The 52,204-nt window shown below is 47.9% G+C and carries 43 protein-coding genes, 1 tRNA gene and 1 other RNA gene; 26 read left to right on the plus strand and 19 right to left on the minus strand.

Annotation, left to right across the window (positions count from 1 at the left end; all coding sequences use genetic code 11):
- Positions 1-262 precede the first annotated feature (262 nt).
- The 7 genes from C4B57_03235 to C4B57_03265 all read left to right on the plus strand — a co-directional run bounded on the left by C4B57_03235 (position 263) and on the right by C4B57_03265 (position 6,608).
- The gene (locus C4B57_03235; protein ID PXF55275.1) at positions 263-1,222 is read left to right on the plus strand and encodes a pilus assembly protein PilM; all 960 of its coding nucleotides are present in this window, start codon (positions 263-265) and stop codon (positions 1,220-1,222) included.
- A 90-nt stretch (positions 1,223-1,312) separates the two neighbouring features.
- Positions 1,313-1,420 (plus strand): hypothetical protein, encoded by a 108-nt coding sequence (locus C4B57_03240; GenBank protein ID PXF55276.1) that lies wholly within the window; start codon positions 1,313-1,315, stop codon positions 1,418-1,420.
- Positions 1,417-2,016 carry a hypothetical protein gene (locus C4B57_03245; protein PXF55277.1) on the plus strand — a complete coding sequence of 200 codons (600 nt, stop codon included), beginning with the start codon at positions 1,417-1,419 and terminating at the stop codon, positions 2,014-2,016. Before C4B57_03240 ends, C4B57_03245 begins: the two co-directional genes overlap by 4 nt.
- A 57-nt stretch (positions 2,017-2,073) precedes the next feature.
- Positions 2,074-2,352 carry a hypothetical protein gene (locus tag C4B57_03250; protein ID PXF55278.1) on the plus strand — a complete coding sequence of 93 codons (279 nt, stop codon included), beginning with the start codon at positions 2,074-2,076 and terminating at the stop codon, positions 2,350-2,352.
- Positions 2,258-2,764, plus strand: coding sequence for a hypothetical protein (locus tag C4B57_03255; protein PXF55279.1), 507 nt, complete (start codon positions 2,258-2,260; stop codon positions 2,762-2,764). The genes C4B57_03250 and C4B57_03255 overlap by 95 nt, the downstream gene beginning before the upstream one ends.
- Positions 2,765-2,769: 5 nt before the next feature.
- Entirely contained in the window at positions 2,770-4,629 is a 1,860-nt protein-coding gene (locus C4B57_03260; protein PXF55280.1) for a hypothetical protein, read from the plus strand.
- A 128-nt stretch (positions 4,630-4,757) separates the two neighbouring features.
- Positions 4,758-6,608, plus strand: coding sequence for a hypothetical protein (locus C4B57_03265; GenBank protein ID PXF55281.1), 1,851 nt, complete (start codon positions 4,758-4,760; stop codon positions 6,606-6,608).
- Positions 6,609-6,723: 115 nt separating this feature from the next.
- Here the strand turns inward: C4B57_03265 and C4B57_03270 are convergent, their stop codons facing one another.
- Positions 6,724-7,230 (minus strand): hypothetical protein, encoded by a 507-nt coding sequence (locus C4B57_03270; protein ID PXF55282.1) that lies wholly within the window; start codon positions 7,228-7,230, stop codon positions 6,724-6,726.
- 216 nt (positions 7,231-7,446) lie between these two features.
- On the opposite strand from C4B57_03270, the gene C4B57_03275 reads away from it, so the two are divergent.
- The 5 genes from C4B57_03275 (at position 7,447) to panB (ending at position 10,558) form a co-directional block, all read left to right on the plus strand.
- Positions 7,447-7,520 (plus strand) — tRNA-Met (locus C4B57_03275).
- Positions 7,521-7,682: 162 nt separating this feature from the next.
- Entirely contained in the window at positions 7,683-8,549 is an 867-nt protein-coding gene (locus tag C4B57_03280) for a Nif3-like dinuclear metal center hexameric protein (GenBank protein PXF55283.1), read from the plus strand.
- Between the two features lie 29 nt (positions 8,550-8,578).
- Positions 8,579-9,289, plus strand: a complete 711-nt coding sequence (locus C4B57_03285) for a hypothetical protein (GenBank protein PXF55284.1) — start codon at positions 8,579-8,581, stop codon at positions 9,287-9,289.
- Between the two features lie 15 nt (positions 9,290-9,304).
- An RNA gene (rnpB, locus tag C4B57_03290) (RNase P RNA component class A) lies at positions 9,305-9,670 on the plus strand.
- Positions 9,671-9,694: 24 nt separating this feature from the next.
- Positions 9,695-10,558, plus strand: coding sequence for a 3-methyl-2-oxobutanoate hydroxymethyltransferase (panB, locus tag C4B57_03295; protein PXF55285.1), 864 nt, complete (start codon positions 9,695-9,697; stop codon positions 10,556-10,558).
- A 43-nt stretch (positions 10,559-10,601) separates the two neighbouring features.
- On the opposite strand, the gene C4B57_03300 is transcribed toward panB, so the two are convergent.
- Positions 10,602-11,771, minus strand: coding sequence for a phosphohydrolase (locus tag C4B57_03300; protein ID PXF55286.1), 1,170 nt, complete (start codon positions 11,769-11,771; stop codon positions 10,602-10,604).
- Between the two features lie 410 nt (positions 11,772-12,181).
- Between C4B57_03300 and clpB the strand changes: the two genes are divergently transcribed.
- Positions 12,182-14,767, plus strand: coding sequence for an ATP-dependent chaperone ClpB (gene clpB / locus C4B57_03305; protein PXF55287.1), 2,586 nt, complete (start codon positions 12,182-12,184; stop codon positions 14,765-14,767).
- Between the two features lie 46 nt (positions 14,768-14,813).
- Here clpB and C4B57_03310 read toward each other — a convergent pair whose 3' ends face one another.
- On the minus strand, positions 14,814-16,637 hold the full coding sequence (locus C4B57_03310) for a hypothetical protein (GenBank protein PXF55288.1): 1,824 nt from the start codon (positions 16,635-16,637) through the stop codon (positions 14,814-14,816).
- A 115-nt stretch (positions 16,638-16,752) separates the two neighbouring features.
- Between C4B57_03310 and C4B57_03315 the strand changes: the two genes are divergently transcribed.
- Positions 16,753-17,496: a DUF72 domain-containing protein gene (locus C4B57_03315; GenBank protein PXF55289.1), complete on the plus strand. Its 744-nt coding sequence runs from the start codon at positions 16,753-16,755 to the stop codon at positions 17,494-17,496.
- Between the two features lie 48 nt (positions 17,497-17,544).
- On the opposite strand, the gene C4B57_03320 is transcribed toward C4B57_03315, so the two are convergent.
- The 5 genes from C4B57_03320 to C4B57_03340 form a co-directional block, all read right to left on the minus strand.
- A complete protein-coding gene (locus C4B57_03320) occupies positions 17,545-18,219 on the minus strand; it encodes a (d)CMP kinase (protein ID PXF55290.1) in 675 nt (224 codons plus the stop codon).
- A 78-nt stretch (positions 18,220-18,297) separates the two neighbouring features.
- Positions 18,298-19,782 carry a hypothetical protein gene (locus C4B57_03325; protein PXF55291.1) on the minus strand — a complete coding sequence of 495 codons (1,485 nt, stop codon included), beginning with the start codon at positions 19,780-19,782 and terminating at the stop codon, positions 18,298-18,300.
- 217 nt (positions 19,783-19,999) lie between these two features.
- Complete coding sequence (locus tag C4B57_03330; protein PXF55292.1) at positions 20,000-20,401, minus strand: hypothetical protein; 402 nt, start codon at positions 20,399-20,401, stop codon at positions 20,000-20,002.
- Complete coding sequence (locus C4B57_03335; protein PXF55293.1) at positions 20,382-22,208, minus strand: hypothetical protein; 1,827 nt, start codon at positions 22,206-22,208, stop codon at positions 20,382-20,384. The genes C4B57_03330 and C4B57_03335 overlap by 20 nt, the downstream gene beginning before the upstream one ends.
- 90 nt (positions 22,209-22,298) lie before the next feature.
- Positions 22,299-23,138: a hypothetical protein gene (locus C4B57_03340; GenBank protein ID PXF55294.1), complete on the minus strand. Its 840-nt coding sequence runs from the start codon at positions 23,136-23,138 to the stop codon at positions 22,299-22,301.
- A gap of 286 nt (positions 23,139-23,424) precedes the next feature.
- Between C4B57_03340 and asnB the strand changes: the two genes are divergently transcribed.
- From asnB to C4B57_03360, 4 genes are read left to right on the plus strand one after another with little or no spacing between them, the layout of a single operon-like run.
- On the plus strand, positions 23,425-25,323 hold the full coding sequence (asnB, locus tag C4B57_03345) for an asparagine synthase (glutamine-hydrolyzing) (protein ID PXF55295.1): 1,899 nt from the start codon (positions 23,425-23,427) through the stop codon (positions 25,321-25,323).
- The gene (locus C4B57_03350) at positions 25,320-26,480 is read left to right on the plus strand and encodes a hypothetical protein (GenBank protein PXF55296.1); all 1,161 of its coding nucleotides are present in this window, start codon (positions 25,320-25,322) and stop codon (positions 26,478-26,480) included. Before asnB ends, C4B57_03350 begins: the two co-directional genes overlap by 4 nt.
- A gap of 14 nt (positions 26,481-26,494) precedes the next feature.
- Complete coding sequence (locus C4B57_03355) at positions 26,495-27,568, plus strand: hypothetical protein (GenBank protein ID PXF55297.1); 1,074 nt, start codon at positions 26,495-26,497, stop codon at positions 27,566-27,568.
- Entirely contained in the window at positions 27,493-29,139 is a 1,647-nt protein-coding gene (locus C4B57_03360) for a hypothetical protein (GenBank protein PXF55298.1), read from the plus strand. The genes C4B57_03355 and C4B57_03360 overlap by 76 nt, the downstream gene beginning before the upstream one ends.
- 40 nt (positions 29,140-29,179) lie before the next feature.
- Here the strand turns inward: C4B57_03360 and C4B57_03365 are convergent, their stop codons facing one another.
- Together C4B57_03365 and C4B57_03370 are read right to left on the minus strand one after the other, a co-directional pair.
- A complete protein-coding gene (locus C4B57_03365) occupies positions 29,180-30,364 on the minus strand; it encodes an NAD-dependent dehydratase (GenBank protein ID PXF55299.1) in 1,185 nt (394 codons plus the stop codon).
- A gap of 11 nt (positions 30,365-30,375) precedes the next feature.
- Positions 30,376-31,461, minus strand: coding sequence for a capsule biosynthesis protein CapD (locus C4B57_03370; GenBank protein ID PXF55300.1), 1,086 nt, complete (start codon positions 31,459-31,461; stop codon positions 30,376-30,378).
- A gap of 366 nt (positions 31,462-31,827) precedes the next feature.
- Between C4B57_03370 and C4B57_03375 the strand changes: the two genes are divergently transcribed.
- A complete protein-coding gene (locus C4B57_03375; protein PXF55301.1) occupies positions 31,828-33,129 on the plus strand; it encodes a hypothetical protein in 1,302 nt (433 codons plus the stop codon).
- Entirely contained in the window at positions 33,104-34,279 is a 1,176-nt protein-coding gene (locus C4B57_03380; protein PXF55302.1) for a hypothetical protein, read from the plus strand. The genes C4B57_03375 and C4B57_03380 overlap by 26 nt, the downstream gene beginning before the upstream one ends.
- Positions 34,280-34,323: 44 nt before the next feature.
- On the opposite strand, the gene C4B57_03385 is transcribed toward C4B57_03380, so the two are convergent.
- The 3 genes from C4B57_03385 to C4B57_03395 all read right to left on the minus strand — a co-directional run bounded on the left by C4B57_03385 (position 34,324) and on the right by C4B57_03395 (position 38,688).
- Entirely contained in the window at positions 34,324-35,418 is a 1,095-nt protein-coding gene (locus C4B57_03385; GenBank protein PXF55303.1) for a hypothetical protein, read from the minus strand.
- A gap of 248 nt (positions 35,419-35,666) precedes the next feature.
- Positions 35,667-36,611: a hypothetical protein gene (locus C4B57_03390; GenBank protein PXF55304.1), complete on the minus strand. Its 945-nt coding sequence runs from the start codon at positions 36,609-36,611 to the stop codon at positions 35,667-35,669.
- A gap of 178 nt (positions 36,612-36,789) precedes the next feature.
- A complete protein-coding gene (locus C4B57_03395; protein PXF55305.1) occupies positions 36,790-38,688 on the minus strand; it encodes an ABC transporter permease in 1,899 nt (632 codons plus the stop codon).
- A 125-nt stretch (positions 38,689-38,813) separates the two neighbouring features.
- Here C4B57_03395 and C4B57_03400 point away from each other — a divergent pair, with 125 nt between their 5' ends.
- On the plus strand, positions 38,814-39,473 hold the full coding sequence (locus tag C4B57_03400) for a hypothetical protein (protein ID PXF55306.1): 660 nt from the start codon (positions 38,814-38,816) through the stop codon (positions 39,471-39,473).
- Here C4B57_03400 and C4B57_03405 read toward each other — a convergent pair.
- Both C4B57_03405 and C4B57_03410 read right to left on the minus strand, forming a co-directional pair.
- On the minus strand, positions 39,452-42,136 hold the full coding sequence (locus C4B57_03405) for a hopanoid biosynthesis-associated RND transporter HpnN (GenBank protein PXF55307.1): 2,685 nt from the start codon (positions 42,134-42,136) through the stop codon (positions 39,452-39,454). The two genes, C4B57_03400 and C4B57_03405, sit on opposite strands and share 22 nt — an antisense overlap.
- Positions 42,137-42,249: 113 nt before the next feature.
- A complete protein-coding gene (locus tag C4B57_03410; protein ID PXF55308.1) occupies positions 42,250-42,591 on the minus strand; it encodes a hypothetical protein in 342 nt (113 codons plus the stop codon).
- Between the two features lie 136 nt (positions 42,592-42,727).
- On the opposite strand from C4B57_03410, the gene C4B57_03415 reads away from it, so the two are divergent.
- Positions 42,728-43,855, plus strand: a complete 1,128-nt coding sequence (locus C4B57_03415; protein ID PXF55309.1) for a sulfotransferase — start codon at positions 42,728-42,730, stop codon at positions 43,853-43,855.
- Between the two features lie 108 nt (positions 43,856-43,963).
- Here the strand turns inward: C4B57_03415 and C4B57_03420 are convergent, their stop codons facing one another.
- Positions 43,964-44,857: a hypothetical protein gene (locus tag C4B57_03420; GenBank protein PXF55310.1), complete on the minus strand. Its 894-nt coding sequence runs from the start codon at positions 44,855-44,857 to the stop codon at positions 43,964-43,966.
- A 108-nt stretch (positions 44,858-44,965) separates the two neighbouring features.
- Between C4B57_03420 and C4B57_03425 the strand changes: the two genes are divergently transcribed.
- From C4B57_03425 to hpnH, 3 genes are all read left to right on the plus strand, one after another.
- Positions 44,966-45,892 carry a 4-hydroxy-3-methylbut-2-enyl diphosphate reductase gene (locus tag C4B57_03425; protein ID PXF55311.1) on the plus strand — a complete coding sequence of 309 codons (927 nt, stop codon included), beginning with the start codon at positions 44,966-44,968 and terminating at the stop codon, positions 45,890-45,892.
- Positions 45,893-45,960: 68 nt separating this feature from the next.
- A complete protein-coding gene (locus C4B57_03430) occupies positions 45,961-46,920 on the plus strand; it encodes a hypothetical protein (protein ID PXF55391.1) in 960 nt (319 codons plus the stop codon).
- 46 nt (positions 46,921-46,966) lie between these two features.
- The gene (gene hpnH, locus C4B57_03435) at positions 46,967-47,974 is read left to right on the plus strand and encodes a hopanoid biosynthesis associated radical SAM protein HpnH (GenBank protein PXF55312.1); all 1,008 of its coding nucleotides are present in this window, start codon (positions 46,967-46,969) and stop codon (positions 47,972-47,974) included.
- On the opposite strand, the gene C4B57_03440 is transcribed toward hpnH, so the two are convergent.
- A complete protein-coding gene (locus tag C4B57_03440) occupies positions 47,922-48,797 on the minus strand; it encodes a hypothetical protein (protein ID PXF55313.1) in 876 nt (291 codons plus the stop codon). The genes hpnH and C4B57_03440 overlap by 53 nt on opposite strands.
- 62 nt (positions 48,798-48,859) lie before the next feature.
- Here C4B57_03440 and shc point away from each other — a divergent pair, with 62 nt between their 5' ends.
- The gene (gene shc / locus C4B57_03445) at positions 48,860-50,848 is read left to right on the plus strand and encodes a squalene--hopene cyclase (GenBank protein ID PXF55314.1); all 1,989 of its coding nucleotides are present in this window, start codon (positions 48,860-48,862) and stop codon (positions 50,846-50,848) included.
- A 58-nt stretch (positions 50,849-50,906) separates the two neighbouring features.
- Here shc and C4B57_03450 read toward each other — a convergent pair whose 3' ends face one another.
- Together C4B57_03450 and C4B57_03455 are read right to left on the minus strand one after the other, a co-directional pair.
- Positions 50,907-51,935 (minus strand): alcohol dehydrogenase, encoded by a 1,029-nt coding sequence (locus C4B57_03450; GenBank protein PXF55315.1) that lies wholly within the window; start codon positions 51,933-51,935, stop codon positions 50,907-50,909.
- Between the two features lie 16 nt (positions 51,936-51,951).
- The gene (locus C4B57_03455) at positions 51,952-52,152 is read right to left on the minus strand and encodes a hypothetical protein (GenBank protein PXF55316.1); all 201 of its coding nucleotides are present in this window, start codon (positions 52,150-52,152) and stop codon (positions 51,952-51,954) included.
- Positions 52,153-52,204 lie beyond the last annotated feature (52 nt).

Genomic DNA, 52,204 nt, shown 5'->3' on the forward strand with positions numbered 1-52,204 from the left:
GGCTCTTTACCACAGCAGCTTGAGGCGGTTTGAAGCCTGCTCCTGCAAGCCGGCTTCGAGGGGCCAAACCCTCATCTTCTGTGCAGTTGCGCACATCTCAACTATATCGAGTGTGCTCGTGGCGCACAATCATCGGCAAAATCACCCTCCCGGAACAATCAATCACCCGGATAGTTTATCTTATATCAACATTTTTAAAAATTTTTTTGTGGAAAGTTAAGAAAAAAAAGAGATTTACCGAAGAAATAAACATGTGGCATGAATTGGATCCCGGGTTTGCCTGGGTGCCTGCGACGGAATCAAGTTTCATGGTGTTAATTCATACAATTTGGTAACAGCTAAAGTGAAATTCCCTTCTCTGCCAAAGAAATGGGGACGGCATCAACGTCCTGCATTGGGGCTGGATATAGGTTCACACAGCATAAAGATTGTTGAGCTTGCCAACAGCAATACAACTCGTACCATCAGATGCATTGGACGTGCCCTGGTTCCACCCCGGGCCATAGTAGACGGTTCAATAAAAGAACCGGATAAAATTGCAGGGGTGCTAAGGGCACTTTTGGCCAACCTCCGGCCCAAAATCAGACAGGCAGCCATATCTATCGCCGGCTATTCAGTGATTGTCAAAAAAATAATCGTCCCGTATCAGGACGAAGAAGAGATAGAACGCAATCTGATTTTCGAGGCAGAAAAATACGTACCCTTTGAGATAGAGGATGTCTATGTAGACTTCTGTATGCTGAACAGAGAGCACGAAAAAGACAGCAGTACAGAGATTTACCTTGTTGCTGCAAAAAGAGAGATTGTTGACGAATATGCCACCCTCATTCAGGAAGCCGGCTTGTCCCCGGCAGTAGTGGACGTAGATGCATTCGCCCTCGGGAACGCCTTTGAAGGCGCTTTTGGTCTTGTTGCAGAACCTGTGGTCTTAGTGGACATAGGTGCCCAGAAGACAAACCTCAACATAATTTTACAAGGCACATCTCTCTTTGCAAGAGACATGGCATTTGGCGGAGAGCAGCTTACAGAGGCTGTGCAGGAGGCCACAGGGCTGGAATATGCGGATGCAGAAAGGATCAAGATCGCCGGATCTGAAGACGCTGAAATCATGAAGGAGGCGACACGGGTTTACAGGGAATTATGCAGTATCTGGGCAGCAGAAATAAAAAAGGCGATAGATTTCCATAAGGCAGGCTCAAGTGCAGAAGAATATCCCACATAACTCTATGTCAGCGGGGGGTCCGCCTTTTTAAAGGGGCTTGCCGGGCTCTTTGAGAACACAATAGGCCTGCCGGTTAAAACATTAAATCCCTTGCATGGTTTTACCGCCGGTCACGGCATAGAGCCCGAATACATCTCTGCCGTCGCTCCGCAGATGGCAATAGCCACCGGGCTCGCTTTGAGGACCTGGACAAAATGATTCAAATAAACCTTCTTCCGGTTCGAGAGTGGCGCAGAAAAGAGGCAATCCGCCAACAGATTTCGATCTTTGTCCTGTCCCTGATCCTCCTGATAGTTGCTTTGTTGGCCGTTGGATTGACGATTCAGGGAAAGGTGAGGGCTCAAAGGCAGGAACTGGCATTATTAGAAAAGGATGTAGCAAAATACGCCTATGTAAACAAAAAAATACAGACAGTGAATGAGAAACGAAAAAAAATCGAAGATAAATTTAAGGCCATAGAAACACTGCAAGAAGGTCGTGCTACAACCGTTAGAATTCTGGATGAGATTGTAAGCTCAATACCTATTGACCGTTTATGGCTTACTGATTTAAGCCTTAAGGAAAATAATTTGAAACTTAATGGAGTTGCCCTGGACAATCACACGGTAGCTCTTTTTATGCGTCGCCTGGAGACATCATCAATGTGCGGATCAGTAAATCTGATAAATACCACGCAGAAATCGATCCAAGGGCATGCTCTTATGCAGTTTGGGCTTCAAATAAATATCCGGACTCAACAAAAGAAAGACAAGGACAAGAAGTTTACAAAGAGAGCCAAGGACCGTGAAATTTAACAAGCCAAGCTTGAAGATACCTCCAGGGCTTTTTCAGGCCATCTATTCCGTTCCCGCATGGCAGAAGGCCGGCATATGGCTGCTCAGTATAGTTATTCCTATCGCCCTTTTCTGGTTTTTTTCCTGTCCGCCCGTTTGGGAGAAATAAAGACCATGTCGGAAAAGATCCCGAAACTGAGGCAGGAGGTGACCAGACTGGAAGCAAAGTCCATGCAGATTCCTCAATTGGAAGAGGAATTGAATATCATGGGGGGGGATCCTGCAAAAGGCCTTAAGGCTCCTGCCGGAAAAAGAAGACATACCGACTTTTTTGCCCGAGATTTCTTCACTTGGTAACGAGGCGGGGCTTGATTTCTTATCTTTTGATCCGCAGAAGGAGGAGCCAAAGGCCTTTTATGCCGCCATTCCCATTAAAATGGAATTTAATGGCCCATTTCACAGCACAGTCAATTTTTTTAATAATATCAGTCGTATGGCCCGCATCGTGCATATAAAAGAGGTCTCAATGGGAAAGGCCAAGCAGGCCGCGAAGGTCTGGAGCCAGAAGGGGTCGGCAACCGGTAACCAAAAAACCGGAGGCGAAGCGGCACCGATAAAGGAAGCCGGAGGAGATGGCTCTGCCGGAGACAAAGAGGTCAAGCAGGGCAGTACCTGGATAGTAAGTACCAGTTGCAAGGCAGTAACCTACCGTTTTCTCAGCCCGGGAGAACAGCAGGCCAGAAAAAAAACGAAAAAGAAAAAGAGATAGACGACATGTCTGTGCCGGCCAAAAAAAGAGTTGTCTGCAGAGAGCTGATTTCCAAGGCGAGCCTGCTTATCGCTGTCTCCTTATGCGCTCTTTGCTGCCTGTCCGGATGTAAAGATAAGACAACCGTAACCCCTGCGGCAACTTCCGTCACGAAAAAACCGACTGCGATCAGGTCGGAAAAGATAAGGGACTTTCAGGTCAGACTGGAACATCTTATGGAGCCAGTCATTTATAATTACGATTCGGCTGGAAAACCCGATCCGTTTCAGCCGTTTCTGAGAGCAGCACCGAAAATTTCCAGGCGGACGGCCCGGAAGCAAAGTCCGAAAAAAAAGTTCAGGAAGCCTGAAATTTGCGCCACTCCATTGGAGTGTATGGAGGTCGGCCAGCTCACTCTGGTAGCCGTTGTCGGCAATGATAAAGGTAAAAGGATTGCCATGGCCCAGGACGCTGCCGGGATAGGGTACTTTTTGTGGCCTGGTCTGCGGGTCGGCTATCGGAACGGCAGGGTTAAAGAGATCCTCCCGGACAGAGTAATCATAGAAGAGGAATTCGAAGACATTCGCGGCGAGCCCGACTCCGCAGAAAAGGATACTGCTACTGCATCCGGAGGGAAAATAATGGGTTGCCAACGGAAGATCTCATGCCTTTTGATCGTTTTTTGGGTCGTAGCATTTTGGTGGATGCCAGGCAACAGGCCTGCAACGGGTAATGAGCCATATCAGAGCACACCGGAGCAGAACGATATATCCCGCTGGCTGGCCGAGCTTGAATCCCGCCTTCCCGACTCAGGAAATAATACAGAACCAGACGAAACAAAAGATGCCGCCGCATCAGAAATTGGTAAGACTTATGGTAACAATTCTACAGCAAAACTGGTGGGTGGCAATGCCGGGGATAAAATCAGTGTAGATCTCTTCAAGGTAGATCTCCACAATGTATTTCGTCTGCTGGGTCAGGTCAGCGGCAAAAATATCGTGGTAGACGAGTCGGTAAAAGGCACCATTACGCTGGCCCTGGAAAACGTGCCTTGGACCTTTGTCCTGGATGTAATCAAGAATCTAAAGGGATTGAGCAGCATCGAGCGTAATAACACCATTATGATCTATCCGACTGACAAGTCTCTTGAATGGGGCGGCGGCGAAGAATCATCCGGCACCCTTGATGTTCAAGTTGAAACTCCTCTTATTAAGAAAGTAGAAGAACCGGTAACAGAAAAAACCGCAGAGGAACCGGGCCTGAGATTTATCCGCACCAGCGATATTCAAACTCCTGCTGAAGAAGTCGCCAGGGCGCAGAAATTTATTGAAAAGGCCGCCAGGCTTGAAAAACGAGGGGCAATTGGCCAGGCACTGGAACTCTATGTCGAGGCATCGGATATCTGGCCGGAAAATGTATCGCTGGCCAAAAAAATATCGGCATTGGCGCTCGGCCCGGGAGGTCAGGAGCTGACCGCTTTCAATTTTGCCAAAAAGGCACTTCGTTTTGCGCCTAAAGACAGTGAAGCAGCCACTTTTGCAGCAGTGGCACTGGCCAGAATGGGGAAAAGCGAAGATGCAAAAGTCTATTTTGAACGTGCAATGGGTACTGCTGTACCTTCCTTGCATACGCTGTATAACTATGCGGTCTTCTGTGAGTCTGAGGGCGAATACCGACATGCGCTCAGGCTGTTAAACAATATCGAGTCCAATTATGAACTCTCGGCAGACGCCATGCTCCTGCGGGCGCGGGTTTATGAACGTCTTGAACAAATCGACAAGGCAATAACTGAATACAGGGCAGTCTATCAGGGAGGAGCGGCAATTCCTCCAAAATCACAGCGATATGCAAAGGAAAGAATGGAAATCCTGATGACAGCCAAATAGTGAAATTTGAAACTTGAAATTAGAAATTGGGGAAAATAATAAGATGTAAATGCGTTACCTAATTTCAAATTTCGAATTTCCAGTTTCGACAAAGACCGGTCGATTTGGGATTTTATGGAGGGACGAAGATGTGTTCCAATATGAATAGATTAAACAACATATTATATTGCGTCTTGCACGATATAAGAGGCATGCTTTTGTTATTCCTGATAACAGGATTAATGACCGGGTGCCTGGCCTCCAAGAGAAGCCTTTCAGATATTCCCAGGGCCGGCCAAGGAATGAAAGATGGGAATGCGAGTTCACAGGCTGAGGTTCAGCCTGGAGTACAGTCTGCCCCCCACAGTGCTTCTGCTTCATCCCGTCCATCCGTAAGCTGGCAGCCTTCGTTCACGGTCGAAGATGTTCAGGTCAAGGAAAGCAAGTTGGGGCTTCCTGAGCTGAAGGTCGGCGCAAACATAGAGTCTCAAAGCGGAAAAGTGGTCCTGCGGGACGTTATCAAGGGGCTGGCAAAATTGAAAGACTTTAATGTCAGCTGGAACCAGGATGCCAACCAAAACGCGTTGGTGGATGTCGGCATCAAGGCAGAGGATGATTTTTGGGTGGCATTGGACAACGTCCTTCGTCAACTGGATTATTTCTTTGAGTTCAAAAACGACACGCTCATCATCGGCTATAAACAGACAAAGACCTACCAGGTATCCATGCCGAATGCCTCCTATACATTCACTACAGCCGTCGGCGGTAATATGCTGGGCGGATCTACTAATACCAAGAATCTTGGGGAGATAAGTCTTGCTACCGTCAGTGAGGGTGGAAAGGATTGGGCCGAAGAGAAAACCGTTCGGTATGTCAATCGGTATGATTTGTGGAAAAAACTTAGACAAAACCTCGATCAAATACTGGAAATATGGGAGATGCAGAATGTTGAACGGGCTACATTAACGTCCGCCGCCGCTCAGGCCTCTCAAGCTGAGGCAGAGGCAAAACCCGAAGAACCCAAAGGGGGAAAAACAGGAAAAGAAGAACCCATAACTGCACAGTCCGAAGAGTGGGTGAGCCTGGGGAAAGGTTCGTACACCATTGATGAATCTCTGGGCATCGTAACAGTAACTGCGGCTCCCTCACTTCAAAAGCGTGTGGCGGACTATATTGAGAACTTTAAATCATGGCTGTATCGCCAGGTGTCTATCCAGGCCCATATCCTTGAGGTGACACTTTCAGAAGGGTCATCAAGAGGAATTGACTGGTCCCAGGTGTTTAAGGCTGTTGAAAGAGATTCCGCTTTGATCAATGGCAATATTGAATACGGTGATCAAGGAAGTGTGTACGAGGTGAATTACCCTCTCCCCGATTTCCGTGCTGTCACCCGTAAAGGACTGCGCCTGATTTCAAGAGTCAGTCTCAATCCCACGGATTTCAATATATTGGTCAATGCACTTGACGAACAGGGGACGGTACATACTATATCGGAACCTCGTCTGAATCTCCTAAACGGGTCCCCGGGTGTTCTGACAGTTGGTGAATCAATCCGCTATATCCGCGAAATAAGTAAAGACGTGGACACCTCGGGGGCTACAGCAACAATAACCTATACTGCTGAAACCGATGACATCCTGTCCGGCCTGGCGTTTTCCGTTGTGTGTAATGTGCTTGGAGATGATGAAGTAGTCTTATATTTGACCCCTGTAATCTCCAAACTCAAAGAACCAATTGAATATAAGGTGATAGGAGAAACAAATTTGCAAATCGGGCTACCCAGAGTAAAACTTCGTCAGATGTCAACCATGGCAAAGGTCCGGGATGGTGATCTGCTGATCCTTGGCGGGTTGATCAATGAAGTCAGTACCAATAACAGTTCGGAAATACCATTATTAGGGAAGATTCCCTGGGTCAAATGGGCCTTCAGGAATGAGATCAAGTCAAAAGAAAGGCGGGAATTGGTTATAATTCTTCGACCTCACATTATTCCCATGTAAAATATAGAGCGGATTAAATTTGTAGCGGATCTTCCAAACCCAATTCTAAGCATAACTGGCAGGAGAGGTATGTCGTTTTCGATGGCATAAGTCTTGCTGTTTGGAAAATGATCTCTCAAGATGATCCTTCCTGCAGCAAGCTCAGGTCTTTCTCGCCTATCGTCTCGATGATCAGATGCCCCAGGATTTCAGCCGTGCGACCGACGATTTCCGAACAGCGTTCCCGTCTGCCATCGACCTTGAAGGCCTTGACGTCTTCCGGGTCAAGCCAGTTTGTCTTTGAGGCCCCGCTGCATATCATGCTCCCCCGCATCTTCTCGATCATTTCCCTGAAGCGCTTATACATGATGCGGGACGTTGGCCAGAGACGACCATCTTCGATCTCTTCCGGGTTGGCCCGCCCGAAAAGATCTCCGATAACTGCCAGTGCCGCTACAAGACAACTGCAGGTATCTCCGCAAAATCCAAGACCTGCGGCATAACCCGCCGCAGCCCGGATGGCACTGCTGGGATCGTCTTCACCTATAAATTCCAGGCCGGCTGTTAAAATAGACTGGCTGCAAAGCATCTTTTGTCTATTAAAAACATCAACCGCTCTGTCTCGCATCTGTTCAGGGGTCATTTTCGGTCTCCATTCAAACAATATCGGTCGGATCTAAAATTAATTTTTTTGTAATTTGACCAAAAAAGCAATCTCAATCAACACACGTCGCTTTGTAGCACTTTAGTGATTTTCAAGTCAAGGAATTTCTGATAACTTTTCTCCGTCTTAAGTACCGAAAGCTCAACTGTTCTTGACAAGAATAATTGTAGTAATATAATTGATTTTTTAACCGGTGGGCCCATAGCTCAGTTGGTCAGAGCCACCGGCTCATAACCGGTTGGTCCCAGGTTCGAATCCTGGTGGGCCCATTAGAATGAATGCGAGGATAATTGAGATTCTGACTGAATACGGATTTGAGTCAAAATCATTATCAGGCCGTATAATATGCAAAGCTGAGGGTGCAACTCTATCATGTTGCACCTTTTTTTGTCTTGCAGACTTTGGCAGAAGCTACAAACGGAATTACCGTCATGAGTCCAACTGTATATGAGATATGGAATGCCCTCAGCAAATGGGCACCTCCCGGACTGGCAGAGTCATGGGATAACATAGGATTGCAGGTTGGAGACCCAAATGCGCCAGTTCAGAGACTGATAGTCGCCCTTGATGCCACGGAGGATGTATTAGAGGCGGCTGCTGAAAGACAGGCCCAGATGGTATTGACACACCATCCTTTGCTGTTTCGGCCTGTAAGCTCCCTTGATACATCAAAACAACTTCCCCGCCTTCTGGCGGGTTTTTTGCGCAAAAACATAGCCCTTGCCGCAGCCCACACCAACCTGGACTCGGCCGTTGGTGGTGTAAGCGACTTGCTGGCCGATGCACTCGAGCTTTTCAATGTAAAGCCTCTGCATACATCTGAACCTGACACGCCATCAGTGGGACTGGGAAGAATCGGCGACCTTTCCAATAGCTGCAAATTATCCGAAATAATGCACAAGATCTCGAGTATGCTGAGGAATCCAGGCCTTTTGGTAGTTGGCCACCCTGAGCAAATGATTACCAGGATAGCTCTTTGCGGAGGCTCAGGATCAGACCTTTGGCCAATGGCCGTGAATGAAGATGCCGACCTCTTTCTGAGTGCCGAGATCAAGCACCACATTGCCCGGGAAGCGGAACAGATGGGAAAGGCCATCATAGACGCGGGACATTTCTATACGGAATGGCCTGTAGTACCGGTTCTGGCTGAATATATGAGGCAGCAGGCCTCGGATAAAGGATGGGGCTTAAAAGTCGATATTTTTGACGATGAAAGATCCCCATTCGGCATCTGGATAAACGGAAATGCAAAAGATGGGGAGTTCGTGCCTGGTTCAAGGCCTTCACTCAATAAATAATACTTCCCTTTTTAGATAAGGAGCAGAAATTGAAACCGGAACTCGCAATTCTAATACGATTACAAGGTATCGATCTCGAACTTCGCAAGATAAACAAGGAGAAGTCTTCCGTTCCAGAGTATCTTAAAGAACTTCAAGAACACCTTTCATCCAAAGAGGCGGAGCTCAATGAACTCAGTGAACGTGTAACTGAAATCCAGAAAAAGAAAGTGGATGTAGAGGATGAGTTTGAATTGGAAAACGTCCGTCTTGGAAAATCCCAGAAAAAGCTTTCATTGCTGAAGACCAATCGGGAATGTCAGGCACTGCAAAAAGAAATCAATGAAATAAAAAAGGCCAACACGGCCAGAGAGGATGAAATTCTGGCTATCATGGAGGAAATGAACTCTCTGCAGGAAGAAATCAAGAAAAAAAAAGAACAGATCAAACAGGATCGCAGGAAAATAAAGGCGGAGCAGAAACGCATCAAGCAATTGCATGAAAGGCTGGATGCCAAGATTGCCGCCTTAACCGCGGACAGAAAAGCTGTATCTAAAGATATAAGTCCGGATCTGCTATCAAGATATAATTTCCTCAAGGACAGGAGGGCCGGTGTTGCCGTAGCGGCAGTGACCGACGGCGTCTGTTCCGCATGCAACATGAATATTCCTCCCCAGCTCTATAACGAATTGCTCAGAGATGAAAAGATCTTGACCTGTCCTTCTTGCCAGCGCCTGATATATGCTTTAAAAATAGACTAAGAGAATTTTGCCGGCGGAGACGGCCGATGATCGCCGGACGATATTTTTGTCCGGAGGAAAGTCCGGGCTCCACAGGGCGGGGTGGTCCGTAACGCGGACCGGGGGTGACCCCAGGGAAAGTGCCACAGAAAATATACCGCCGGGCACTTGTGCCCGGTAAGGGTGAAAAGGTGAGGTAAGAGCTCACCAGTTGCGGCGGTGACGTCGCAGGCTTGGTAAACCCCATCCGGAGCAAGACCAAATAGGGGAGCACTTGAGAGTGGCCCGCTCGAAGCTCCCGGGTAGGTCGCTTGAGGTGTCGAGCAATCGACGTCCCAGATGAATGATCATCACCTTGGCTTTACCAAGGGAACAGAACCCGGCTTATGACTGTCTCCAAAGGCATTTTTAATCTATAATTAATAAATGAAAGAAAAAAAGGTCTCAAAAAAGGCCGTCTCACTCGCTGATCTCCAGAATAAAAAGGCCTCGGGCGACAAAATCACTATGCTCACGGCCTATGATTACAGTATGGCCAGAGTGATAGATGAGGCCGGTCTGGACATAGTGCTGGTAGGCGACTCTCTGGGCATGGTAGCCCTCGGTTATGGCTCCACTGTTCCGGTCACAATGGAGGAGATGATCCATCACTGCCGTGCAGTTCGACGAGGGGTTAACAGGGCCTTGCTGATCGGAGACATGCCTTACCTGTCATATCAGGTCTCCAAAAAGGAGGCGGTGAGAAACGCGGGGCTGTTCCTTAAGAAAGCCGGCTGTCACGGCGTCAAGCTGGAAGGCGGCTCTGTTATGGCCCCCACGATCGAGAAAATTGTCAAGGCGGGCATCTCTGTCATGGGACATATAGGCCTCACTCCTCAAACAGCAACAGCCCTTGGCGGATACAGAGTACAGGGCAGAGACCTGGAGTCGGCACGAAAGCTCCTTGAAGATGCCAGGGCAGTAGTTGATGCCGGGGCCTTTTCACTGGTACTCGAGTGTATCCCATCTGCTCTTGCAAAGATAATTACCGGAATGGTTCCCATCCCTACCATAGGTATCGGAGCAGGCCCTCACTGTGATGGTCAGGTACTTGTAACTAATGACCTGCTCGGACTTTTTGAAAAATTTACCCCGAGCTTTGTGAAACGCTATGCGAACCTTGCGCCTCAGATCAAAGAGGCATTGGACGACTTCATTGATGAAGTAAAAAGAGGAGTATTCCCCGGTCCAGAGCACAGCTTTGGAGGCGGCGAAGAGCTTTTGGAAGAGCTTGAGGCTGAAAATAAATAAAAGGCAGGATATAACGGGTCCGCCGAACATTTACAGGCAATTATTAAGAAGAAAATCTGGCAGGTAGAGGCTGCGGGATAAGAAGTGTTTTTCCCATCCTGAGAAAATACGCATCAGTCATGCCGGCGATAAAATCCCTCACAATGGCCTGGTGAGACTGCACGCGAGTATAGCTGTCATCCATCCCATTAAGGTAATCTCTGAAGATCACTGATTCTTTCCTGTCCTTTTGCAGATCATCCAGAAAGCGTTCGAACAGGATCCTGTAGAGATTCATGATCTTGGACGACTCGGTTTTGATCCGGGGATTCATATAGATGAATTCCATATTGAAGGCCTTCAGCCCTGCCAGGGCATCCACAACCTCTTGACTGAAGGCTATCTCGTCTCTATCCAGGCTGGACCTGATGAGATCTTCAACCAGGCGGTAAACGATGGTCCCGTTCGTATCTCCCAATATCTTTCGGCAAAAATCAGGTATCTGATCCCTTCTTATCAGACAAAGCCTGATGGCGTCTTCAATATCCCTTCCCACATAGCTGATTACGTCGGCCATCCTTACCACACATCCTTCGAGAGTCATGGGCCGGAGGTCGGTCTGAGGGGAAGAGAGCTTTTTCTCTATTTCCTCGTCAAGGACTTCAAAGGTCTTCCCTCTGTCAGGGCTGATTGACTGGCAGTGTATCTCACCATCATGACACAGTATCCCGTCGAATACCTGGAGACTGAGATTGCATCCCCTGCCCTTTCGCTCAACTCTTCGAAGGAAATGGACTCCCTGGACACTGTGAATAAACGGGGCAAGCCCATGTTCCATACATAACTCGGAAAGATACCGTTCACCATCGTGACCAAAGGGAGGATGACCGATATCGTGTCCGTAAGCAATGGCCTCAATAAGATCCTCGTTCAAACGGAGAAAACGGCCTATAGTCCTGGCAATCTTTGATACCAGTTGGACATGCAACACCCTATGAGTGATGTGATCATTTGGAATAAGGGAAAAAACCTGGGTCTTGTCTATATACCTTGCATATGCCAGTGAATGCAGAATTCTGTCTGCATCAACTGAAAACCACTGCCTGTGGCCAGCAATTAACCGTTCTTCCTCCCTCTCCCGGACAGCCTCAACACTGAGGGTTGCAAAAGGAGAAAACCTTTCTCTCTCGTCTTTTTCCAGACGGTTTCTTTCATTCCTGAGGTCTATTGTCATAAATTCAACTCCTCTGGAATATTGATTAATCTGGTAATTAAATCGATATTGTGACCATCGAGTTAGCTCCGTTTCGATATATAGTCTTTGATTATTGGGTAATCATCCAATAATCCGTTACAATTAGCATATGATGCGGAGCTGACTCAATAGTCATAATCAATATTCGTAAGCGTTCACGGAGCGTTGAAATCAGAAAATAGAAATTGGAAATTTGATCTTCATCATCTCGTCTCTCCCAAATTTCTACTTTCCAATTTCAAGTTTCAAGCCGTGAACAGTTACCAGTATTCTACATTTGATTGAACAAAGCAATTGTGATTCTGCATCTCTTGACACCTCAATCTTTCATTCTTACCTTGACTCGGAGAAAAATATTAAGCATTTGACTTATAAGGAAATTTTAAATTATGCAATTTGAAAAATTCACGATTAAATCACAAGAGGCCCTGCAAGGCGCGCAAAGCTTGGCCCAAAGCAAGGGCCATCAGCAAATCGAGCCGGAACATCTACTGAAGACACTGTTAGAACAGCCTGAGGGAATCGTGCCCTCGGTTCTGAAAAAGATGGGGGTTGAAGTCCAGGCCATTGAAGCCGAAGTGGACAATGCCGTAAACAATCTCCCCCAGGTGAGCGGAGCGGGTCTTCAGATCTATATGTCATCCACGCTGAACCAGATACTTGAAAAGGCGTTTGCCGTCGCGGACAAAATGAAGGATGAATATGTCAGCCAGGAACACCTGCTTCTGGCCATCCTCGACGCATCCCATACAAAAGCCGGCCAGGCCCTGGCACGTCATGGGGTCAATAAGGATACCTTCCTGCAGGCCCTGGTATCCATAAGGGGCAGCCAGAGAATAACCGATCCCAACCCTGAGGAAAAGTATCAGGCACTTGAAAAGTACGGAAGAGATCTCACCTCTCTTGCAAGGTCCGGAAAACTGGACCCGGTGATAGGTCGCGATGACGAAATACGCAGGGTCCTGCAGGTACTGTCACGAAGGACCAAAAACAATCCTGTTCTCATAGGTGAACCCGGTGTTGGCAAGACCGCGATAGTAGAGGGTCTGGCCCAGCGAATAGTCTCTGGCGACATTCCGGATACATTGAGGGACCGGCGCATTATTGCCCTGGACATGGGGGCCTTGATCGCAGGGGCCAAGTTCAGGGGTGAATTCGAAGAACGGCTGAAGGCAGTCCTTAAGGAAGTGGCGGAACGGCAGGGTGAGGTCATCCTGTTTATAGACGAGATTCACACTCTGGTGGGTGCCGGAGCCGCCCAGGGATCCATGGATGCCTCGAACATGCTTAAACCCGCTCTTGCCAGGGGAGACCTCCACTGTATAGGTGCCACCACCATAGACGAGTACCGTAAATATATTGAAAAGGATACGGCACTTGAAAGACGTTTCCAGCCCGTGATGGTGAATGAATCCAGTGTTGAAGACACCATTGCCATACTCCGCGGGCTGAAAGAAAAATATGAGGTGCATCACGGAGTGCGGATAAAGGATTCAGCCATAGTTGCTGCATCCACTCTGTCTCAACGCTACATCACGGATCGCTTCCTCCCGGATAAGGCAATTGATCTTATAGATGAAGCAGCGGCAAAGCTGAGAATCGAAATAAACAGCCTTCCAGCGGACATTGACGAACTGGAACGCCGGAGTATGCAGCTTGAGATAGAGCAAGAGGCCCTTAAAAAAGAAACTGATCCGGCCTCCAGGGAAAGATTGGAGAAGATCAAGCGGGACCTTGCCGACATCAAAGAGCAGTGCGATGTGCTCAAATCCCGCTGGCAACAGGAAAAGGAGATCATCCAGAGAATACGTGATATCAAGGAACGTATTGATAAGCTCAGGATCGACGCAGAGAGATTTCAGCGGCAAGGTGACCTGAACAAGGTTGCCGAGATCCTTTACGGAGAGGTCCCAAATCTTGAAAAACAACTGAAAGAGGAGCATGACCGGATAGAGGAACTTCAGAAGGATGGCGCCGGCATGCTCAAGGAAGAAGTGGACGCAAATGACATTGCGGACATCATATCCAAGTGGACCTCGATCCCGGTCAGCAAGCTCCTTGAGGGAGAGAAAGAAAAGCTGGTTCACATGGAAGAACGTCTGAGCCGGAGGGTTGTCGGCCAGGAAAAGGCCATACAGGCGGTGTCCAACGCGGTACGCAGGGCCAGGGCCGGCCTGCAGGACAGCTCGCGACCCATCGGCTCCTTTATCTTCCTCGGGCCTACAGGTGTTGGAAAAACGGAACTGGCCAAGACCCTGGCGGAATTCATGTTCGATACGGAGCAGGCCGTAATCCGTATGGATATGAGCGAGTATATGGAAAGACACGCGGTCGCCAGGCTGATCGGCGCGCCTCCGGGCTATGTGGGATACGAGGAAGGCGGCTACCTCACGGAGGCCGTCCGGCGCAGGCCTTATTCCGTCCTGCTCTTTGACGAGATAGAAAAGGCCCATCCGGACGTATTCAACATACTGCTCCAGATCCTGGACGACGGGAGGCTTACTGACGGCAAGGGCCGTACGGTAGACTTCCGCAATACCATAATTATCATGACCTCCAACATAGGTACCGACCTGATTCAAGAAACCAGAAATCCGGAAGATCTGGAGCATAGGATGATGGACGCCCTTCGCCTGCACTTCAAACCAGAATTTTTAAACCGTGTGGACGATATAATCATCTTTCACGCACTCAGCGAGGAACACCTGCAGAGTATCGTGGATATCCAGCTCAGCTATCTCAAGAACCGTTTGCGGGAGCATCATTACGAAATTGACATAGCCAAAGGAGCAAAGGCATGGATAGCTGACGTGGGCTATGATCCTACCTACGGGGCCCGTCCTCTCAAGAGGGCCATCCAGCGCTACATTGAGAATCCGCTGGCCCTTAAGATCCTCGAGGGGACCTTCAAAGAGGGAGACAAGATCCTTGTGGACATGGACGAGAATGGCCATATTTCATTCCGGAAAAGCTGATCATCTCACTGCGGTTGAAGTCTCAGGCGAACATTGAGATAACGATTTACTCTTTTAGTTCAGCGTCTCTTTGCTGAAAAAGCGGGAGCTTGACAATAACAACGGTCTGGCCGTCCTCGGTCCGGATATCGATCTTTCCGTGGTTGGCCTGCACAAAGCGATAAATAATGTTTAAGCCACGACCTTTTACTTCACCTCTTTTTATCTGATCAATTTTTTCCTTTTGTATTTCTCCGGTATTTCTGATCTCGAGACAGGCCATGGTTTCCTCTACATAACAGCGCAGGGCCAGAATGCCTCCCTGCTTCGGGACGGCATTGACAGCGTTATTCAAGAGATTGTCCAGTATTCGTTCCAGCCCGAACCGCGAACAATAGACCAATATTTTCGGTTCAATTTCAGGGGGCTCTATCCGGATGTATCTTCGCCATGATTGCCGAACGGCTTCTTTATTAAGCCTGAACCGTTCTTCTGCGATCCGGCCGATATCCAGGACCTCTTCCCGGCCTTCCAATCTCATGGTCAGTGCCATATCCTGCATGCGGACCGTTTCCTTAAGGATGATGTCCAGGTATGTTATCAACTTGTTCCGCACCGTTTCGAGGTCTTTCGATTCCATCAGATTCCTGGCCTTGGCGGCAAATCCGGTGATAGCAATTGCCGGATTTTTGAAATCGTGCAGGACATCGTCCAGTAGCTCCAACCGCAAGGCCTTCATGACCTCTTTTCCAAAAAAAGTCAGCATGTCAATCTCTTCATTGGTAAATGATGACTTCTTTTCCGTAGCATAAAAGGCCATCAGATAACGGGTGATCTCGTTAGCCTTGAGAGGGACAATCAGGATGGAATGAATGTGATGCCTTTGAGCAAATTTTCGCATACCTGGGCTGGTGAAGCGGCTCCTCTCAGGATCTTTGATCAATAGATAGCCTGAATCGATCCGCTCAAAGGGGTGGTCTTCGTATTCCGGCGCCCCCCGGATAGCGGTCTGGAAGTATGGGTGATGGCTTACTGTAAAGGCATAACCCAATTGGTGATACGTTTTATCCATAGGATACCCTGCCTCCAGACGGACAAACTCCTGATCCTTGGATACTGAGAACAGAGAACAGCTCTTGACCTGCAGATATTCACCAAGCACCGGGATCAGTTCCATGAACAGGTCTTTCAGCTTGACCCCTTCCCGGTTACTCAGCTTTACAAAGATCCTGTCCGCCATTTTCTCCTTGTGCGCATTCAGCCTCTGCAGGGCCAGGATCTTTTTTTTGGCCAGGACATAACTTACTCTGCGGGCCAGGAGCTCAGCATGAATGATTTCAAAGGGATCGAACTCCCGGTTATCCTCCTGGTAATAAATCTGAAGGGAGCCGAGAATGTCTCCTTCCGAACCAAAAAACCTTGGAATGTGAAGAGGGACCGCCAAGAGGGAATGAAATCCTTTATCTTTTACTATGCTTTTGATCTTGAAGCGCTGGTCCTTAAGGAGGCTCGGAATGGAGATGCTTCTGTTTTCTCTGGCCACCTGTCCTGAGACGGAATCCTCAAAAGGAACGGCGATTTTGCATTCGGCTTCGGAAATCTGGTGTGTACCAAAGCAGGTCATGCGCAGAGATTTGGGATCAAAGAGCCGTATGGATGCGGCTTCGGCCTTGAGACTTCTTGTGATCTTTTCCGCAGCAATCTCAAGTATCCTCTTTTCTTCAAGCCTGGGATCAATCCCTATAATTTCTTCAACATCTTGTATAATGCCCGAGAGGACTCCAACAAGGTACTCCTGCTCGATGGAACGGGCCAGATCAAGACGCTCTGCATGAGTCAGATGCTGAAGTGACGGATGGTTTTCGAGAAATTCAAAGAAGTCTTTTTTCATTTTGGCCGTTTACTGCAAGTAATCAGTCGCGGTATAATTTCAATAGTTAATAAGCTATCAATCAATGTTATGGAAATCAACTCTACCTGGATAAAAAGCAGAAAAAACTGGGCCTATGACAATGTCTGACATCCACATCGGCACCAGCGGCTGGAATTATGAAAGCTTTGTCAAAAGACTCTATCCGCCCGGGACATCTAAAAGAAAATATCTTGAGACCTACTCAACAAAACTCCTCACTGTAGAGCTGAATGCATCCTTCTATCGCTCTTTTCCTCAAAGCACATGGGAGGGATGGTACAGACGTACTCCTCCGAATTTCTTATGGGCAGTAAAGGCACCCCGTTTTCTCACACATATCAGGCGGCTGAATGTATCACAGGATTCCATCGACAGATTCTGGAATGATATAAAGCCGCTTGGAGAAAAGATGGGTGCGGCACTATTTCAACTCCCCCCGTCTCTGAAGTTCGACAAAGACCTTTTGACAGGATTTCTGGCAATGCAACCCCTGGATACAAAGATCGCCCTGGAGGCCAGGCATCCATCCTGGCACGAGCCCGGAGTCTGGGATATATTGAGTAGGCAGAATGTGGCCTGGGTAGTAAGTGACACTGCCGGTCGATACCCAATGAGTATAGAGGTTACAGCAGACTTTGCCTATATACGTCTTCACGGCACCCATGAACTTTATCACGGCCTTTACGGGAAAGAAATGCTCAGCAAGTGGCTGAGCATCATCAAGGAGTGGGATATTGAAACTTTTATATATTTCGATAATACTGACGATGGAAGCGCTGCAACAGATGCTCTATTGCTGCAACAGATGTTAAGGCAGGCCCACCCGGCAGACCCCTAAAAAAACCACTGGGCGGACTTTTTCCCAGTATAGCAAGCGTGAGATTCCCTAAGAATGAGTCATGCCTGACGACACATTCCGGTCCCTGATTTCGTATAGTATCTTCTCAAGGACCTCTTCTGCAGTGAGATCGGATGAATCCACTACAATGCAATCAGGGGCGGCCTGGAGTGGTGCGATAGAGCGCGTTGAATCCGCCTTGTCCCTGGCCTTGATTTGGGCCAGTATCTCTTCGTATGCTACCTCTTCTCCCTGATTTTCCAACTGCCTCTTCCGTCGTCTGGCCCGCTCTTCGGCAGAGGCCGTGAGAAATATTTTGTGGGCGGCCTGCGGGAAGACCACTGTGCCCATATCCCTGCCCTCCGCCACTAATTGACCCTGCCTGCCGAGGTCTCTCTGCATTCTGGTCAGATATTCCCTCACCACGGCAACCCTGGAAACCGCTGAAGAGAGCCTGTCCATTTCAGGGGTGCGAATAAGGGACGAGACATCCTTTCCGTTCACCAGGATATGGTCCCCACGGAATCCCAGCCTCAAATTATTGCATAGCTTTGAAAGAGCCTTTTCGTCTCCGGCGTCCAGTCCTTTTTGCCAGGCAGCCCAGGCCACCGCCCTGTACATGGCTCCCGTATCGAGATACGTGTACCCCAGGCGCCTTGCTAGTTCTTTACTGACCGTGCTCTTGCCGGCCCCGGCCGGCCCGTCAATGGTGATGATATTCAAAAAGAAATAACTCCCCGTTTTCGCATACCACTTTCAGGTCATTTTTTGTTAGTTGTGCTTTACTGCGACAATGTAATTTTACTCGCGATCGAAACCCTTCGAAAGGCTATCCTTTTCAGCAGTGAAGTACCTGAACAATTCGTCTGCGATAGTAATATGTCCAAGGGGAGTCCAGTGCTGGTCATAGGTGTAGTAGACCTGACGACCTCCCGCAGCCATTTTCTGCAACGCGGCAGTAGTGCTGACAAATTCGATGTCCTGGTTTTGGCAAAATTCGCGCAAGACTTTCTCCTGGGTCCCCAATCGGTCGTACAGTTTGTTCTTGAATTCTTCAGGCGGAGGCAGCCCGCGTTTTTTGAATGAAGCAAAGGCATGCAGATGTTCCGGTGAAATGTTTTCTTTTACCAAAGGCATTACTACATGGGGTTTGCTGGGGGCATATGCGAAAACCAGGCGGATCCCCTCCCGATCGCAGATATCTTTGATCATTTTAAAAACCTTGGCCGCGCTGGTCCAGCCAACGGATTGTCGAAATTCGCATTCGGTCCAATATAGGCGTGTCAGACGCTTGGGCCTGAAAGCATAGTACTTGGCATCAGGACCAGAGGGCACCTCAACAGGCATCCAGGAGAGTATTTCAACACCGGGGACCGGGCCGTGGGCATTGATGGGGCCCAGGTACTTGATAAATGCGGTTTTGAAACCCATTACAACAGGAGAATATTTGATGGCCTTCTCAATCCTTTTACCCAAAGGTTGTTCCGGGCTGGTCGAACCCTTTTTAAGTCTGATGCCTTTAAAGTCATTTCCTTCGTAAATCATGAAGATAGCAATCTTTGGTTTGAGATCCAGGCCAAAAGCACGAAATACGTTAAGATAATAGTCCGGCCGACCGCCCGAAATCCCCAGATTGTAGACGTTGCGGTTCAGTTTTTTCCCCAAGAGAACAGGCCACGGCTCATCGTCGGATACCCGTGACCCTTCTGTGAAAGAATCACCCACTGTAACAATATCGTACTGCTCAAAACTGGTGAGGTTCCGGTATCCACGGGCATCGACCGTTAGGGTGAGGTCAACCGCAGGGTATCCTTGTGGGGCATCGGGATAGGAGCGGGCAGCAGGCGGGACATCGGCGTAACGGACTCTGTAAAGTCTGTTAGGGGGACGGTGGCGTACAACATCATGGATCTGGTCCCCTCCCGGCCAATCCTTTCGGAATTTTACTTCCTTTTCGACATAACGCGGTTTGCGAGTAAGCTGTCCCAGGATATGGGTCGCCAGCGTGGCAAGGATAACCGAAAACACGAGGGCTACAACACGAAAGGCCACTTGTTTACTGCTGAGCTTTATCGAGGCCCAAAGGGCATAAGCAGCAAGCCAAAGGATCGGCGTGAGAAAAAAGAAAAGGGAAAACCTCTCCACGGAGTATCTGCCAAGCAGGACATGGCGGTGTCGCGCAATCAGCTCCACGACATTGCTGGGAAAAAACCAAATGCAAAAACTGAGCAATACAATACCCAGCCCCAAACAGATTTTGATTCGCTTTCCCCTTACTTTTTCCATTTCGCTTGCAATGACAATTACGCATGCAGTAATCTGCGAAATCTATGGATTAAAACAGGGCATAGATAAATGGTGCCACTGCACTACTCTCCGTGAAAACAATCAGTGCACCTAAAAGGACAAGAACCAACACAATGGGCAATAGCCAATAACGCTTGCTGACCTTCAGGAATTCCCAGAATTCGGTTATGATGGATTGATTCGCCATATCTCTCTCCTAATATCGTTTTATAAACCGTTCCTTGGGTTGCGCAGGTTCCGCGCGGTCTACCCAGTAAGACGAAGTCTCTCTATCAGGCATTACAGGAAGTGGGCGCCCGCCAAAAATCCGCTTTATAAGAGCCGAAGGGGTAATCACCAGATAGTATGCCAGGGTGAGAATCAAGACGGTTACAATTGTTCCCAGGAAGTGAGCAATTTTTAGCCATCCAGCATAGATAGGCCTTAAGCGGGAAGGAACCAAAATGAAACCACACCCTAAAATAGATAATAAACCAAAGATGTAAAAAGGAACAAGTCTTTTGCTCCAAAGCCCCAAAGCGCACAGAGACCCAAACAAGACAAAGGCAACTAGTCCGAATCTCCGGATTTCTCTGCTGTCAGTCGAGTTCCAGTTCATTACGCCAGTCTCCCTTTTCTTCCCAGGACGGTTGTTCCTTCTTAAACAATATACAGTCTTCCATGACCAGCACATCCATATCTGTGCGCATAAAACACCGGTAAGCGTCCTGCGGCGTGCAGATGATGGGCTCTCCTCGGACATTGAAACTCGTATTGACTATCACTGCACAGCCGGTCAATCTCTCAAATTCTGAGATGACGGCGTGATAGTCAGGCTTCTGTTTTTGATTTACTGTCTGGAGGCGGGCAGAATAATCCAAGTGAGTGACGGCCGGTATGTCGCTTCTTTTCACCTTGAGGCGTTCCAGCATTGACATTCCCTCACCAAAGGGCTGAGGAAGACGTCTTTCCTCCCTGACACCCGCAACCAGAAGCATATACGGGTTTGGCCTGTCTACGTCAAAGTATTCGGAGGCCTTTTCCTCTAATACAGAAGGGGCAAACGGCCTGAAAGATTCCCGGTACTTTATTTTAAGGTTCATGACGGTCTGGGTATCTTCCCGCCTGGGGTCTCCAAGAATGCTCCTCGCCCCCAAAGCCCTTGGCCCAAACTCCATGCGTCCCGTCATGTATCCCACGATCTTTCCTTCAGAGATCTGCTCGGCAATGATTTTGGCTCTCTTACCTGAGTCGAGTTCATGATAGGGGTAATTTTCGCTTTTAAGAAACATTTTGACTGCTTCATTGGAAAAAGAAGGTCCGAGATATGATCCCTGCTGACTATCATAGCCTATAGGATCCGGCCTTTTATTTACAAGATACCGGTGCCAAACGGATAGGGCTGCTCCCAGCGCTCCACCGGCATCTCCAGCAGCAGGCTGTATCCATATATCTTCAAAGGGACCTTCCCTCAGTATCCGGCCGTTGGCAACACAGTTAAGGGCCACCCCACCCGCAAGGCAGAGATTTTTTTGATTTGTTTCTTTGTAAACATGGTTTGCCATTCTTAAGACGGTTTCTTCGATAACGGCTTGAATACTTGCAGCAATGTCCATTTCCCTTTGGGTGATGTCCGTTTCAGGTCTGCGGCGAGGGCCGCCAAAGAGTTTGGCAAAGCGCCTGTTCGTCATGCGCAGGCCGCCCAGGAAATCAAAGTAAGAGAGATTTAACCGGACGGAGCCATCTTCTTTCAGATCTACCAATTCCGAGAGGATGAGATCTTTGTACCGGGGCACGCCGTATGGGGCCAGACCCATGAGCTTGTATTCGCCGGAGTTGACTTTGAACCCGCAAAAATAAGTAAAGGCGGAATAAAGCAACCCGAGAGAATCGGGGAAATGGAGCTCTTTCAGCAAAGTAATGTCCTCATCCTTTCCAAATCCGCAACTTGCAGTAGCCCATTCCCCCACGCCGTCAATGGTCAAAATGGCCGCCTCTTTAAAGGGCGACGGATAAAAGGCAGAGGCCGCGTGGGCTTCATGGTGCTCAGTAAAGAGGATATCCCCTTCATAGCCTGTTTCTCTGTATATAATTCTTGGAATATGCAGCTTCTGCCCGAGCCACAGAGGCATGGCCTCCAGCCAGGAGCGAAGGCCTCTAGGGGCTACTGTCAAGTAACTCATGAGGAGACGTTCAAAAGTCAGGAAGGGTTTGTCATAGAAAACCACGTGATCCAGGTCTTGAATCGCAATGCCTGCTTCCTCTAAACAATACTTGATCGCGTTTTTCGGGAATTTCGGGTCATGTTTTTTTCGTGTGAATCGCTCCTCCTGGACCGCGGCCAGAATATCGCCGTCTCGGACAAGACAGGCAGCGCTGTCATGGTAAAAACATGAGATACCGAGTATGTATGTGCTATCCCTCATTGCTCCTTATCTTATCCTTCAATGTGATTATTCGCTTCCTGTCCGCAGGCTGCCAAGAAATGCTGACGATTACGTATAGTATGGAAAATATTACAGCCCGTGTTTAAGTGTATGACGCCTGATACGCTCACTTTTCCTGAGTACTGAGTGCCAGAGCGGAATCATCCCTCTTCTGGAATGATAAACTGAATTGTAAGTCTTCCAGAAACGCTGTATATCCTGCCTGGTTAAGTATTGTGCCGAGGAAAAGTGCAGTTGAGCAAGGTCTTTTACCTGCCATCTCCTGGGCAGCCTTCTATAACGTTCCACTCGCTGCAGGTCTATGAGGGTCAGAGGCAGGCCGTCCTGCTCTGAGCCGCACAGAAAGTGGCAGAGGTATAGATCCTGATGGTGCAGTCCCTCTGCGTGCATCCTTGCCACGATATTCGCTACTTCTTCAATGATCCTATGTTTTGCCGAAATGGCTTGTGTGTTTCTATGAGACCCTTCCCCAAAATTCCTTTCTGCCCACTCACTGAGTCTCATCACATGACTCACACCCTCTGAGAGGACCAAGGAACTCTCACCATCCTGGCCCCAGGCCACCGGTACAGGCCCGGGAAGGCCAAGCTGTAAAAAAATCCACATGGCATGCCACTCCTGCCCGGCACCAGGAGCCGGACGCCTCAGCCTGAGATATGCCTTCAACCTTTCCCGTATCTTGGGCAACGTATAGCGTTTAAGAAAAAAAGCCCTTTTTTCTCCGCTCTCCGTTTCGAGATCAAGCCGAACGGTATTTCGCTCTTTAATGGCACACTTTGCCACCGCGTGTCCCGGGTGCGACATCAGCGCCTTAAAAGTTGCAAGACCATTGGATTCAAGGAGCGGGAGAAACGCCCTGTTGACCTCAAGCCTACCTCCATCTATTATTGCAATCTTCGAGTTATTCATACAAGATCTTTTTATCGGTTTTCCCTTTGAATTCTGCGAAGGAAAAGGTAAGCTATTCTCCCGTGTATCACAATATTTTCTGCCGCTTTGGACCCGTCCGTAGCGGTATCGAAAGCCTACAAGCCGTTGGGTCAATTATCAAGTTGCACTATAATAAAGAAAATCGTGTAAACATCAAAGAACTACCTTTCCAAGATAGATACCACTTAAATAAATTGTAAAAACACAGGCAATATAATATTTCTAAAGCAACTATTGGCCAGTTAACACTATTTAACGCTATATCATGTGCGGAATAGCAGGATACTCCTTAAAAGAAAACAGCCTATCAGGTACTCAAAGGCGTCTTGAGGAGGCATCTTCTCTTCTCTCGCATAGAGGACCTGACGGAAGCGGCATCTATTTTGACAATAGGACAGGTCTTGCCCACAAAAGACTGGCAATCATCGATATCAAAGGAGGAGCTCAGCCGCTTACGGATGCCACAGGAGAAATAACAGTAATTTTTAACGGTGAAATCTACAACTTTTCAGAGCTGAAACACGAGCTCGAAAAAAAGGGGTGTGTTTTCACCACGCGCTCAGATACAGAGGTGCTGGCAAATATCATCAGGATATATGGCAAGGCAGGCATTGAAAAACTAAAAGGAATGTTTGCTTTCTGTGCGCTTGACCATAACAGTGAAAGGGTTCTTGTTGTGCGGGACAGGCTTGGAGTAAAACCTCTATTCTATGTTGAAAACAGTTCCGGTTTTTTCTTTGCGTCGGAAATTCCGGCACTTCTTACACTTTCCGGATGTGACAGGAAGATTGATCCTGACGCCCTGGACCTGTTTTTGAGCCTTCGCTACGTCCCTCATCCCTTCTGTGCATTTAAAGAAATCAGAAGGCTTCCTCCCGGATATCTCCTGGAAGTGGAAAAAGGCAGAATAATTAACAATGCTCCATTCTGGTCAATGAATCCGGCAAAGAAAAACATGGATTACGGGCAGGCCTGTATTGAAACAAAAGAGCGTTTTGATCAGGCTGTGGTCAGACGTCTGGTATCAGATGTGCCCCTGGGGGCGTTTCTTTCAGGTGGCATTGATTCTTCCCTCACTGTTGCCGCCATGGCACTGCGAGGGCCGGTAAAGACCTTTTCAATAGGTTTTGAAGATGAGAAGTTCAATGAACTGCCTTATGCCAGACAGATTGCAGATCATCTGAACACGGATCACCATGAGTTTTATCTATCCTCGGAGTCCCTTTTAGAAGGACCGGAGATCCTTGCCCTGTTTGGAGAACCCTTTTCTAATGAAACGGCTATTCCCCTCTACTTCCTGAGCAAATTTGCATCAGGAGAAGTCAAGGTCGCCCTTACAGGAGACGGGGGCGATGAGGCTTTTGGAGGATACAAGCGCTATGGCCACTGTATATTCATTAAAAGACTTGAAAGACTGTCTCTCCGGCATCCTTACTGCCAGCTAAGAAAAATCAGCACCTGGGCAGAGAGCATCCTGAACCGCAGACGCAAAAAAAAGAGTTTTCCTGCAAGGTCTGCCGACAGAGCGCTTCTGCTTAATCAGCCGATGCGCTATCTTGCCTTTCTTGAAATCTTTCCTTCAAGCTCCAGAAAGTTGCTGTTTAATCCAAGCGGTCCCCTGGCGGGAAAAACCGTGCATCCCACTGCCATTGATCTAATTGGATCATTCTACAACCAAATCAGAGACGACGAACTTGACAGGCTCCAGATTACCGATATAAACACCTATCTCCCCGGAGACATCCTGTTTTATTCCGATCACATGAGCATGGCCCACGGACTTGAATTGAGATCTCCCTTTCTTGATCATGATGTTCTGGAATTTGCCCTTAGCCTTCCATCAGAATACCGCATGACAACGGACAGAAAGGGAAAACGCATCCTGAGAGATGCCTTTTCCGACCGTATTTCAAAAGCCATGTTCGAAAGACCTAAAAAGGGATTCTCCATACCCCTGGCCCGGTGGATTGGGGGACCGCTGAAAAACAAGGTGCAAGAAGTAATTATGGATGCCCCGGATGACTTCTACAGGCTTTTTGAAAAACAGGGTGTATCCAATCTGCTCAGCTCTGAAATTGGAAAAAATGGACTTAAGGCACGCCAGTTGTGGTCACTTTTCATCCTGGCCAAGTGGATGGCCCAGTTCAAGGCGGTGCTGCCATGAAACTCTTAAACAAGGCAGCATGGAAGGCTGTTCTGATCACAAAGGGGAAGAAAAAGGAAAGAAAAAAAACAGTCAATGAACTTAACCCCGACAAGATCAGTAATGTATTGGCAGTTTCCTCAACTGCCATAGGAGACACCCTGCTCTCCACACCAGCGGTGAGAACTACGCACCGCATTCTTCCAAATGCATCCATAGATTTCATGGTCAGGGAAAAATTTTCCGTACTTTTTGAAAACAATCCTGATATCAGGTCAGTAGTTCCCTATTACGGAGGGTACAAGAGATTGTTTTCCCTGTTAAACAGAATCAAGTCGGGAAATTACGATCTGTGTCTGGTATTTCATGACAGTGATCCCTGCCCTGTTCAGGCCGCCTACCTGGCCCGGATTCCTTTTATTGCCCGTATCGGTTTTAAGGATGAAACCGTTGCCCCGTTTCTTAATGTAAGGGTCCCATACAGAGATGAAGTACATGTAATAGAACAGAGGCTCGACGTGTTACGCACACTTTTCAAGGTAAAACTTGATTCCCCACGAGATAAGCGTCTGGTACTGCATGTAGTGGTTGAAGAGGTAGAAACATTTTGGGATGATCTGCTTAATGGCCTGGGACGCAACTATGCAAAAAACAAAAGAATAGGATTTCAGATATCTGCCTCAAGACCATATAAGGCGTGGCCAAAGAGGCACTTTTCAGAACTTGGGAAGAGACTCTTGGCTGATTCAGAAGATGTTAATATCATACTGTTCGGAGGACCTGGAGATGAAAAGATTGGCAAGGAGATAGCTGAAGGGATAACAACTGTCTCCAGTCGGAAATCCAGAATAATCAACCTTGCAGGGCGCCTGCCCCTGAAAGAGCTGCCTGCCGCGCTCAAAGGGCTGGATCTCTTTATAACCAATGATACAGGCCCTTTTCATATTGCAGTGGCACTGAAGACCCCTACAATATCTCTTTTTGTGCCAAGTACTGCGCGTCATACAGGACCATACCAGGACCTCGAAATCCACAAGGTCATAAGGAAGCCTAAACCATGCTCGCCATGTATTCAAAAATATTGTAATGATCCAAACTGCATGTCCATAATCAGTGTTGAAGAGGTATTCCGGGCCGCAAAAACCAGTTTGAGCCAAAGAGCTTTTCTTGAAGTATAAAACGTAAGGACAAAATGATCAAAATTCTTTATGCGTATCCAGAGCCTCTACCATCACAGAAGGCCCGGTGCGTGCAGGTAGTAGGTACCTGCACTGCTCTGGCAAAGTTTTTACCCATTACTCTTGTAGCAGAAATTGTCGGAGATATTTTCAGTTGGTTTGATCTTGAAAAACCTAAAGGAATGGAGGTAATTGACCTTAAAAGAAAAATAGGTCCTTTTGTCTCGAACAAGTGGTTTTCACTCAGGCTCAGGCAAATGTTAAGAAGTATTAGGCCGGACTTACTCTGGCTTAGACACCCTAGACTGGCCCGTGACCTTGCGGGCAAGGGGCTCCCAGTTGTCTATGAGCTTCATGAAATTTTCAGTGATAAACATCCTGACCGTACAGATCTATTTCGAATGGAGAAAGAACTTTGCCAAATGGTCAAGGGAATAGCCTGTGTCAACCGGAATCTCAAATATAGATGGCAGGAGCTATACGGGAATGTTCCAATTTCCATAATCCCTAATGCCACTTTTTATGATAAGAATTTGGAAAAAGGACTTGTTCCCGGTCCGGTAGATACCATATGCTACGTGGGCACTGCCTATTATAAATGGAAAGGACTTAAGACCCTTATTGACTCTCTTGAGCTCCTTGAAGGCATCAAGCTCATTCTGGTCGGCGACATTCTCAAAGAAAAACTGCCTGATCATATCAAAAATAGAGTGAAATGCCTAGGATACCTCTCAAACCCGGAGGCTAGGGCCGTGTTAAAAGAGGCCCAAATAACAATACTTCCAAATTCAGCAGATACTGTTTTTAGTCGATCTTACACCTTTCCATTAAAACTTCTCGAATACATGGCCGCCAAAACCGCCATTGTTGCCTCTGATCTTCCCAGTATTCGTGAAATTGTCACAGAGGACGAGGTCCTTTTCTTTGAGCCTGATGACGCGGTTTCGTTAGCCAACGCAGTCGCCAGACTGTCAAAAGATTCAAAATTGAGGCACAAATTGGCCTTGTCTGCATGGCGAAAAGCAGAGCGTTATTCTTGGGAGGCCAGGGCAGAAAAAATCAAGGTCTTTATCAAATCATTTACATGAAAATGTCAGCTCGACCTCCAATACTATCTGATTCCAGAGACGGGGATGCCTTTGGCACCGACTTTGACCTTGAAAAGCTTTTGAGTTCAAACGAAACGTTACTTGTAAAGGAAACGCCGAGAAGGAGAGTTTACTGCAATAGAGATCTTTTCATAAAGGTATTTTTGCTTAAGCCGCCTGTTCTGAGACTTCGTGATCCTGGAAAAAAGGAATGGACAATTGCCAAGGCATTACATCAGCACGGCCTAACTGCCCCTCCACTGGCTCACGGTTCATCAAAGGAGTGTAGCTATTTTGTGACAAAAAAGGCAATCGGCCAAGACCTTGAGTCCTTTTTGGAATCAACCTGGCCTAACCTGCAACTCAGGGAAAAACGGGACGTTATTTACTCTTTTTATCAATTGATCACCGAACTTTCAAATGCCGGACTTTTCCAGCCTGACTTCCACCTAAACAATGTGATATATGACCATGAGAAAAGATGTTTTTTCATAATTGATCTTCACAGAGCACATCTTCGTTCAAGGCCACTCTTGACAAAAGAGCGCCTTAAACAATTAAGCTATATATTGCCTCCATTTTGGGGCAAGGTTTCTCGCCGTGAAATATTGAGGTTAGTTGCCATATTGTCGCATGATTGGGTTGAACTTAAGGCCAGGTCAGTGAGATTTCAGGTACAAGAGCATGCTTTTTCCCGTATGAGACGCCATTGGTCAAAAAAAGGCCTTGGACGCATACAGAGATCTCTCAAACAAAAACGCAATAATAAAAAATTCCTGTTGTCATCGCGTCAAACCCCGAACGAGGTTATTAGATTTATTGAGGATCTTTCTAATAAAAATATTCCAATAAAAAAAGGCACTATCAAGAATTCAAGACACACAATGGCTGTCAAAATAGAGATAGGAGGATCTCCTTATTTCCTGAAAATATACAGATGCTCAGGCCATCTTAATGCCTGCTCATATCTTTTTAGGACTTCAAGAGCGATCAAGACATGGAATATTTCATGGGAGTTTATAGTCCGTCATATCCCGACTCCATTGCCTCTGGCCGCTGTTGACATGGGAGACCCCTGGAATGAAATTTACGGTGCAGCAATTTATGTATGGATTGGCGCAGGTAGGCACAATACAGACATGATAAGAAAAACCTTGAAAGACTATGAAGCCGCACCAGGTTTTCTGTCAAAGCTCTCTGATTTCGTGTGGGAAATGCATGAAAAAGGTGTGTTTCACGGAGACTGCAAAATATCAAATTTCTATTTTGATTTATCAAGTCCTACAACATTTACAATTTTTGATCTTGACGGAGCAAAAATAAAAAAACGGCTTTCAGACAGAGAAAGGCTCTCAGACCTAATCAATCTTTGTGCCTCCCTTGAATGGTGGGAAGTCCGTGATAAACTGACAAAACAAATTTTTGAATACTATACAAGAAGATGTATTAACTGGGCAGGAAGACAGGATCTGCTTCATTTGCTTGAAACTAAAGTGACAGAGAAGATTCATAAAAAGAGGCTAAGGATAGATCAGAAAACAGCAAAAAGACCGAAACCATATGATGTCTGATACCATAAAGGAAGCAGTACCTCAAGAAAAACTCGTCCTTTTACCATTTTATATTTTTAAAAATAACGTCTTTACGAATATTGGATTTGTATTGTTCTACTATCTGAAACATTCTCTCCAACACGTGGTGTGTAAGATAATGGGGTTTGACGCCAAGATCGATCAACCCGTGGTAAGTAGGATTGTAATAGTGGTCCTCAGCTTCTTTGCGGGGATTTTCAAGGTGATCGATTTTTACCTCATAACCAAGTTTTATGCCAACCTCCCTGACCTTTTCAGCCAAATCATTAACACTGAAGGTTTCCATGATCTGGTTTAAAATACGCAACTCTCCTTTTTTGGCCGGCGTTTTTTCCGACGCATGAACACATTGCAAGGTGTCGGTGATATTCAGATAACCACGGGTTTGTCCTCCTTTCCCATAAACCGTCAGTGGATAACCGACTATGGCCTGGACAATAAATCGATTTAAGACCGTCCCAAAAATTTCATCGTAATTAAAAATCGTACGCAGACTTTCATCAATTTTTGATTCTTCGGTTTCTATGCCGTATACTGGACCCTGCATCAGATCTGTTACGCGTAGGCCCCACGTCCGTATACCAAACCACATCAAATCGGTATCCATGATTTTAGTAGTATGATACAGAGAACTAGCCTGGCGGGGAAAAAGAAATTTATCCTTTCTTCCTTTATGATCAATTTCGATCCATCCTTCCTCTATATCAATATTCGGCGTGCCATATTCTCCCATGGTGCCGATGTGGATGATGTGCGTATCAGGGCTAAAATCTTTTATCGCGAACATCAGATTATTCGTGATGATCAGGTTATTGGCAATGGTTACGTTTGCGTATTTGTAGTTGATCAATGAATATGGAGCGGAAGGCTGTTCGGCGTAATGGATCACGGTTTCAGGGACCCCTGTGTATGTTTTCTTTATGGCCCAAGTGTATTCTATCGTTCCATTGAAAAGCGAGCGCACAAGTTCGGGATTGGTAAGATCGCCAATTACAACCTTAATTTCACGTCCTGTATGTTTATACCAGATTTTAGAACGCTGAATCAGGGTAGGTAGAGGATACAGCATGCCCACATCAAGTTCGGTGCAGGCATTGCGGCGGAAATAATTATCTACTACTGTTACATCGTATCCCCTTTGAGAAAAATACATGGCTGTTGGCCAGCCGAGATATCCGTCGCCACCCAGAATAAGAACATGCATACCTCCTCCTTTTATGGCCAGTATCTTTTACCCGGGTGCTCGGATTTCTCATACTGCAAATCAAGCAAGTTGTTATTTGTCAGAAACTCCTCGATCTTTTTCGGAGACATGATTTTCTCTTGGGAAGAAACGTACGGATGTTCCACCTTCATGGAAATGACGTTTGGATAATCATATTGGATTTCTCTGTAGATGCTGCGAAATGCCGGCAACACAACAAAATAATCATCCAACTCCAGTGCTCTGCGCGTCTCTTCTTTACTCATAAGTTCTTCATACATTTTTTCACCAGGCTTTGTTCCGATTATCTTAATGGTAATTTTTTCAGCATCGTGGCCGAATTTTGGTGCTAAAAGCCTGATCATGGCGTGAGCCAAATCTACTATCCTCAATACCGGCATTTTGGTTATAAAAACTTCACCCCCCCTTGCTAAAAAATTAGAGTCAATCACTAACTTAACAGCCTGGGAGATACTCATAATAAACCTGGTCATTTCTGGATGTGTTAGGGTAACCGGTCCACCCTGACGGATTTGCTCAACAAAGATGGGCACCACGGATCCTCGTGAACCCAATACGTTACCAAATCGCGTCGAAGTAAAAATAGGTCCATCGCCGCGCTGGTTACTATTTGCTGCTGTCATCAGTCGTTCACCCATCAGCTTGGATGTTCCCATGACACTGGTGGGATTTACTGCCTTGTCCGAGCTGGTAAAAATAATTCTTTTGACTTTATTTTCATAAGCCGCATGGATAATGTTCTGAACACCTTGGATATTTGTTTGAACCGCTTCAAATGGAGAGCGTTCGCACAAAATAACATGCTTAAATGCAGCAACATGAAAAACAACGTCAATCCCGCGCATACGCCGTATGACTTTTTCGCGGTCACGAATATCGCCGAGGGCAAATTGGGCATTACCCAATTTTGAGAACTTTTGTTCCAGTGAGAAAAGTTCGCTCTCGTTGTTATCTATGGCTACGACCTCGCCCACCTGATAAACTTCGAAAAGCTGTCGCACCAGCTCACGCCCCACTGTGCCACAAGCACCGGTGACAAGGACACGCTTGTTGTTTAAGTAAAGATTATCTGTCACTAAATTATTTTAAGAGCATGTTGCCCATAAACCATTTCAGTATAGCTTTCAGTCCCTTTTCAATATCCCATCTCGGCTCCCAATGCAATACCGTCCATGCCTCAGAGATATCAGAGAAATTACGCTTTACTTCTCCAGCCCGTAGCTCGGCTTAGCAAGTGACCTGAGACACTTTGAGAATACGCTTACTCCTCAGCTATTCAGGAAATTTGTTGATATACCGGGAAGGGATGTTTATGATGATAAACTCGTAGAAATCGTTTGGACGGCATGATTAGGGAAAATTTCGGCGCTTTTCGTATCTGTGAAAATGGGTGTTAAAAAATCTGCGCGAAGGGGTAGGAACCAGATTAAAGAGAAAACGGAATGCATGCTGAACGTCTCTTGAAATCCTTTTTCTTTATTCTCCTGGTAATTATCCCCTTTCATATAGGAGGCACCGCCCCAAGAAAGGTCCTTTCCATTCTCATAATTATTACATGCTTGTATGCCATTGCCAGTTCCGGCGAAAATAAATTTAGTAAAGCATGCGCTCTTTTACGCGAGTTTTTTCGCCATCCTCTCTCCTGGGCATTGGGATTTCTATCTGTCACTGCGTTTATATCCATATTCATGAGCCCGGACCCGGAATATTCTCTCAGGATATTTTGTAGTGAATATCTACTGAATTTTGGTATGTTCATTTCACTGCTCCTCTTCTCTGAAAAATATGGAAGAAAGACTAACTGGCTGGAGATAGTGACTGCTGCCAATGTGGTTTTTTTGGTTTTTTACCTGGGACTCATGTCACAGTGGCTTTTTAGTCAAGGTGAATTCTGGTTCCTGGACACCGATACAAATCTTGAGTCGGCCGGTATCGGAGATAGAATTTTTATTTTTAGTTATTCAAATACACTTTTTAATGGAATCACGCACATCAGCATATATTTAATCCTTCTAGTAGCTGTGGCCTTCATATATCTGGTGAGGCATCAATACAGAACCAGAAGTCTGATACTCTTGCTTCTCAATCTGTTTGCGCTGATATCAACCACACGGCGTGGAGCTATCATCTCTGTCTTTGCCGGCATGGCTGTATCACCCCTTTTTTTCAGCTCAGCCAAGAGATATTTCGCCATCTTCTCCCTGCTTTTCTGTCTTACTGTTTCTGCGCTATTTATTTCTGACAAGACGGAGTATTTCATAAGAGAGGACTGGAAGCTCATGTTTCAAGGGGAAGTGCGTAAAGCAAAAGATATGGGAGGTTCCATTCCATTAAGGATATATACATACCTGACCTTTACAAAGGAAGTCTTGAAACACCCTTTTACAGGGACCGGGCTTGGAAGAAGAAATATTAAGCGGCTCATGCCGGACATTATAAAAGAAGCCGGACTGGTTCATGGCCATAATGCATTTCTTGAGAGGGCTATTGAGACAGGAATACAGGGTGCTCTGGCGCTCCTGATTACAATAATAATCCAGGCAAGAATGCTGTGGTACTGCTGGATGGATAATGATCACCCTGAAATCAAAGGACTTATGGCTACAGGTCTGTTATTCATGATCATGTTTTGGGGAACCAACATGTTCACTGATGGCTTTCGACATGGATCATCAACGTTATACTGGCTGTTTATGGCAGTTCCGACCGGCATAGCATATGCTGATGTTCAAAGAAATGGCTGAAATCTTAATACCAAAAGGCCCTATCAATTGCCTGTACCTGCTGGATGATCCATCGCGCGACAAACATGTCCACTATTACCTATTGAAAGGCCTGGTAAGAAGCGGCTTTAACCCCGTGATAGGCTATTTTTACGGAGACAGCAATGATTCCAGGATGACAGGAAATGGAATTTCTGCGATTTCGCTTGGACTTACAAAAGAACAGTTCAGACATTTTAATCCTTTTACTGTATTCAAACTCCGCAATCTTATAAAAAGAAACCATATTTCCATTATTCACTGTTACCGCTATAAACCTCTTGTAAATGCCTCTCTCGCCACGTACGGGAATGATGCATCAACATTAATTTACACTTTGGGAGATACAAACATATTTAGGAATTGGCATAGAAGATTTATATTTAATCATCTGTGCAAAAAAATAGACAAAGTTATATGCATAAGCGAAGCAATAAAGAATTATATGCTCTGCAACGCACCGTTTCTTTTGCCTGAAAAACTGATCATAATCCATAATGGAATTGACACAAGCACCTATGACATTGCCATGGGTCAAGAGAAGGCCAGAGAAAAGCTGAATCTTCCGAAAAGAGGTTTCTTGTTCGGCATAGTTGCCAGGCTGAAAAAGGCCAAAGGCCACAGCGTCCTGTTACATGCTTTTGCAAAGGTGGCAGACACAGGGCCTGAAGCATTTCTTGTCATTGTTGGAGACGGACCTCTTGAAGAAGAGCTGAAGAGGCAGGTAGATGAACTACGCATCACATCAAGAGTATTTTTCCTCGGCCGTAAAAAACCTGAAGAAGTACCTATCGTTTTAAGAGCTTTAGACTGTTTTGTTCATCCTTCAAGGAGGGAGGGGCTGGGAATGGCAATTCTCGAAGCAATGTCAGCGGGCCTTCCGGTAATTGCAACAGAGACAGATGGCATAATAGACATATTCAACACACCTGAAACCATTGGGGCGATGGTTCCATCAAACGATAGCGCAGTCCTGGCCAAATCCATGAGCGACTTCCTCAAAAAGGAGAGGTTAGAACTGAAATTAATAGGCAAAAAGGCCCAATATCATGTGGCTGAAAATTTCAGCCGTGAAAAGATGGTTGAAAAAACGGTTAGCATGTATATCCAGTTGGAAACTCTAAAAAAATAGGCTTACCGCACGTTGCATTGAGCGACTCTGGTCGTCTTCGACTGTTAAAGTAACACGGTAATGAGATTTTCTATATGCCTATGCCAAGAAAACTTTTGAGCTACAAGACGTGCCTTTTCACCTAACAACCTTCTCTCTTGTGCAGGAAGTGTTGTAAATGCATTGAGTGCCTCAATTATATTTTTATGGCAGGGCCTTTCCACCACAAGCCAGTGGGCGACTTGTTCAACTATTTCCCCGGCTCCGTTTTGCCTGGTGGTGAGAACCGGAGTGCCGCAGGCCATGGCCTCTAGAGTGGTATTGGCGAATGGGTCGTAATGGGTAGGAAGTATAAAGAGATCTGCCAGGGCATATAATCGTTCTATATCTTTCACATATCCCAGCCACTTAACCCTTTGACCCAGGCCCATTCCTTCTATTCTTTTCTTCAGTTCCCTGTTCCCTCTCGACCCTGCCACAAGCAACATAAAAGGCTGTTCTCTGAACTGGGCAAGAGCGGACAAGAGTTGGCTTAGACCCTTACGGCGCAGGTCGGAGCCTGCAAAAACAAAGATTGTGGCATCATCTGAAATGCCTAATGATTTTTTTGCCAAAACCCGATCCTCATGAGTCATCGGGCGAAAGCGTTTAAGATCCACTCCATTGTAAATAACTGTGACTTTCTCAGCACATGTACTGTAGTAACGTTGCACCTGGCCTTTTACTAACTGTGAATTCGTTACAATGGCCTTGGCCTCTTTGATTGCCCTGGCCTCCATCCAGAGAAGCAGCCTGTGTCTGGGCCTGAGGCGTCTGAACTTGGTACTTTTCTGATAACCCAGGTCCAGCCATGCGGCATGTAACGGATCTGATATTCTAAGGACGTCTACCGGGGCTACTCTTGAAAGGCCATAGCTTTTTTCAAAATTGCCCGCTTTAAGTACCTGTCTGGCATTCAAAAAAAAACTCAAATTCTTAAGAATGCTCCCCCTCCCCCACACAGGGGCCCTGAAGAACGGCAGCCCCGGCAAAAGAGACTTGTCCGCCACTACTGTCACGTTATGGCCCATCTCCGTCAACCAGGTACACACGTTAGCACAGTAAGCTTCAGCCCCTCCAAGCCCAGGTCCGCACTCTCTACGCACTACAGCTATTCTCAATGTCTTATCCCGACCTTTACCTATCTGTGCTTTTGCATTCCTTGTGGGCTTCCTTAGAATCTGTCACAAAATAACCATCCCTTTTTGTGCTGATAGAAGTGAGGTGATAATGAATCCTTCTAATCACTACTGCCCCAGGTCTGATACGGCTCCTGGTAAAGGGTGCTGCTCTCCATCAACTCCAAATGAATACCACGTGACCGTGGTAATCACTATGATGATCCTGCCCTCATTCAAGGAATAAGCAATTACATCTTTGCAGTGTAATCTTCGAGCAGCTTTTTATGTAGACCAAAGGCATAAGCAAGACCTCCTATCAGGCTCGCCGCAATCTGTATGGCAAAAAAACTCAGGCTCAGGGTAAGGGCCTTTTCGGCAGATATGCCCTTGAGCCCCAGGAAGTAGATGAAGCCGCCTTCTCTGATACCTATACCATTAAAGCTTATAGGCAGTATTGTCAGGACTGCTACCAGAGGAAAGGCCGCAAAGTAAAAGGCCGGGGGGGGACTGAGCCCCATGTCCTTTGCCAGGAGAGTCACTGCACCAATACCAAGGGCCTGAAGAATCAGAGACAGGCTCAGGCCTGCGAACAGGGCCTTTGGTTTTTCCCAGAATACCAGGAGTACTGCCAGCCTTTTCCCAATCTCGGGCCAGGCACTGCCGAGAAGCCTATAGGCCAATGGCAGGCCAAGAACTGATGCGATGATGCAGATTCCCGTGACACAAAGAATGTGCTCAAAGTAATAAGGAAGTATGCCATGTCCTATGAGTACGGCACCCGCTCCAAGTAACAACATGGCAGTAAGCCCGAAGAGTCTGTCCGCAACAACGCTATAAGTGGCCCTCAGCTTTTTAGGTTCTCCCCTGGATATAAAGTGCATCTTAAGCACATCCCCGCCAATGCAGGTAGGCAGGAAAAGATTGAAGTAAAGACCTACAAAGTAATACCTGAGGTATGCCGACCAGGGACCGGTAAAATCCAGGGCATGGGCCAGGAAATACCAACGGATACTGCTTATAACCTGGGAGGCCAAATACATCAGAAAGGCAACGGTCCATGCAAAGAATGACAGATCAAGGAAAGCTGCCAGTAAATCATGCGGATTTGTCCTTAATATGAGCCAGGCCAGAAGACAGACACTGAGACCCATTCTCAGCAGGAACTTCATTGTGGCCCTGAGTTTGGCCTTCACTCCAGCACCTTTTGTATTGCTGCCAGGATGATCTCAAAGCCGCGCCCCATTGACTTAAGGCTCTCCAGCAAACGCATTACCAGGGGCTCAATATTTGGCTCTTCGTTGTAGACAGGAACTATGACCGATATCTCCGGATTGTTCTCACTGCTGCTTGGGGATGAATTCATGGCCTTGTCTAATTGTCTGTTTGCCTAAAAGGAGGTTGGCCGTAGCCGTTTACGGGTTCAGGGTTACCGAAAATCTGAACATTTGAACCCCTACCATTCTTTTCGCTATCGCTGGCCCAAGTCTGATACAGCTCCTGGTAAAGGGTGCTGCTCTCCATCAATTCCAAATGGGTCCCGCGGTCCACTATGCAACCCTGGTCGATAACTATGACCTGGTCTGCGTTGATGATGGTTGAAAGCCTGTGGGCAATCACTATTGTAGTCCTGCCCTTCATTACTTCGTCCAGGGCCTTCTGGAACGCATTTTCAGAGACGCTGTCAAGGGCGCTTGTGGCCTCATCCAATATGAGCAAAGGAGGATTCCTGAGCACCGCCCTTGCCAGTGCTATCCTCTGGCGCTGGCCCCCGGACAGATTGAGCCCCCTTTCGTCCAGCACCGTATCATAGCCCTGAGGAAGTGCGGTAATGAAGTCGTGGGCCTGGGCGACTCTTGCCGCCTTCTCCACGTCTTCTGTAGTGACTTCTCCAGATCTGCCTGCCGCAATATTCTCGTATATTGTATCACTGAACAGGACCACGTCCTGAGTGACTATGGCCATCTGGTGTCTCAGATCCGCGAGAGAGATATTGCGGAGATCTATCTCATCCCAGAGTATCCTGCCGGAAGTGGGATTATAGAACCTCGGGATCAGATCAACCAAGGTACTCTTACCTGCCCCGCTGGGTCCGACAATGGCAAAGATCTTACCCGCAGGTATGGTGATATCTATTTCCTGTAAGACCTGCACGTCAGTCCCGGGATAGGAAAAAGAGACGTTTTCATACCTGATCTCCCGGTGCAATCCCTCAAGGGCCTGTCCCCGGCTTTCCTCCTGCTGCTGGTCAAGGAAATGGTCAACCCTTTCAAATATACCAATGGTTTCCTGTAATTGGGTGTAGGCCCCGCCCAGTTTTTTTAGGGGCGCAAAGGCCATGACTATGGCCGTAAGGATGGAGAAGAAGTCTCCGGGGGTCATCTCTCCACTGGCAACAAGGCTGCCGCCATAACCCAGAATTGCCGCAACAGCGAGACCGGAAAGGACCTCTATCAGGAACCTAGTCCCTTCTCTCAGGCGTATAACCCTTGCCATCTGACGATAGGTAGCCTGATTTTCTTTTACAAACTGGGCATCCTTGACCTCCTCCATGCCGAATATCTTTACAATCCTGAGGCCCTGAATAGCCTCGTTCACCCGGTGCGTCAAGATAGCCAGATATCTCTGGACCTTCTTCCGGCGTATTCGCACCAGTCTGGATAGGAAACGGGTCCCCAGGGCAATAAAGGGAAGCAGAATAAAACTCAGCAGGGCCAGCTCCCACCTCCTATAGAGGGCCACTCCCATGAGGGCGATCACAGTTGGTATCTGGAGCAGGAATGACCTCAGGCTCTGGGACAGGACATTACTCAGTGCCCCTACGTCATTCATGAGCCTTGAGAGTATATCCCCGCTGGTGGAACGGGATATAACAGATACAGGCAGGCGAACCAGGTGAGAGAAAAACCGGTTCCTCAGATCACGGACAAGTTTCATGCCGGCCGTCTGCATAAGGTAAGACTGGAGAAAGCTGCATGCACCACGGAGTATAAACAGAATAATAATTCCGAGAGGCAGCAGATATATATATTTGTAATTTCCTTCAACAAAGATTTTGTCCATTGCCGGCTTTACCAGCCAAGCTATGGCTCCATTTATTCCTGAGACGATAAGGCTGAATAGTGTGGCCAGGATTACGCGCGGAGCGTATGGACGGATCAGTGCCACCAACTTCTGCCAGAGGGTCGGATAAACAAGATTGCTTACAGGCTTCTGCCTGTAATTCGAGCCGGGTTCCGGCGGAATCGGGCTATTATCATCATACGGATTCACAGCAGGAGAGAATACACGATAGCCAGCACCATGTCATCAGAATCGAACAGAGGCATTTGTTGCAGAGCCTGTTTTTCTTTGCTATCATATTTTTTTCTGAAATACAGTATCAAAACGGAAGTTAAATGAAAAAATTTGGGTGGATCACCAGTTACTGCATTTTGATGATTGGATTGGCGTCGCAGCCTCTTTTGGGACAGCCTCTTCAGTCAAAAGCTGCGGATGTAATTGAAAAATTAAATGCCGCTCTTGTTGAATCCATGAAAAATGGAGATGAGCTCGGCTTTTCCGGGCGCTACAGGCTTTTGGAGCCTGTCATAAAGAACAGCTTTGATTTCCCATATATAGTCAGAAAAGTTACCGGGAAATACTGGAAGGATATGGATGAAAACCAGCGAAAAATACTCTTGAAAAACTATACTGCCTGGACCGTGGCCAAATACGCCCAGCGTTTTCACCGATACAAAGGACAAAAGTTCGAAGTGGTTTCAGAATCTGAATTCCGACCGCGGGTCATGAAGGTTAAAAGTAATCTGATAAAAGCGAATAAGGAAATAATAGAACTCATATATTTTCTGCTGGAAAACAAGGGAAGCTGGCGTATTGTTGATATTCATGTCTCCGGTGTCAGTCAATTGGCCATAAATCGCACACAATTCAAGCAGGTGCTGAAAGATAAGGGTTTTGACGGATTAAATACAGGCCTGAAGGAAAAAATAAAAGAGCTTTCAGCAATTGAAAAAACCGATTTTTCAAGTGATACTTATGGAGAACCAACCTTATGAGAGGTCCTGCTGTTTGTAGGATTATATATTTTTAATAAGGCAGGGAGAACCAGGAGAGTGGATATGATCATGAAGCTGATGCAGATGGTAAGCAGCTTGCCCATGCTGGCGGTCCCGGCATGGTGCATAAAAGATAGTATTCCGAAGCTGATAATGGTTGTAAAAGCACTGAATAACACGGCGCGGGACGTACTGGTCTCCAGGATGCGGGTATCTGGTCCCGGGTTGTCTCTTGTCCTGTTGACGATATGAATGCCGAAGTCCACTCCGATACCCAGCAAGAGCGGAACAACAATAATGTTGGCAAAGTTGAAAGAAATGTTGAGCAGCACCGCCGCGGCCATTGTATAGAGCAGTCCCAGCAAGAGAGGAAATATAACAAGTATTACCTCAACCCACCTCTTAAATACGATCCTCAAAAATAATGCAATTAACACAAAGGCGAGTATGGTTGCGGTTCTGAATGCAGAGGAGATTGTCCTGCCGGATTCCAAGATGGTGACAGGTTTGCCAGTGGCATCAGGTGCTATTGTCCGTACCTCTGTCACAAATCTTTTCAGATTTTGGATATCGGTTATGTCGTTTCGCGGGAATACCTGAACCCGGTAAAGGCCGTCATCAGAGATATAGCGACTGGTTAAATCTTCAGGCAGGTCTGCAAGTTCAATTGTTTCCGCCTGCATTAAGTCGTTAAAATTATCAAGAAGGATCTCAAGATTGGACAAGAGGCCTGTTTCAAGAGCACGGAACAGGACTTCTTCTCTCCCGGTATCTGTCAGGAGCTTGTTGAAGCCTTGGATATTTTCGGCAAGACGAGCGATTGCAGAAATGTAGCTTTTGTCGCCTGTTGCATCTGAGTTAATCGTCTCTTTCAGGACACGGTACAAATCTTCGAGGGCCTTCTTGTCCTGTTGAGGGGTGGTGCATGAACCGCCTTGCTTCGTCTTCGGTGCAGGGGGCATGATAAGTGCCATATCGTTAATCAAGTCCAGTTTTTCGGTCTGGTTTTCTGGAATGAAATCGTCAATGGTGACCGCCGCTTCAACTTCGTGCAACTCTCTGAGCCGTTTCGCAAGATCCCGGGCCTCCTGCCTGTCGGATGCCATAACCGCTATTGTCCACAGAGTGCTTTTGTCAGCCTTAAGAAGGCTGCGTGCAGTGATAACTGAATCTGTTGTAGGGTCTGAAAGGTTAAGTGGATTAGCGTCAAAAGAGATTCTGGGCATAATCGCAGCAGCGGCTATCCCGAAAGCAATTGCTCCCGCAACAATCGGCATGGCGTAACCATCAAGGAGTTTCGAAATATGCCTGCCCACGGAAAGGGCCGGATGGTCACTTTTTTTGTAGGGCATCAGATTCATCATGGCCGGCAATACGGTAATGTTTGCCAGCAGATTGAGGAACATTCCGGTTCCGGCAATGAGGCCCAATTCTGAAGCGCCTATATATGCCGTAGGCACAAAGGCGTAAAATCCGATGGCCGTAGTTATTGCGCATAGTATAAGGGCATTGCTTACACTCCGGACCCCTTCTGAAATAGCTTCGGAATCTGTCAATCCTGAAGATCCGAGTTCTTTGCAGCGTAAACAGATCTGAATGCTGTAATCAATTCCAAGGCCTATAAAGAGGACCACAAAGGTGATTGATATCAAATTGAGACTTCCGATAAAAAGGACGGCAAACCCTATTGTCCAGGCAAGGCCTGTGAGTAAAGTGAAAAGACTGGCAAACACAAGGCTGGCCGAACCGAGTCCCACATAGAGGATGACGCCGACCAAAACAAAGGAAACCAGGCCCGCGATTCCGATGTCTTTCCGAACACTGAGCAAGTCCTCGTAATTGATGGCAAGTCCTCCGGTTATATGGATTGTTATGCCGTTTTCTTCGTTAATATGAAGCACATTGGCAGCACTTCGAATTCTTTTGATGGCCTTTTCGGCAGGTTGTGCCGCACGGTAATCCAAAAAGGGCTGCGCAATAATGAATTGATAACCGGACGGGGTGTTTGCCTCCTGGTCAAGCATGAGCTCCTGCCAGGACATGCGGTGGTTAGTCCCTTGCGCCACCTTCTCGAAGGTGTCGCTTAAGCAGTCAAATAAAAATATCAGGCGTTGGTTGTTCTTGATATATTCATCATGTTCGCCAACCACCTTTTCGATTGATGAAAAGAGACCCGGCAGAGAGAAATCCTGGGATACCAGGGCAATAAAAGGCTGGGATTCGGACAGTCGGTCTGTCAGATCCTCGAGCTTTTCCAGGCTCATATACATCAGTCCGTTCTTATGGAAAAAGGGGCCTCCGCCAGGAATATAGACCGATTTGAAAATGCTGCTATCGTCACGCAGATTCAGTGCCAGCAGATCCCGTGCCTGCATGGCCTGTTCGGGGGTGTCGGCTTCTATCACGACCACGATGGTGTCGCGTAAGGCGGGAAAGGCCTTGTAAAATGTTTTTGCGACCTTACGGAAGCGCAGCTCATCGGAGATCATCTCTGTTAGGTCGGTATTTATCTTGAAATGCTTTACCGTAAGAAGTGCCAGAACACAGGTCAGACATATTGCCGCTGCCAACACTGCAAATGAATGCCTCAGCACTCCGCGTATCCACCATTCCGGCAGACAGAGCCTGTAATTTTTCAAGTATCTGATAAACATGTATCGCATATGATTTTACGGTCTATCCCGCATAAATATCCGGTGAACCAGTGGTCCACTGTGCAGACCGTTCACGGGCAGGGGACATTTCTTTTCACTTAACACTTCAGCCCCTTGTTTTCTTAAGGCCTTTGATATGGGGGAGTCTTGCCCCCTCCCCGTTCTCCTTCGCTGCGCTCAGGAGCCGGGGTTTCCCCCACAGCAAAAGCCGAGAAAACTACGGGGGCTTCCGTTAAACTGTTCAAAGAAATATCCCCTGCCAGTGAACATTTGCCATCCGTGCCCTGCCGCAGGAGCGGTTTGCCTTTTGCAGAGTTTCGATCGCGGGCCGGATTGCACTGCCTTTCCGGTCCGCGATGAGTGAGCTTTGAAACCCGGAAAAAGGTAACCGCTTCAAGGCGGGATATAAAGGGTTTATAAGAATATTTACTATCCCGCAAATTGCCGGAATCCGCGGAATGCACGGAATTTTTTGATCATCAATCCTTGACAATTTTGCAGCCTTTGGCCATATTCAAAAAACTCGAATACAAATAGACGATCCTGTCTCCCCTGCCCTTGTCATTGCGCACTTTTTCATGGATCTTACAATTTACTCACATGTATTTTCATTACCCCACGCTGTTTAAGATATTACGCCTGTCATTCTCAAGGCAACACTTTTCACTGCGGCACGCGTGTCTTTTGTCCGTTTTTCTTATTCCATTTCTGGCCTTGCGCACATTTGTGTGGTTAATACGCCTTCTTGACCACATATTCTTTCCCGGTTTTCGAAAACAATCCTTGCCGGCACCGGTCTACATTATCGGCAATCCCCGCAGCGGAACCACATTTACCCATCGTCTGATGGCATTGGACCGGCAGTTTTCTTACCTGAAGCTCTATCAGACGATTTTTCCCTCTGTGATCTGTTACAAGTTCTTTGGAGCGGCGGGTAAAATCGACCGGATGTTTGGCAGTCCTGCAGCAAAATTACTGAACTGGATCAGCGGGAAAGGATTTAAGGGCTGGAAAACCATTCATCAAACCGGACCTGAAAAGGCCGAATCAGATGAGATGTTTTTCGTTTATGCCATGCTCAGTCCCTTGTTGGGCCTCCTGTTTCCGTATTTAAAAGACCTGGATGAGGCGACCTTTGTTGATCTTATGCCGCACAAAGAACGGCGGAAACTGATGTCATACTACAGGGACTGTCTGCAACGACACATGTATGCCACCGGATCGGACAAAATACTTCTCCAGAAAGTCGCTCTTATTGCCGGACGTCTGCAGTCCGTTTACGAACTGCTGCCGGACATTCGTATTGTGCATTTAGTCAGGCATCCATACGAATCCATACCGTCTCTGGTCAGTATGTTTGATGCGGCATGGAAGGCACTGGCTCCTCACGCCAGAAAGGACGCGCGGGCCAACCGGGAACTGACTGATTTAATCTGCCGCTATTATTCATATCTGTATGAATTTAAAAAAATTCTCCCTGAAAATCAGTTCATTGAAGTACGTTACGAAGATCTGGTTTCTGATCCCCACGGAACAATATGCGGAATCTATCAGGCACTTGGCATGGAATTAAGCCATGGATACGAGGAGATCCTTGAAAAAGAAACCTCAAAGGCCAGGCAGTACAAGAGCAGACACCATTATTCCCTTGAGTCATTCGGCCTGAATAAAGACACTATATACCGAAACCTCAGAACCATTTTTGAGGCCTATGGTTTCAAGCCATAGGCAACATTTCAGCCGTTTCTTCCTCTCTTCGGATTAACTTATTGTTGCCGGAAAAAGGTGACCGCTTCAAGGCGGGATATAACGGGTTCATAAGAATATTTACATAACTTACTTATATTTCCTTATCAATTCCGCCCGATGCTGGGTGTAGGCATCCCTGAAGAAGATATACGGGTCAAAGGCATCCCTCTTGAGGTCGTCATATTCTTCCGGATTGACTGAAACGTAATTGACAGCATCTACCGAAAATATAGTAAGCTTCTCCAGAAAGGTAATGAAATAGTTCTGAGGCAACGTAAGATACCCGATAAAGGTTCCGATTCCGTCTCTTGTGCTGGATGGACCAATAAACGGGAGGACCAGGTAAAATCCGTGGCCTGCGCCATAATGTCCCATGGTCTGGCCGAAGTCAGCCTCTTTTGTTCTTATGTTCCACCAGTCCCTTGCGGGATCGAAGAGACCGCCTAATCCGAATGTGGTGTTTATAACAAGGCGGGTAATTTCGGTCCCTCCATCCTTAAAGCGCCCCTGAAGCAAACAGTTGGTGAAGCGAATCGGCGCCTCGCTGTTATTCATTGCACGCCCAAGGGCCACTCTCAGGTCCTTGGGGAGAACAAATGAAAAGACCTTGGACGCAGGTTTGAGAAAATAATAATATAATTTGTCGTTTACCTGAAACATTGCGCGATTAAAGGGTTCTATCGGATCGGCGATAGGCTCGACTTCTTCTTCAAAAAAGAGATCTTCCCCCCAATCTTCGTCAGACCCTTCGCCGTCCTTTTCTTCGACGACTTCAGGATTGAATTTTTGGAATGCTGAGCCGGATTCAACCGGAGGGACCTGGGGCGGCGATATCTGCCCTGCATGTACACAGACTGTTTGAATGAGAAACAATATGCATAGTAGCAGCCTGATAACATGATAGATGATAAAGCCGGTCGCTCTGGTGATAAAGATATGCATTTGATATTGAGAAAACGTGAAATTGTGGTATTTGTTCAAAGACAACTGCAAAAGACAATAAACTTTTTCCTTTCAATTTTCAATATGGAAAGATTATTATAAAACGGAAAGGGTCTATACAACACGGGCATAAGCAAGGAGTAAGGAATGGAGATCATTCTGGCCAATCCAAGGGGATTTTGTGCGGGTGTGATCCGGGCCATCAAGACGGTCCGGCTTACTCTTGAGAAATACGGCGCGCCTGTGTATGTCCTGCATGAAATCGTTCATAACAGGCACGTGATCCAGGAGCTTCGGGAGCACGGTGCGGTTTTTGTAGAATGTCTCGCAGATATTCCGACAGGGGCCGTTACCATTTTCAGCGCTCATGGCGTCTCCAGGGCTATAGAAAAGCAGGCGTCCGAACTGGGGCTCAGGACCATCGATGCAACCTGTCCTCTTGTTGCCAGTGTTCACAGAATGGTGGAAAAATATCATGAAGAAGGATATGATGTGGTCATCATAGGCCATCATGATCATCCTGAAGTAGAGGGGACTGCAGGAAGAATCGACGGACATGTCCATCTCATAGCAACCGTTGAAGAAGTCAAGACCTTGCAGGTCAGTGATCCCGCACGTATGGCCTATGTCACCCAGACCACCCTGAGTCAGGATGATATTGTCGAAGTGCGCCGGGCCCTGGAAGAGCGGTTTCCAGATATCAAGGGACCGCTCTCAAATATCTGCTATGCTACTCAGAATCGGCAAAATGCCGTGAAGGAGCTGGCCAGCAGAACGGACCTGCTCTTTGTAGTGGGCTCAAAAAACAGCTCCAACTCCAACCGGCTCAGGGAAGTGGGAATGCGCCAGGGGATTGACTGTTATTTGATCGATGATGCCGGCGATATCGATCCGGCCTGGCTTGAGGGTGTACGATGTGTTGGGGTGACTGCCGGCGCCTCTGCCCCGGAACGGCTGGTTGACGGCGTGATTCATTGGTTGCAGGATTACGGGGCAACAACCTTTCGCGAAATGGCCGGCAAAAAAGAGAAGGTGAGGTTCGACCCCGCAAAGCTTGACGAGCAATCGAACTAAAGCGATAGTAAATTATTCACTCCATGCCGATAAGGAGTGTAGGCAGTTACGAAACAATGAGGGGGGATATGGAAAAATCGGTCACGTCCGTATCAGCAAGTCATTCTACTGTTGAGGACCCGGTTTCGCTGCAGGCCCTGCGAGCCTTTGACCAGGAAGACCGAAAAGCTGATAAGGCAAAAAAACGTCTTTTTATCGGGCTGGTCATGGCCACCAACGGAATGGTGATCCTCTTTCTTTTTCTGGTATGGGCCCTGTCGACTTTCGATCTCGCCCACATTCATCCCCTGGGACCCATCCTGTTAGGACTTGTCATCGGTTGCATTATAACGCTTGTTGGCTTGGCCTCGCTCAGCCTCATTCTCAGTGTCAGGTTCGGTAAAACCCTGCCTTTTTTCTCCCGGATGCGGGGTCTGACAGTCAAGCTGTTTCTGCCGTTCATGGTCCTGCTTGGTCAGGCCATCGGCATATCCAAGAACAAAGTCCGCTCATCATTCGTGGAGGTAAATAACGAGCTCGTCCTGAAGACAGCGGGACGCTATAAGCCGGAAGAGATGCTGCTGCTCATGCCTCATTGTCTGCAGAGATCCACATGCAAGAGGCGCCTGACCTATTCCATCTATAACTGCAAGCGCTGCGGCAAATGTCCCATCAGCGATTTGATCGCCCTGAGCGAACGGTATTCTGTCTATCTGGCTATTGCCACCGGCGGCACCATTGCCCGCAGGATCGTGATCCAGCGCCTTCCGAAGATGATCGTGGCAGTGGCCTGCGAACGGGATATGGCCAGCGGCATCCAGGATATCTATCCGCTGCCTGTCTATGGAGTATTGAATACCAGGCCCCACGGACCCTGTATCGATACCCAGGTTTCCATAGAAATGGTGGAACAGGCCCTCCGCAGATTCATGCAACCCCGATATTATCCGGAAAATCTGCATCAAGACCAGGATGCCGGCGGCAAGGAAACAGCCGATGTCATAGAAAATCTTATTGAGACCGGACAGGCTGTAGCCGGAGCTGCCTGAGTGATGAACTGCGCTCCCGCATCCATGATTTTCTCTAAGTAACCTGATGGGAATACCAACTCTTCAAAAGGCCCGTATCGGGAAGTATATCATCAGCCAGATGCTGATGAACCGAAGACGCTTTCCGCTTGTGCTGATGCTTGAGCCTCTCTTTCGCTGCAACCTGCACTGCAAGGGCTGCGGCAAGGTGAATCACCCCCCTGAGGTACTGCGCAACCAGCTCAGTGTTGAGGAATGTGTGGGAGCGGCTGAAGAATGCGGTGCGCCGGTGGTGAGCATAGCCGGAGGCGAGCCATTGCTCCATCCTGAGATCACCACTATTGTCGATGAGCTTATCAGACGCAAACGGTTTATTTATCTCTGTACCAACGGCCTGCTCGTTGAAAAGCGATTTCATGATTTTTCCCCCAGCCCCTATCTCACATTCAATGTCCATCTGGATGGTATGTATGAGCACCACGATCTCTCCGTCTGCCATAAAGGGGCCTTTAAAAAGGCTACGGAAGCCATCCGCAAGCTGGTAGGGGCCGGTTTCAGGGTAACCACCAACACCACTTTTTTCAAAGGACAGACAGCGGAATCAGCGGGTCAGTTGTTTGATCATCTCAGCTCCCTGGGAGTTGAGGCCATGACCGTGGCCGCCGGTTTTAATTACGATTCAGCCGATGATCAGGACTGCTTTCTCGGCAGGGAAGGCACAAAAGAGCTGTTCAGAACCATTCTCCGTCAGGCCAAGCCGTCCTGGACCTTTAACCACTCAAGCCTGTATCTCGATTTTCTGGCAGGAAACCGCGATTATACATGCACCCCTTGGGGAAATCCGACCAGGAACCAGTTTGGCTGGCAAAGGCCGTGTTACCTGCTCAATGATGGCTACGTGGCCACCTACCGTGAATTGATAGAAGACACCGACTGGGACCGGTACGGGGTGGGACGTGATCCACGCTGCGCAGACTGCATGGTCCACTCCGGCTTTGAAGCAAGCGCTGTCCTGGATACGGTCAAACATCCCTGGCGGGCACTTGCTGTTTGCCTGCACGGACCTGGGAGATAGCATCATATCGTGTTGTATCGGCAGCCGACAGAAACAGTTCACCAACGAGAGGCCAAACCCTTTCGAGGGCAACCAGGGCCTGTCGTAACCGGAAGGCCATTCGTATCACATCCTGCAGGAACCAAGGGTGCCGCACAAGATGAGCCAGGAGATAGCCGATCCTGGGATTGCCCTGCTTATCCACCATTGCCATTGAGGCGCCGGCCACGGTCTGACCGGCCGGATCACATACGGCCCGCAGGCAGAAAAAAGGGAGTCCTGCCTCTGCGGCAACTTCGCAGACCGCTCTGCTCTCCATATCCACTGCCAGTGCGCCGGTCAGTCGATGAGCAGCCAGTTTGGAGGCTGAGGTCGAAATCGGTTCAGGTGAACAGAGTATGGGGCCTTGATAAAAATGGATGACATTCTCTTGAAACTTCTTTGCAATGTAATCAATGAGCCTGGCGTCGGCTCTGAAACTGACAGGTAGGGCCTGTGTTTGAGAGAGTTTGTACGGGTCAAGCTTATCATTTCGTCTCTTCGCTGTTGTCAAAGACAGTTCGGTGTTCCAGACCAGTATCCGGTCGGCCAGTATCAGATCGCCGGTCTTCAGGGCTGGATATAAGCCGCCTGATACACCGAATGAGACAAGCAATTCACACATGTCGGCCAGATATTCTGCCTGTCTGCGAGCCGCCCGCAGGCCGATTCCTGACTGGCGGACAACGATTCTTCCTCTTGCTGGCAACCCCTGCATCATCCTGTCTGCCACACGTGTCAGTACTCTGGCTTCAGCCCGGAGGGCTGCGACGACGCCGATAGTGGGAAGCGAGTCGGTATGCATTGTATCTCCCAGCGCAATTAGATTGAAAGACAACGGGATTTATAAACTTGACCCCTCATAGCATGATCACTGACAGCCTGCAACAGGGAATAGAAAAGGGCGTATCCTGGTTGCTGGATAACCACCAGCCGGAAGGATTTTGGGTAGGGAATCTGGAAACCAACTCCTGCATGGAAGCAGAGTGGGTTCTGGCCATGCATTTCCTCGGTGTGAAGGATGATCCGAAGTATGAATCGGTAATCCGGGCAATCCTGAACGAGCAGCGTCCTGACGGTTCATGGGAGGTTTACTATCAGGCGCCCATGGGCGACATCAACACCACGGTCGAGTGTTATACAGCGCTCAGGGCCTCCGGCATGCCGGTTGATGCCCTGCCTCTCCGCAAGGCAAGAGAGTGGATCTCAGAGCATGGCGGGCTGGGGGGACTCCGGGTCTTTACCAGGTATTGGCTTGCCCTTTTTGGTGAATGGCCCTGGGATGCCACTCCGGCACTGCCTCCGGAAATCATATTCCTGCCATCCTGGGCTCCCTTTAATGTCTATCAGTTCGCCTCATGGGCCCGTGGCACCATTATTCCGCTGACAGTGTTGAGGTCCAGGCGGCCGGTCAGAAAGCTCCCGCCGGAACACCGGATCGATGAGCTTTTTCCTGGGACGCGGGATCGTTTCGATTACCGGTCGGTCGGCAAAAAAAATGCCTCTTTCTGGCAGCGCCCCTTTTATTTATTTGACCGGTTACTGAGCCGGTATACCGGATTTCCGTTTCATCCAGGCAGGGAACTGGCCATCCGCCAATGTCTGGAATGGATTATTCGTCATCAGGAGGCAGACGGAGCATGGAGCGGCATTCAGCCGCCATGGATCTATTCGCTGATGGCCTTAAATGTGGAGGGATATGCCCTTGATCATCCGGTATTGGCAGCCGGGCTTGATGCCTGGAATCAACACTGGAAATTCGAGAAAAACGGGGCCACCTATCTCCAGGCCAGTGATACGCCTGTATGGGACACCGTGCTTTCGCTCCTGGCCCTTCTTGACTGCCAGCAGGATTTCAATGCAACGCCGCAGATGCAGGCCGCTTTGGAATGGATCCTGAACGAACAGGTTATGGCAGGAGGGGACTGGCAGGTCTACGTCAAAGACGTGGAGCCTGGTGGATGGGCCTTTGAGCGGCAAAACGACTTTTATCCCGATGTGGATGATACGGCAGTGGCCATAATTGTCCTGCTCAGATTGTTGCCCGTCCTGGGCCCCGGTCTGCGGAGCCGGGTTGATCTGGCTGTACGCAAGGCAGTGGCCTGGATGAATGCCATGCAGAGCTCAAACGGCGGCTGGGGTGCCTTCGACAAGGACAACAACAGCCGTTTTATTACCCTTATTCCCTTCTGTGACTTCGGCGAGACGCTGGATCCGCCGAGTGCTGATGTGACAGCCCATGTACTGGAGGCCCTGGGGCTTCTGGGGCGGGGGATGGATGATCCCGTTGTTGCCCGGGCCTACAGATATATCCGGTCGGAGCAGGAAGAGGACGGTAGCTGGTTCGGCCGCTGGGGAGTCAATCATATCTACGGGACAGCCGCGGTCCTGCCGGCCCTGAAGGCCATTGGCGAGGATATGAATGCGCCCTATGTGCAGAGGGCGGCCCGGTGGATCGCGGACCACCAGAACCCGGACGGTGGCTGGGGCGAAAGCTGCGGCTCTTATATGGATACTGCACTCAGGGGATGTGGCCCCAGTACCGCGTCACAGACCGGCTGGGCCATCATGGCCCTTGTGGCCACGGGGTCCCATGCCTATGATCAGGTGATTGAACGGGGGCTGGCATGGCTGCTGGCAACGCAACGCGCTGACGGCACCTGGGATGAGCCACAATATACCGGTACCGGTTTTCCAGGCTATGGGATCGGAGAGCGCACTGACATTGCCAAAGCAGCGGATGACCTGGATCAGGGCAGCGAGCTTGCCAGGGGATTTATGCTCAACTACAACATGTACCGCCATTATTTCCCGCTTATGGCCATGGGCAGGGCCCGGCGACATCTTAGCGAGTAAATCCGCAATCAATTCATCACTCCACAGGAGGAAAGGCCGCAGGGGACCGGATCCCATGTCAATCAATTTTCAACACCTTCGCTCCCCGGATTTTTTTTGTCCTCAGCTCGACCAGCGCCCTGTTTGCCTCTTCCAGTGCAAATACCTGAACCTCGGGTTTTATGGGGATCTCGGCAGCAATTTCCAGGAATTCCCTTACATCACTCCTGCAGATATTGGCCACACTTTTTATCTCTTTTTCCAGCCAGAGATGGGTAGAATAGTCCAGCCGCAGAAGATATTCCTTATCCACTTTTTCTTTGCGAATGGCATTGATTACTAATCTTCCGCCGCTTTCTAAATTCCTGAGAGCCTCAACTACAGGTCTCCATACCGGTGTAGTGTCAATTATACAAAACAGTTTTTCAGGCGAATCGTCTTCAATGTCGCCTGCCCAGACGGCTCCGAGCTCTCTCGCGAAAGCTCTTTCGCTTTCGCTTCTGGCAAACACAAAGGTTTTTGAGCCCGGATATTGATGTCTTACGAGCTTCTGTACAATGTGAGCAGAGGCCCCGAACCCGACAAGTCCCAGATTCCTGCCATCTTCCAGGCCGGTTAACTTCAAAGACCTGTAGCCGATCGCGCCGGCACATAAAAGAGGAGCTGCTTCCAAATCAGAAAAGACATCCGGAATTTTATAGGCATAGTCTTCTGAAATAATCATATACTGTGCGTACCCGCCATCGGCATCCCTGCCGGTCGCCTTAAAATTGCGGCACAGATTCTCATTACCTTCAAGGCAGAATTTGCACTTCCTGCAAGACGAGTAAATCCAGGCAATTCCAACCCTGTCTCCGGGTTTAAAGATGCCTGTCTTGCTGCCGGCCTTTTCAACGACTCCGACTACCTCATGGCCAAGTACAACCGGAAAATGAGAAGGGGGCGTCCTGCCCTCGATCTCATCCAGTTCGGTATGGCAAACCCCGCAAGCTGAAACCCTCACCGAGATCTCCTTCTCCCCCGGAACAGGATCAGGCAGGTCTGTGAGTTCTAAAGGGGTATTATTCTCTTCCAGACTGCAGAGCTTATTCAATACCATTGCTTTCATATGAATTTTATTCTCCTTAATGTAAATATCCGGTGAACCCGTCCGTGGTCCACTGGCAACCGGTCACAGGGTGCTCCTTCTTCCAACATGCTCCCGCCCTTGTTTTCTTAAGGCCTTTGCAGCTCAGTTTAAGTCCACTGTACAGACCGTTCACTGGCAGGGGATATTTCTTTTCACTTAACACTTCAGCCCCTTGTTTTCTTAAGGCTTTTGACATGGGGGAGTCTTGCCCCCTCCCCGTTCTCCTTCGCTGCGCTCAGGAGCCGGGG

This window comes from Deltaproteobacteria bacterium (genome assembly GCA_003194485.1).
In the GTDB taxonomy this organism is placed as follows: domain Bacteria; phylum Desulfobacterota; class Dissulfuribacteria; order Dissulfuribacterales; family UBA3076; genus UBA3076.

Bases quoted from the DNA above. Each gene is read 5' to 3' on its own strand.
- shc (PXF55314.1), top strand. From the start codon at position 48,860: ATGATCACTGACAGCCTGCAACAGGGAATAGAAAAGGGCGTATCCTGG.
- C4B57_03300 (PXF55286.1), bottom strand. From the start codon at position 11,771: ATGACAATAGACCTCAGGAATGAAAGAAACCGTCTGGAAAAAGACGAG.
- C4B57_03270 (PXF55282.1), bottom strand. From the start codon at position 7,230: ATGACCCCTGAACAGATGCGAGACAGAGCGGTTGATGTTTTTAATAGA.
- hpnH (PXF55312.1), top strand. From the start codon at position 46,967: ATGGGAATACCAACTCTTCAAAAGGCCCGTATCGGGAAGTATATCATC.
- clpB (PXF55287.1), top strand. From the start codon at position 12,182: ATGCAATTTGAAAAATTCACGATTAAATCACAAGAGGCCCTGCAAGGC.
- C4B57_03260 (PXF55280.1), top strand. From the start codon at position 2,770: ATGTCTGTGCCGGCCAAAAAAAGAGTTGTCTGCAGAGAGCTGATTTCC.
- C4B57_03455 (PXF55316.1), bottom strand. From the start codon at position 52,152: ATGTCAAAAGCCTTAAGAAAACAAGGGGCTGAAGTGTTAAGTGAAAAG.
- C4B57_03360 (PXF55298.1), top strand. From the start codon at position 27,493: ATGGCGAAAAGCAGAGCGTTATTCTTGGGAGGCCAGGGCAGAAAAAAT.
- C4B57_03375 (PXF55301.1), top strand. From the start codon at position 31,828: ATGCATGCTGAACGTCTCTTGAAATCCTTTTTCTTTATTCTCCTGGTA.
- C4B57_03430 (PXF55391.1), top strand. From the start codon at position 45,961: ATGGAAAAATCGGTCACGTCCGTATCAGCAAGTCATTCTACTGTTGAG.
- C4B57_03355 (PXF55297.1), top strand. From the start codon at position 26,495: ATGATCAAAATTCTTTATGCGTATCCAGAGCCTCTACCATCACAGAAG.
- panB (PXF55285.1), top strand. From the start codon at position 9,695: ATGAAAGAAAAAAAGGTCTCAAAAAAGGCCGTCTCACTCGCTGATCTC.
- C4B57_03350 (PXF55296.1), top strand. From the start codon at position 25,320: ATGAAACTCTTAAACAAGGCAGCATGGAAGGCTGTTCTGATCACAAAG.
- C4B57_03245 (PXF55277.1), top strand. From the start codon at position 1,417: ATGATTCAAATAAACCTTCTTCCGGTTCGAGAGTGGCGCAGAAAAGAG.
- C4B57_03330 (PXF55292.1), bottom strand. From the start codon at position 20,401: ATGAACTGGAACTCGACTGACAGCAGAGAAATCCGGAGATTCGGACTA.
- C4B57_03400 (PXF55306.1), top strand. From the start codon at position 38,814: ATGAAAAAATTTGGGTGGATCACCAGTTACTGCATTTTGATGATTGGA.
- C4B57_03335 (PXF55293.1), bottom strand. From the start codon at position 22,208: ATGAGGGATAGCACATACATACTCGGTATCTCATGTTTTTACCATGAC.
- C4B57_03315 (PXF55289.1), top strand. From the start codon at position 16,753: ATGACAATGTCTGACATCCACATCGGCACCAGCGGCTGGAATTATGAA.
- C4B57_03405 (PXF55307.1), bottom strand. From the start codon at position 42,136: ATGCGATACATGTTTATCAGATACTTGAAAAATTACAGGCTCTGTCTG.
- C4B57_03415 (PXF55309.1), top strand. From the start codon at position 42,728: ATGTATTTTCATTACCCCACGCTGTTTAAGATATTACGCCTGTCATTC.
- C4B57_03425 (PXF55311.1), top strand. From the start codon at position 44,966: ATGGAGATCATTCTGGCCAATCCAAGGGGATTTTGTGCGGGTGTGATC.
- C4B57_03440 (PXF55313.1), bottom strand. From the start codon at position 48,797: ATGCATACCGACTCGCTTCCCACTATCGGCGTCGTCGCAGCCCTCCGG.
- C4B57_03380 (PXF55302.1), top strand. From the start codon at position 33,104: ATGCTGATGTTCAAAGAAATGGCTGAAATCTTAATACCAAAAGGCCCT.
- asnB (PXF55295.1), top strand. From the start codon at position 23,425: ATGTGCGGAATAGCAGGATACTCCTTAAAAGAAAACAGCCTATCAGGT.
- C4B57_03325 (PXF55291.1), bottom strand. From the start codon at position 19,782: ATGGAAAAAGTAAGGGGAAAGCGAATCAAAATCTGTTTGGGGCTGGGT.
- C4B57_03280 (PXF55283.1), top strand. From the start codon at position 7,683: ATGAGTCCAACTGTATATGAGATATGGAATGCCCTCAGCAAATGGGCA.
- C4B57_03365 (PXF55299.1), bottom strand. From the start codon at position 30,364: ATGCATGTTCTTATTCTGGGTGGCGACGGATATCTCGGCTGGCCAACA.
- C4B57_03310 (PXF55288.1), bottom strand. From the start codon at position 16,637: ATGAAAAAAGACTTCTTTGAATTTCTCGAAAACCATCCGTCACTTCAG.
- C4B57_03340 (PXF55294.1), bottom strand. From the start codon at position 23,138: ATGAATAACTCGAAGATTGCAATAATAGATGGAGGTAGGCTTGAGGTC.
- C4B57_03250 (PXF55278.1), top strand. From the start codon at position 2,074: ATGGCAGAAGGCCGGCATATGGCTGCTCAGTATAGTTATTCCTATCGC.
- C4B57_03450 (PXF55315.1), bottom strand. From the start codon at position 51,935: ATGAAAGCAATGGTATTGAATAAGCTCTGCAGTCTGGAAGAGAATAAT.
- C4B57_03265 (PXF55281.1), top strand. From the start codon at position 4,758: ATGTGTTCCAATATGAATAGATTAAACAACATATTATATTGCGTCTTG.